Annotated in this window: 53 protein-coding genes (2 of these 53 only partly in view); 27 read left to right on the forward strand and 26 right to left on the reverse strand. The window is 67.7% G+C overall.

All coding sequences use genetic code 11. The annotated features are described in order from the left end of the window. From FBZ89_RS10925 to FBZ89_RS10935, 3 genes are all read right to left on the reverse strand, one after another. A protein-coding gene (locus FBZ89_RS10925) for a pentapeptide repeat-containing protein (RefSeq protein ID WP_145750008.1) crosses the window boundary here: on the reverse strand, positions 1–448 show its 5' portion. The gene continues 845 nt to the left of window position 1, outside the view; 448 of the gene's 1,293 nt are visible here — the first part of the coding sequence; it begins with the start codon at positions 446–448; its stop codon lies beyond the left edge, outside the window. A 122-nt stretch (positions 449–570) separates the two neighbouring features. Further along, a complete protein-coding gene (locus FBZ89_RS10930) occupies positions 571–831 on the reverse strand; it encodes a hypothetical protein (protein WP_145750009.1) in 261 nt (86 codons plus the stop codon). Positions 832–875: 44 nt separating this feature from the next. Further along, the gene (locus FBZ89_RS10935; protein ID WP_145750010.1) at positions 876–1,217 is read right to left on the reverse strand and encodes an Mpo1-like protein; all 342 of its coding nucleotides are present in this window, start codon (positions 1,215–1,217) and stop codon (positions 876–878) included. A 176-nt stretch (positions 1,218–1,393) separates the two neighbouring features. Here FBZ89_RS10935 and FBZ89_RS10940 point away from each other — a divergent pair, with 176 nt between their 5' ends. Beyond that, positions 1,394–2,410, forward strand: coding sequence for an aspartate-semialdehyde dehydrogenase (locus FBZ89_RS10940; protein WP_145750011.1), 1,017 nt, complete (start codon positions 1,394–1,396; stop codon positions 2,408–2,410). A gap of 77 nt (positions 2,411–2,487) precedes the next feature. Here the strand turns inward: FBZ89_RS10940 and FBZ89_RS30835 are convergent, their stop codons facing one another. Continuing rightward, on the reverse strand, positions 2,488–2,985 hold the full coding sequence (locus FBZ89_RS30835; protein WP_186457297.1) for a thioredoxin family protein: 498 nt from the start codon (positions 2,983–2,985) through the stop codon (positions 2,488–2,490). A 14-nt stretch (positions 2,986–2,999) separates the two neighbouring features. Beyond that, positions 3,000–3,539: a hypothetical protein gene (locus FBZ89_RS30840; protein ID WP_186457298.1), complete on the reverse strand. Its 540-nt coding sequence runs from the start codon at positions 3,537–3,539 to the stop codon at positions 3,000–3,002. A gap of 229 nt (positions 3,540–3,768) precedes the next feature. Between FBZ89_RS30840 and FBZ89_RS10950 the strand changes: the two genes are divergently transcribed. Continuing rightward, entirely contained in the window at positions 3,769–4,668 is a 900-nt protein-coding gene (locus FBZ89_RS10950; RefSeq protein ID WP_145750013.1) for an HpcH/HpaI aldolase/citrate lyase family protein, read from the forward strand. Positions 4,669–4,678: 10 nt separating this feature from the next. Here FBZ89_RS10950 and FBZ89_RS10955 read toward each other — a convergent pair whose 3' ends face one another. The 3 genes from FBZ89_RS10955 to FBZ89_RS10965 all read right to left on the reverse strand — a co-directional run bounded on the left by FBZ89_RS10955 (position 4,679) and on the right by FBZ89_RS10965 (position 7,572). Further along, positions 4,679–5,617 (reverse strand): hypothetical protein, encoded by a 939-nt coding sequence (locus FBZ89_RS10955; RefSeq protein ID WP_145750014.1) that lies wholly within the window; start codon positions 5,615–5,617, stop codon positions 4,679–4,681. Between the two features lie 107 nt (positions 5,618–5,724). After that, positions 5,725–6,741, reverse strand: coding sequence for a hypothetical protein (locus FBZ89_RS10960; protein ID WP_145750015.1), 1,017 nt, complete (start codon positions 6,739–6,741; stop codon positions 5,725–5,727). A gap of 75 nt (positions 6,742–6,816) precedes the next feature. Beyond that, positions 6,817–7,572 (reverse strand): GNAT family N-acetyltransferase, encoded by a 756-nt coding sequence (locus FBZ89_RS10965; RefSeq protein ID WP_186457299.1) that lies wholly within the window; start codon positions 7,570–7,572, stop codon positions 6,817–6,819. 343 nt (positions 7,573–7,915) lie between these two features. Here FBZ89_RS10965 and sdhC point away from each other — a divergent pair, with 343 nt between their 5' ends. The 7 genes from sdhC to FBZ89_RS11000 all read left to right on the forward strand — a co-directional run bounded on the left by sdhC (position 7,916) and on the right by FBZ89_RS11000 (position 19,757). Further along, a complete protein-coding gene (gene sdhC / locus FBZ89_RS10970) occupies positions 7,916–8,314 on the forward strand; it encodes a succinate dehydrogenase, cytochrome b556 subunit (protein ID WP_211115189.1) in 399 nt (132 codons plus the stop codon). 16 nt (positions 8,315–8,330) lie between these two features. Then, complete coding sequence (gene sdhD / locus FBZ89_RS10975; RefSeq protein WP_145750017.1) at positions 8,331–8,729, forward strand: succinate dehydrogenase, hydrophobic membrane anchor protein; 399 nt, start codon at positions 8,331–8,333, stop codon at positions 8,727–8,729. Positions 8,730–8,741: 12 nt separating this feature from the next. Beyond that, positions 8,742–10,529, forward strand: a complete 1,788-nt coding sequence (sdhA, locus tag FBZ89_RS10980) for a succinate dehydrogenase flavoprotein subunit (RefSeq protein WP_145750018.1) — start codon at positions 8,742–8,744, stop codon at positions 10,527–10,529. A 26-nt stretch (positions 10,530–10,555) separates the two neighbouring features. Continuing rightward, on the forward strand, positions 10,556–11,338 hold the full coding sequence (locus FBZ89_RS10985; protein WP_145750019.1) for a succinate dehydrogenase iron-sulfur subunit: 783 nt from the start codon (positions 10,556–10,558) through the stop codon (positions 11,336–11,338). A gap of 256 nt (positions 11,339–11,594) precedes the next feature. Continuing rightward, entirely contained in the window at positions 11,595–14,309 is a 2,715-nt protein-coding gene (locus tag FBZ89_RS10990; protein WP_145750020.1) for a hypothetical protein, read from the forward strand. Between the two features lie 112 nt (positions 14,310–14,421). After that, complete coding sequence (locus FBZ89_RS10995; protein ID WP_145750021.1) at positions 14,422–17,091, forward strand: hypothetical protein; 2,670 nt, start codon at positions 14,422–14,424, stop codon at positions 17,089–17,091. An 8-nt stretch (positions 17,092–17,099) separates the two neighbouring features. Continuing rightward, the gene (locus FBZ89_RS11000; RefSeq protein WP_145750022.1) at positions 17,100–19,757 is read left to right on the forward strand and encodes a glycosyltransferase family protein; all 2,658 of its coding nucleotides are present in this window, start codon (positions 17,100–17,102) and stop codon (positions 19,755–19,757) included. Here FBZ89_RS11000 and FBZ89_RS11005 read toward each other — a convergent pair. Next, positions 19,741–20,067: a hypothetical protein gene (locus FBZ89_RS11005; RefSeq protein ID WP_145750023.1), complete on the reverse strand. Its 327-nt coding sequence runs from the start codon at positions 20,065–20,067 to the stop codon at positions 19,741–19,743. The genes FBZ89_RS11000 and FBZ89_RS11005 overlap by 17 nt on opposite strands. Positions 20,068–20,323: 256 nt before the next feature. Between FBZ89_RS11005 and FBZ89_RS30845 the strand changes: the two genes are divergently transcribed. Both FBZ89_RS30845 and FBZ89_RS11015 read left to right on the forward strand, forming a co-directional pair. Further along, positions 20,324–20,602 carry a hypothetical protein gene (locus tag FBZ89_RS30845; protein WP_186457300.1) on the forward strand — a complete coding sequence of 93 codons (279 nt, stop codon included), beginning with the start codon at positions 20,324–20,326 and terminating at the stop codon, positions 20,600–20,602. Positions 20,603–20,623: 21 nt separating this feature from the next. Continuing rightward, positions 20,624–23,011 carry a response regulator gene (locus FBZ89_RS11015; RefSeq protein ID WP_145750024.1) on the forward strand — a complete coding sequence of 796 codons (2,388 nt, stop codon included), beginning with the start codon at positions 20,624–20,626 and terminating at the stop codon, positions 23,009–23,011. Here the strand turns inward: FBZ89_RS11015 and FBZ89_RS11020 are convergent. The 11 genes from FBZ89_RS11020 to FBZ89_RS11070 all read right to left on the reverse strand — a co-directional run bounded on the left by FBZ89_RS11020 (position 22,992) and on the right by FBZ89_RS11070 (position 35,422). Next, on the reverse strand, positions 22,992–24,026 hold the full coding sequence (locus FBZ89_RS11020; protein WP_145750025.1) for a hypothetical protein: 1,035 nt from the start codon (positions 24,024–24,026) through the stop codon (positions 22,992–22,994). The two genes, FBZ89_RS11015 and FBZ89_RS11020, sit on opposite strands and share 20 nt — an antisense overlap. A gap of 2 nt (positions 24,027–24,028) precedes the next feature. Continuing rightward, entirely contained in the window at positions 24,029–24,601 is a 573-nt protein-coding gene (locus FBZ89_RS11025) for a septation protein A (RefSeq protein ID WP_145750026.1), read from the reverse strand. Next, on the reverse strand, positions 24,601–26,109 hold the full coding sequence (locus tag FBZ89_RS11030) for an AMP nucleosidase (RefSeq protein ID WP_145750027.1): 1,509 nt from the start codon (positions 26,107–26,109) through the stop codon (positions 24,601–24,603). The genes FBZ89_RS11025 and FBZ89_RS11030 overlap by 1 nt, the downstream gene beginning before the upstream one ends. 200 nt (positions 26,110–26,309) lie before the next feature. Next, positions 26,310–27,278: a catalase family peroxidase gene (locus tag FBZ89_RS11035; protein WP_211115190.1), complete on the reverse strand. Its 969-nt coding sequence runs from the start codon at positions 27,276–27,278 to the stop codon at positions 26,310–26,312. 44 nt (positions 27,279–27,322) lie between these two features. After that, positions 27,323–28,468, reverse strand: coding sequence for a signal recognition particle-docking protein FtsY (gene ftsY / locus FBZ89_RS11040; RefSeq protein ID WP_145750028.1), 1,146 nt, complete (start codon positions 28,466–28,468; stop codon positions 27,323–27,325). Beyond that, positions 28,468–29,781, reverse strand: a complete 1,314-nt coding sequence (gene mtaB / locus FBZ89_RS11045) for a tRNA (N(6)-L-threonylcarbamoyladenosine(37)-C(2))-methylthiotransferase MtaB (protein WP_211115191.1) — start codon at positions 29,779–29,781, stop codon at positions 28,468–28,470. The genes ftsY and mtaB overlap by 1 nt, the downstream gene beginning before the upstream one ends. Then, entirely contained in the window at positions 29,778–30,623 is an 846-nt protein-coding gene (gene dapF, locus FBZ89_RS11050) for a diaminopimelate epimerase (RefSeq protein ID WP_145750029.1), read from the reverse strand. Before dapF ends, mtaB begins: the two co-directional genes overlap by 4 nt. Before the next feature lie 233 nt (positions 30,624–30,856). Beyond that, a complete protein-coding gene (locus tag FBZ89_RS11055) occupies positions 30,857–31,336 on the reverse strand; it encodes a GtrA family protein (protein WP_145750030.1) in 480 nt (159 codons plus the stop codon). 6 nt (positions 31,337–31,342) lie between these two features. Then, positions 31,343–32,314 carry a glycosyltransferase family 2 protein gene (locus tag FBZ89_RS11060; RefSeq protein ID WP_145750031.1) on the reverse strand — a complete coding sequence of 324 codons (972 nt, stop codon included), beginning with the start codon at positions 32,312–32,314 and terminating at the stop codon, positions 31,343–31,345. Positions 32,315–32,339: 25 nt separating this feature from the next. After that, positions 32,340–34,025 carry a hypothetical protein gene (locus FBZ89_RS11065; RefSeq protein ID WP_145750032.1) on the reverse strand — a complete coding sequence of 562 codons (1,686 nt, stop codon included), beginning with the start codon at positions 34,023–34,025 and terminating at the stop codon, positions 32,340–32,342. An 89-nt stretch (positions 34,026–34,114) separates the two neighbouring features. Then, positions 34,115–35,422 carry a pentapeptide repeat-containing protein gene (locus tag FBZ89_RS11070; protein ID WP_244909264.1) on the reverse strand — a complete coding sequence of 436 codons (1,308 nt, stop codon included), beginning with the start codon at positions 35,420–35,422 and terminating at the stop codon, positions 34,115–34,117. A 545-nt stretch (positions 35,423–35,967) separates the two neighbouring features. Here FBZ89_RS11070 and ffh point away from each other — a divergent pair. From ffh to rplS, 5 genes are all read left to right on the forward strand, one after another. Beyond that, positions 35,968–37,323 carry a signal recognition particle protein gene (ffh, locus tag FBZ89_RS11075; RefSeq protein ID WP_088872013.1) on the forward strand — a complete coding sequence of 452 codons (1,356 nt, stop codon included), beginning with the start codon at positions 35,968–35,970 and terminating at the stop codon, positions 37,321–37,323. Between the two features lie 72 nt (positions 37,324–37,395). Next, complete coding sequence (gene rpsP / locus FBZ89_RS11080) at positions 37,396–37,746, forward strand: 30S ribosomal protein S16 (protein ID WP_145750033.1); 351 nt, start codon at positions 37,396–37,398, stop codon at positions 37,744–37,746. A gap of 120 nt (positions 37,747–37,866) precedes the next feature. Beyond that, positions 37,867–38,526, forward strand: coding sequence for a ribosome maturation factor RimM (gene rimM / locus FBZ89_RS11085; RefSeq protein ID WP_145750034.1), 660 nt, complete (start codon positions 37,867–37,869; stop codon positions 38,524–38,526). Positions 38,527–38,530: 4 nt separating this feature from the next. Beyond that, positions 38,531–39,367: a tRNA (guanosine(37)-N1)-methyltransferase TrmD gene (trmD, locus tag FBZ89_RS11090; RefSeq protein ID WP_145750035.1), complete on the forward strand. Its 837-nt coding sequence runs from the start codon at positions 38,531–38,533 to the stop codon at positions 39,365–39,367. Positions 39,368–39,410: 43 nt separating this feature from the next. Continuing rightward, positions 39,411–39,797 (forward strand): 50S ribosomal protein L19, encoded by a 387-nt coding sequence (gene rplS, locus FBZ89_RS11095; RefSeq protein WP_040848023.1) that lies wholly within the window; start codon positions 39,411–39,413, stop codon positions 39,795–39,797. A 146-nt stretch (positions 39,798–39,943) separates the two neighbouring features. Here rplS and FBZ89_RS11100 read toward each other — a convergent pair whose 3' ends face one another. Continuing rightward, entirely contained in the window at positions 39,944–40,930 is a 987-nt protein-coding gene (locus FBZ89_RS11100; protein WP_211115192.1) for a LysR family transcriptional regulator, read from the reverse strand. A 60-nt stretch (positions 40,931–40,990) separates the two neighbouring features. Here FBZ89_RS11100 and FBZ89_RS11105 point away from each other — a divergent pair, with 60 nt between their 5' ends. The 3 genes from FBZ89_RS11105 (at position 40,991) to FBZ89_RS11115 (ending at position 43,088) form a co-directional block, all read left to right on the forward strand. Further along, complete coding sequence (locus FBZ89_RS11105; protein WP_145750036.1) at positions 40,991–41,545, forward strand: hypothetical protein; 555 nt, start codon at positions 40,991–40,993, stop codon at positions 41,543–41,545. Then, a complete protein-coding gene (locus FBZ89_RS11110; RefSeq protein ID WP_145750037.1) occupies positions 41,542–42,531 on the forward strand; it encodes an NAD(P)H-quinone oxidoreductase in 990 nt (329 codons plus the stop codon). The genes FBZ89_RS11105 and FBZ89_RS11110 overlap by 4 nt, the downstream gene beginning before the upstream one ends. 122 nt (positions 42,532–42,653) lie before the next feature. Beyond that, positions 42,654–43,088 carry a hypothetical protein gene (locus tag FBZ89_RS11115; protein ID WP_145750038.1) on the forward strand — a complete coding sequence of 145 codons (435 nt, stop codon included), beginning with the start codon at positions 42,654–42,656 and terminating at the stop codon, positions 43,086–43,088. Between the two features lie 5 nt (positions 43,089–43,093). Here the strand turns inward: FBZ89_RS11115 and FBZ89_RS11120 are convergent, their stop codons facing one another. Both FBZ89_RS11120 and FBZ89_RS11125 read right to left on the reverse strand, forming a co-directional pair. After that, entirely contained in the window at positions 43,094–44,788 is a 1,695-nt protein-coding gene (locus FBZ89_RS11120; RefSeq protein ID WP_186457301.1) for a peptide ABC transporter substrate-binding protein, read from the reverse strand. 149 nt (positions 44,789–44,937) lie between these two features. Beyond that, a complete protein-coding gene (locus FBZ89_RS11125; RefSeq protein WP_145750040.1) occupies positions 44,938–46,815 on the reverse strand; it encodes a sensor histidine kinase in 1,878 nt (625 codons plus the stop codon). A 375-nt stretch (positions 46,816–47,190) separates the two neighbouring features. On the opposite strand from FBZ89_RS11125, the gene fdxA reads away from it, so the two are divergent. The 8 genes from fdxA (at position 47,191) to FBZ89_RS11165 (ending at position 54,619) form a co-directional block, all read left to right on the forward strand. After that, positions 47,191–47,529, forward strand: a complete 339-nt coding sequence (gene fdxA, locus FBZ89_RS11130) for a ferredoxin FdxA (RefSeq protein WP_004272685.1) — start codon at positions 47,191–47,193, stop codon at positions 47,527–47,529. A 387-nt stretch (positions 47,530–47,916) separates the two neighbouring features. Continuing rightward, positions 47,917–48,417, forward strand: coding sequence for a CarD family transcriptional regulator (locus FBZ89_RS11135; protein ID WP_040845774.1), 501 nt, complete (start codon positions 47,917–47,919; stop codon positions 48,415–48,417). Between the two features lie 178 nt (positions 48,418–48,595). Then, entirely contained in the window at positions 48,596–49,411 is an 816-nt protein-coding gene (locus tag FBZ89_RS11140; protein WP_145750041.1) for a metallophosphoesterase family protein, read from the forward strand. 69 nt (positions 49,412–49,480) lie between these two features. Next, positions 49,481–50,017 (forward strand): molybdenum cofactor biosynthesis protein B, encoded by a 537-nt coding sequence (gene moaB / locus FBZ89_RS11145; RefSeq protein WP_145750042.1) that lies wholly within the window; start codon positions 49,481–49,483, stop codon positions 50,015–50,017. Between the two features lie 242 nt (positions 50,018–50,259). Next, positions 50,260–51,090: a hypothetical protein gene (locus FBZ89_RS11150; protein WP_246172132.1), complete on the forward strand. Its 831-nt coding sequence runs from the start codon at positions 50,260–50,262 to the stop codon at positions 51,088–51,090. Positions 51,091–51,175: 85 nt separating this feature from the next. Then, the gene (gene ftsE / locus FBZ89_RS11155; RefSeq protein ID WP_145750044.1) at positions 51,176–51,913 is read left to right on the forward strand and encodes a cell division ATP-binding protein FtsE; all 738 of its coding nucleotides are present in this window, start codon (positions 51,176–51,178) and stop codon (positions 51,911–51,913) included. A gap of 189 nt (positions 51,914–52,102) precedes the next feature. Next, on the forward strand, positions 52,103–53,371 hold the full coding sequence (locus tag FBZ89_RS11160) for an acyl-CoA desaturase (RefSeq protein ID WP_246172133.1): 1,269 nt from the start codon (positions 52,103–52,105) through the stop codon (positions 53,369–53,371). A gap of 144 nt (positions 53,372–53,515) precedes the next feature. Then, positions 53,516–54,619 carry a PA0069 family radical SAM protein gene (locus tag FBZ89_RS11165; protein ID WP_145750046.1) on the forward strand — a complete coding sequence of 368 codons (1,104 nt, stop codon included), beginning with the start codon at positions 53,516–53,518 and terminating at the stop codon, positions 54,617–54,619. An 86-nt stretch (positions 54,620–54,705) separates the two neighbouring features. Here the strand turns inward: FBZ89_RS11165 and FBZ89_RS11170 are convergent, their stop codons facing one another. The 3 genes from FBZ89_RS11170 to FBZ89_RS11180 all read right to left on the reverse strand — a co-directional run. Continuing rightward, positions 54,706–55,953 (reverse strand): hypothetical protein, encoded by a 1,248-nt coding sequence (locus FBZ89_RS11170; protein WP_145750047.1) that lies wholly within the window; start codon positions 55,951–55,953, stop codon positions 54,706–54,708. Between the two features lie 205 nt (positions 55,954–56,158). Next, on the reverse strand, positions 56,159–56,581 hold the full coding sequence (locus FBZ89_RS11175) for an ExbD/TolR family protein (protein ID WP_145750048.1): 423 nt from the start codon (positions 56,579–56,581) through the stop codon (positions 56,159–56,161). Between the two features lie 26 nt (positions 56,582–56,607). Further along, on the reverse strand, positions 56,608–56,783 hold the 3' end of the coding sequence (locus FBZ89_RS11180; protein ID WP_145750049.1) for an ExbD/TolR family protein. The gene runs 271 nt beyond the window's last position; the window shows 176 of its 447 coding nt (coding positions 272–447); its start codon lies beyond the right edge, outside the window; it ends in the stop codon at positions 56,608–56,610.

Raw genomic sequence — 56,783 nt, forward strand, 5'->3', positions numbered from 1 at the left:
AGGTCAGATCGGGGATGCGGCCGTCGAAGGTTTCCGGCAGGGGCTTGCCGCCGCGATAGACGGCCAGCACCGCCTCGCGCACGTCCGCCTCGCGCATGCGGGCCTTGGTCAGGTCGGCGCCGCGCATGCTGACGCCGCGCAGGTCGGATTTCGACAGGTCGGCCTGACGCAGGCAGGCCAGGCGGAAATCGCAGGCGAAAAGGGACGCGTTGCGCAGCCGCGTGCCCACCAGCTGGGCCTGGTCCAGGCGGCTGCCCGTCAGGTCGGCGTCGGTCAGGTTCAGCGTGGACAGGACCGCACCGCGCAGGTCGTGCAGGATGAAGGCGAAACGGGCGCCACCGATGCGCCCCTCGATCAGCCGTTCATGCTTGCGGGCCGCCTCGATGACCTCGGTCGGGGTCACCCGCCGAAATTCAAACCCGTCCTGGTACTGACGTTCAGGATGCATGCAGCCTAGCCACCCGAATTACCTCCATCGCCCTGAAATCAGGGCGTTGACTACATTGTTACACCAGCACTGGGTATTTAGAAGCGGATTCACCCGGTATTTCCGGAAATAAACCATCGATCCTAAGATACAAACTTGCGGCAATTCTCAACCATCGTGCCGTACAGGGCACGGATCAACTCTGACGGGCGCAGTCGGCCAAAGGGGATGTTTTCAATCGCGTACTCCACCAGTACTTCCGGGGGCTTGACCGGGACGATCTCAAAACCCGCCTTGCGCAGGCCGTCAACTACAGCTTGGGCCTGCTTGGTGTAATTTTCGTTAAAGAAAGTTTTGTCCGCGCGCTTGATGGCTTGGGCGATGGTGTCGACGATCTGAGCCAAGGCGGCTTATCCTTTGGTGGCAGGCCTGTAAGGGCAACGGTCCATCAGTGGCTGACGCCGTGGCGGCGCAACTCGGCCCCCAGCCGGCCGGCCACGAACAGGAAGAACATGCGAAAATCGCTGATCAGCGACCAGAGCGGATAGGTGAAGGTGGCGGGCCGGTTGTGCTCTACGAAGAAGTGGCTGATCCACGCGAAGAGGTAGCCGCATACCGGGGCGGCGGCGAAGTAGCGCCAATTTCCCGTGACCAGGCCGGCGGCCAGCGCCAGCAGCACCAGGCCGGTGCCCACGAAGTGCCAGGCCCGCGTGGCCGGCAGGGCGTGTTCGCCCAGGTAGAAGGGCCAGAACGCGTCATAGGTGGCGATGCGCGGTTCGTGTGCCGTCATGGTCTTCCCTCCCAGTCTAGACGCCGCCGGCCCGTTCGCGGGGCGGCACTGACGCCTGCGCGCTTGCAAAGCCCGCCGGCCGGCCTTAAGTCTCCGCCGGATTAGACCAGAGCGGCCCCCGCCCCCGCAAGCGGCCCCGCCCCCTGGTCCCCGCCAGAGATATGAGGAGCATGACCATGGGCTATAAAGTCGCCGTCGTGGGCGCCACGGGCAATGTCGGGCGCGAGATGCTGCAAATCCTGGCGGAACGGGAATTCCCGGTGAGCGAGGTCGTGGCCCTGGCGTCCGAGCGGTCCATCGGGTCGGAGATCAGCTTCGGCGACGATGACCTGCGTGTCCAGGATCTGGCCAAGTTCGACTTTACCGGCACCGACATCGTGCTGTCCTCGGCCGGCGCCAAGGTGTCCGCCCAGTTCGCGCCCAAGGCCGCCGCCGCCGGCGCCGTGGTCATCGACAACACCAGCCATTTCCGCATGGATCCGGACGTGCCCCTGGTCGTGCCGGAGGTGAACCCCGAGGCCATCGCCGGCTACAAGAAGAAGGGCATCATCGCCAACCCCAACTGCTCCACCATCCAGATGGTGGTGGCGCTGAAGCCCCTGCACGACCTGGCCCGCATCCGCCGCGTGGTGGTGTCGACCTACCAGTCCGTGTCGGGCGCCGGCAAGGAGGCGATGGACGAGCTGTTCACCCAGACCCGCGCCATCTATGTGAATGATCCCGTCGAGAAGAAGCAATTCACCAAGCAGATCGCCTTCAACGTCATCCCCCACATCGACGTCTTCATGGAAGACGGCACCACCAAGGAAGAGTGGAAGATGACGGTGGAGACCAAGAAGATCCTGGATCCGTCCATCAAGGTGACGGCCACCTGCGTGCGCGTGCCGGTGTTCATCGCCCATTCCGAGGCGATCAATGTGGAGTTCGAGAACCCCATCAGCGCCGATGAGGCCCGCGCCGCCCTGCGCCGGGCCAAGGGCGTGTCGCTGATCGACCATCAGGCCGACGAGGGCTATGTCACCCCCGTCGAGGCCGCCGGCGACGACCTGGTGTTCGTCAGCCGCCTGCGCGAGGACATCACGGTGGAGAACGGCCTGAACCTATGGGTCGTCTCCGACAACCTGCGCAAGGGGGCGGCCCTGAACGCCGTGCAGATCGCCGAACGGCTGGTGAAGGACCATTTGAAGAAGTAGGCGGCCGGCTGACCGCACTCAGGAAAGGGCGCCGCCTCATTGAGGCCGGCGCCCTTTTTCATGGCGTGAACAGGGGCTCAGATGCGGGAGCCTGGCGCCTTGGCGCCCCATTCCGTCAGGAAGGCCGCCACCTTGCCGGTATCGTAGCCCTTGCCCTGTTCCAGCAGCCCGGTGTCCTGGGAGTGCAGCACCTTGCCCTCGCCATCCAGGACGAACAGGTGGGGATAGCCCGCCACCTTGGGCCACTGGCCCAGCAACGCCTCGTTCTTGTTCTCCTTGCTCCAGTTCACCTTCACGGTGACGAAGCCCTGGTCCCGCATCGTGCGCAGCCGCGCGTCATCGGTGAACAGGGCATCGAAGCGGTGGCACCACACGCACCATTCGCCGCCCACATCCACCAGCACCCGCTTGCCCTGCGCCTTGGCCTGGGATACCGCCACGGCCACATCATGGGCGGCATCGCGGACGGGATCGAATTTCTCCACCGCGACGGGTGCGGCGTCCGCGGCACGGGTGGGCATTGGCACCATCAGCGGCGCCACCGCCAGGGACAGCGCGATCAGCAGGGGACGCATCAGGGCTACTTCTCTCACGACTGCTTGGCCGTCACTTCCAGTTCGCAGATGGGGGAGGCCATGCCGCGCGCCGACAGGCGGACATGCATGCCCTGGGCGTCGCGCACCTTCAGCGTGGTGGCGGCGCCGGCGGCTAGGTCCATGGTGCGGCCGGCCGTGGCCACCGTGCTGTCGGTCAGGATGTATTCCAGGGTGCAGCGGCGGTTGCCGATGTTGTGGAACAGGGCCTCGCCCGGGCCGCTGATCTTGAAGCCGAAGCTGCGTCCGTCGTTGAAATCCATGCGGCCGGCGCAGGGGCTGCCCGCCCCCACCACGCATTCCACGTCGCGCGGCGGCGCCTTGGCGTTGCCCACCAGGCGGGGATCGCGCAGCAGCGGCTGGTTGGCGGTGACCGGCTCACCGGCACCGGGCGCACCATCCTGCGGCGGAGGAGCGGCCTGAGCCCAGGCGCCGCCGGCGGCCAGGCACAGCAAAGCCGCCAGCAGGGCGCCTTCCAGTTGGGTGCCACGGCGCGTTGCGGAAGGGTCGAACGGGCGGCGGGTACGCGACGGCATCGGGGAAAGGCTCCTCGTGGCAATGGACCAGCCCCCAAGGGACGGGGCGGACGGCCTGTCCTAGGGGTAGCCCCGCCGCAGCCTGTGGGCAAGCCGCATGACGCGGGACAAGGGGACGCGAAGACTGTTACCACGGATGGAAGGCCGCCGGCCGTCGCCCCCGTCACAGGACGGCGCTATCGTGCCGCAAATCCGTCCGCCCATCTTGCCCATCTTGTAAGAGCCGCCCATGCCCGTCACCGCCCGTCCCCGCCGTTCCGCCCTGTACATGCCGGGGTCCAACGCCCGCGCGCTGGAAAAGGCCAAGGGCCTGGACGCCGACGTCCTGATCCTGGATCTGGAGGATGCGGTGGCGCCGGACGCCAAGGATCTGGCGCGCGACCAGGTGCTGGCCGCCGTGGCCGCCGGCGGCTTCGGCCGGCGCGAGGTGCTGATTCGCGTCAACGGCCTGGACACGCCCTGGGGCCATGCAGACCTGGCGGCGGTGGCCCGGTCGGGGGCCCATGGCGTGCTGATCCCCAAGGTGGAGTCGGCCGAAGCGGTGCGTCAGGCGGACCGTCTGCTGGCGGCGGAGGGGGCGACCAACGACCTTCCCCTGTGGGTCATGATGGAAACCGCCCTGGGCATGCTGAACGCCAGGGAAATCGCCTCCGCCTCCCCCCGCCTGGCCGGCATGGTGCTGGGCACATCGGATTTGGCCAAGGAACTGCACGCCCAGCATACGCCGATGCGCCTGCCCATGATCACGGCCCTGGGCCTATGCCTGCTGGCAGCCCGCGCCCACGGCCTGGCCATCCTGGACGGCGTGCACCTGGACCTGGATGACGACGCAGGCCTGGACGCCAGTTGCCGCCAGGGGGTGGAGCTGGGCTTTGACGGCAAGACCCTGATCCATCCCAAGCAGTTGGCCGCCGCCAACGCCGCCTTCGCCCCCGACACCGCGTCGCTGGACCGCGCCCGACGGATCATCGCCGCCCATGCCGAGGCCATGGCCCAGGGCAAGGCCGTCGTGCTGGTGGACGGCCGCCTGGTGGAAGCCCTGCACGTGGCCGAGGCCCACCGCCTGGTGGCGCTGGCGGAGGCGATCGGGACGCCGGCGACGGACGGCGCGAACCAGCCCTCCCCTTAAGCCGGATCGCTCAGGTTTCCCCCTTCGCGGCGCGGCGCTCCACGGTCACCGGCTGGATGGCGTAGCCACCGAAAGCCGTCAGCGCCGCCTGCATCATCGACCAGGCCCAGTTCTCAGGCTTGCCGTCGTTCAACCTGAACCACCCGATGTAGTTCTTGGAATAGCCCGGCTCCCGGAACCCCATTTTGTTCAACTTGCGGCCAACCGCCGCCGTGATCACGCTGCGCAAGGTTGGATTGGCCTCCGCGGACTCGATCTCGCACGGGATCACAGGCTCAGCCGTCTTGCTGCACTGGATGTGAAACTCACCCCAACTGAGAACGACGCCCCGGCGACCAGGCCCGCTCACCCCCAGCAGCCAGGTATAGGCGTCACCGATCTCCTTGACGTTTTGCTTCATCAAGTCCTCCGCCTTGCCGGAATCCATGGGTATGGATTTCAAGGGCTTGGGCAGGCGCGACTCATCCTCGTCATCCATGCCCGCGACCTCGCAGTTTTCCTCCAGGTCCTTCTGGGAGCGGTCGTTGAACGCGATCTCCCCGCCGAAGTCATGGCCGGCGGGATTTCGCGGCGGGCAGGCCACGGCCGGATAGGAACCGGTTTCCGTCACGATGTCAGACGAGTCGACATCGTAACCACCGACCAGCGTGGCGACCATGAAACCGGCCAGCTTGTCGTTCGGCCACTCCGACGGGTCCAGACGCGCGACGAAATTGCCGGTCTTCCGGTCGGAGACGTAGCCCAATTCCTTCAGGTTCGCCCGTCGCTTCTTGCTCAAGGCATGGCGCATCCAAGGCTGCCCCCGCGGCCCCGCCGCCTCGCAGGTGATGATCGGCTCATGGGGCGCCCGCCGGCATTGCACGAACTGGTCGCCGTCATGCGCCTCCACCGCGGCGCCACGCCCATCCATCTGGTCGGCATGGGCGAGCACCGCGACCGCCTTGGTCAACGCCTCCTGGGGCGCGCCCTTCGCGTGGGCCCCGGCGATGGGGGGAAACGCCATCGCCGGGGCCCACAACAACGATCCTCAGGATCTTCATTCGGAGGCTCCCTTATTTAGTTAGGTTTGGAGGTGTGGCGCTTCACCTGCAACGGCAGGAACACGTAGTTGCCAAAACCCTGCTGCGCCGCCTGCGCCAGCGTGTCGGCGATGGCCTTGGTGTCCTTGTCCCGGGCACCCTTGTGGAGCAGAAAGTTCTGGGCGTAGTTCAGGGAATAGCCGGGCTCCAGGAACCCAAGCTTTTCCAGCCGGCGGCCGGCGGCGGCGTTCAGCACCGGCTTCAGCCGAGGCATGATGTCGGCGGACACCACCTCGCACTGCATCGACGGGTCCTCCGCCTTCATGCACTGGATGTAGAAGTCACCCCAGGAAAAGATGGCTATGTGATGCTCCGGCCCCGTGCCGCCGGCCACCCAGTCCACCGCCTCCGCGATGGTCTTGTATTGCCGGGACAGCAGGTCCGCCGCGTCGTCCGGCATGCGCGGCTGGGGTGGCAGGGGATCGTCATCACCGTCCTCATCCTGCCCTTCAAGGCGGCAGCCTTCGGCCACGTTCTCCACCGAGGCGCCGAACGCCACGATCTCCCCGCCATATGGATTTCCGGCGGCAACCCGCGCCGGACACTCGGCGGCGGGAAACCACCCATGTCGCATCGTGGGGTCCTGGCCACTCTTGCCGTACCCTACCTCCAGGGCACGGACCATGAAGGCCATCAGCACCTTGGGTTCAGGCGGCGGATCCCACCGCCGGATGAAGTTCCCTGTTTGTCGGTCGGCGGTGAAGCCCATCTCCTTCAAGGCGGCACGGCGTTCCTTGGTCAGAACGTGGCGCATCCAGGGCTGGCCGCGCTTTCCGGCCGCTTCACAAGTGACGATGGTCTGGCGCGGCAGGTGCCAACACTGGACGAACTTGTAACCGTCGCTGACCTCCACCAATCCGCCACGCCCCTCCGGATCATCCTCATAAAGCTGGGCCTGAACGGTCTTGGTGAGCGACTCCGCGGCCGGTTCCTTCGCCCTGGCCATGCCGATGCCCAACAGAACCAAAGCCACGCCCACGACGGCGCCCCTCATCCCTCCCATGCCCACACCCCATAGGTTGCCCTATGGGCAATCTACTTGCGAGTGCCATCCTTATCAATGATGCAACTAAGGCGTCTGCCGGTATTGATAGCGATAAACCGTTGCGAACCCTGCCCGGGCGTAGGTCGCCAGCGCCGGGTGGTTGGCGCCGCCCACCTGGAGATAGGCACGGGTGGCACCCGCCTGCGCCCCGGCCGCCGACAGGCGCGCCAGCAGGCGGCGGGACAGGCCCTGGCCGCGCTGCTCCGGGGCCACCAGCACCTTGTAGACGCCGAGCCAGTCGCGATCCGCGACGCCAAGCGCGCTGCCGGCATAGCGGCCGCCGTCCCAGGCGCTGACATACAGGGTGGGCATGGCGATGGCGTCCAACAGGCGGCGCATGGGCTCCACCTCCCGGGGTGCCAGCGGCAGGGCCTGAGCATAGGCCGCCAGCATATCGGGGGGCGGTGCCGTATCCACCCGCCAGCGGAGGCCGTCGTCCGCGACGGCCAGACTGGCGGGGGTGATATCCGCCGCCTGCACCAGGTTCTCCTCCTGCCGCAGGTAGCCGCGGCGGTCCAGTTCCGCCGTCAGCGCCCCGGGCGCCAGGGGGGTGATGCGGAAACGCGGGGGCAGGCCTTCGCGGGTATAGGCCGCCTCCGCCCGGTCCACCTTGTCCGCCACCGGCAGCACGCCGGCCGACAGGCAGGTGACCGAGTTGGAGCGGCCGGAATGCCCCTGGGAGAATCGCAGCAGCCAGCCGTCATCGTGAATGGTCTTCAGGGCAGGCCAGGCCGTCAGGCACAACTCTTCCAGCAGGCGGCACAAGTCGTTGGCGGGCAAGACGGAAACTTTCGGATGACCGAGGCGTTGACAGTTGAACTGTAGCGGCCCGGATGCTGCGCCGCAACGCGACCCGAGCCCGGTTGAGGAAGCCCCCGGCGACGGGGCGTCCCCAGCCATGCCAAAAAAATCACGCACCTATGCGCCACCCCCTTGCATTCCCAAAAGTCGGCCCCAGACAGAGCGTTGACGGACCGGGGGCGGGGGCGTAATTGACTTCACATCCTATCCGCCCCCGGCGGTGCAACAATTCGGCCGGCGTCCCGACCCGCATGTCGCGGGCGCCACATGGCCGGTGCGGCACCGGCACCTGATAATCCAAAAGGACGAGGACGCGCGAATCATGAGCGAGACCAGCGTGGCCAAAAAGGCACGGCCGCTGTCGCCCCACCTCCAGGTCTATCGCCTACCCCTGCCCGCCGTGTCGTCGATCACGCACCGCTTCACCGGCATCGCCCTGACCGTTGGCACCCTGGTGTTGACCTGGTGGCTGGTGGCGGCCGCCAGCGGCCCCGACGACTTCGACACGGCGCAGCACGTGCTGGGCAGCCCCATCGGCCTGCTGTGCCTGCTGGGCTGGACCTGGGCCTTCGGCTACCACCTGCTGAAGGGCATCCAGCACCTGATCTGGGACACCGGCACCGGCATCACCAATGCCAGCGCGCGGCGCAGCTCCGCCTTGGTGTTCGGCGGTTCCTTCGTTCTGACGGCGATCGTCTGGATCGCCGCTTTCGCCCTCTGACGGGAGCGCGCATTCCATGGCTTCTACGTCCGACAACGGCTTCCGCACGCGCCTGGGCCGTGTGCGCGGCCTCGGCTCCGCCAAGAGCGGCGGCGCCCATTGGCTGGCCTACCGCATGGTCGCGGTTCTGCTGGTCCCGCTGACCGTCTGGTTCCTGATCTCCATCGTCCGCCTGGCGAAGGCGGAGCAGGCCGACGCCATCGCCTGGCTGCACCAGCCGGTGAACGCGGTCCTGCTGCTGATCACCCTGATCGCCACCTTCCACCATGCCGCCGCCGGCATGCGCGAAGTGTACGAAGACTACATCCACGGCAAGCTGGCGCGCCTGATCGCCATCGGGCTGACCAACGGCGCCGCCATCCTGCTGGCCGCCGCGAGCGTCTTCGCCGTGCTCAAGATCGCCTTCGGGGCGTGAGGAAGGACTGTCATGGCTAACGCCTACCCCATCATCGACCATCAGTACGACGTCGTCGTCGTGGGCGCCGGCGGCGCCGGCTTGCGCGCGACCTTCGGCATGGCCGAAAAGGGCCTGAAGACGGCCTGCATCACCAAGGTGTTCCCCACCCGCAGCCACACCGTGGCGGCCCAGGGCGGCATCTCCGCAGCACTCGGCAACATGGGCGAGGACGACTGGCGCTATCACATGTACGACACCGTGAAGGGGTCGGACTGGCTGGGCGACCAGGACGCCATCGAGTACATGGTGCGCGAGGCCGTCCCGGCCATCATCGAGCTGGAGCACTACGGCGTGCCCTTCTCGCGCACCCCGGAAGGCAAGATCTACCAGCGCGCCTTCGGCGGCATGACCACCCGCTACGGTGAGGGCCAGGCCCGGCGCACCTGCGCCGCCGCCGACCGTACCGGCCACGCCATCCTGCACACCCTGTATCAGCAGAGCCTGAAGCACGAGGCCGAGTTCTTCGTGGAATACTTCGCCCTGGACCTGCTGATGGAAGACGGCGAGTGCAAGGGCGTCCTGGCCTGGAACCTGGACGATGGCACCATCCATCGCTTCCGCGGCCACCAGACGGTGCTGGCCACCGGCGGTTACGGCCGCGCCTACTTCAGCTGCACCTCCGCCCACACCTCCACCGGCGACGGCGGCGGCATGGTGCTGCGCGCAGGATTGCCGCTGCAGGACATGGAGTTCGTGCAGTTCCACCCCACCGGCATCTACGGCTCCGGCTGTCTGATCACCGAGGGCGTGCGCGGTGAAGGCGGCTACCTGACCAACAGCTCGGGCGAGCGCTTCATGGAGCGGTACGCCCCGTCGGCCAAGGACCTGGCCAGCCGCGACGTGGTCAGCCGCTCCATGACCGTGGAAATCCGCGAAGGCCGCGGCGTGGGTGAGCACAAGGACCACATCCACCTGCACCTGGAGCATCTGGACCCGGCCATCATCCACGAGCGCCTGCCCGGCATCGCCGAGACCGCCAAGGTCTTCGCCAACGTGGACGTGACGCGGGAGCCCATCCCCGTGCTGCCGACCGTGCACTACAACATGGGCGGCATCCCGACCAACTACCACGGCGAAGTCATCAACCCGACGGCCGAGAACCCGGACCAGGTGGTCCCGGGCCTGATGGCCATCGGCGAGGCGGCCTGCGTGTCGGTGCACGGCGCCAACCGCCTGGGCTCCAACTCGCTGTTGGACCTGGTGGTGTTCGGCCGCGCCGCCGCCAACCGCGCCGCCGAGACGGTGAAGAAGGGTGCCGCGCACAAGACCCTGTCGCAGGACGTGACGGACAAGGCGCTGGCCCACCTGGACAAGGTGCGCAACGCCAAGGGCGGCACCCGCGTCGCCCACCTGCGCCTGGAAATGCAGAAGATCATGCAGAACAACTGCGCCGTCTTCCGCACCGGCGAGGTGCTGGAGGAAGGCGTGGAGCTGATGAAGGGGGTGTGGTCCAAGCGCGACGACATCGCCGTCAGCGACCGCTCGCTGATCTGGAACTCCGACCTGGTGGAAGCCCTGGAACTGGACAACCTGATGCGCCAGGCCGTGGTCACCATCAATTCGGCGGCCAATCGCAAGGAAAGCCGCGGTGCGCATGCCCGCGAGGACTTCCCCGAGCGCGACGACCACGAGTGGATGAAGCACACCACGTCCTGGGTGGATGAGAGGGGCGCCGTCACCCTGGGTGACCGTCCCGTCCACATGTACACCCTGACCGGTGACATTGACGTCATCCCGCCCAAGAAGCGCGTCTACTGACGCCTTAGCCGAACGGACCCGATGCCATGGCCGAGTTCTCCCTTCCCGCCAATTCCAAGGTTCACGCCGGCAAGACCACGTCGGTGAAGACGTCCGCCACCAAGCGGGCCAAGACCTTCCGCATCTATCGCTATGACCCGGACAAGGGCAGCAACCCCACCGAGGACCGCTACGAGATCGATCTCGACAAGTGCGGCCCCATGGTGCTGGACGCCCTGATCCACATTAAGAACGACATCGACAGCACGCTGACCTTCCGCCGGTCGTGCCGCGAGGGCATCTGCGGCTCTTGCGCCATGAACATCGATGGGCGCAACACGCTGGCCTGCCTGAAGGCCATCGACGACGTGAAGGGCGACGTCAAGATCTACCCGCTGCCGCACATGCCGGTGGTGAAGGATCTGGTGCCGGACCTGAACACCATCTACGCCCAGTACACCTCCATCAAACCCTGGCTGCAAAGCCAGAGCCCGGCGCCGTCGCGCGAGCGGCTGCAGAGCCCGGAGGAGCGTGAGAAGCTGGACGGCCTCTATGAGTGCATCCTGTGCTTCTGCTGCTCCACCAGCTGCCCCAGCTATTGGTGGAACGGCGACAAGTACTTAGGTCCCGCCATCCTGCTGCAGGCCTACCGCTGGATCGCGGACAGCCGTGATGAAATGACGGGTGAGCGCCTGGACAACCTGGAAGATCCCTTCCGGCTGTACCGCTGCCACACCATCATGAACTGCACCCAGACCTGCCCCAAGGGCCTGAACCCGGCGAAGGCGATCGCCGAGATCAAGAAGCTGATGGTGGCCCGCGCCGCCTGACGTCCCCTTGAGGACCTTTGGGCGCCCGTTGCCGCCCCTGCGCCCAAAAAAGTGAAAGGCCGCGCCGGTTCGCCGTCGCGGCCTTTCCCATATGCGCCGTCACGGGGTGACCACAGGGCGGTGGTGGGCCGGAAAGCACGATGGTCGTGTAAATTTGCAAAGGGGCATGCGATAGCAATCGCAGTCTTGCAAAGACACCATCCCCGGGCCCTATACGCCACGGGGGTGGCGGACAGCACCACTCCCGGAACAGTTGATGGCCCTGAATACCGCTGCCTCATCGACCATGGCGAAGGACTATACACCGCCGCCATCGCCCTCGCCCAAACCACGGACCGCCCCGGCGCGCGGGCACTACATATGGGCGGCGATCGCGGTGGTGGTGGCACCCTTGTTGGCGAAGCTGCACCTCATCCTGGGATTCCGCCTTGCCGACCCGCGCCTGCTGCATTCGGGCCTGGGCGTCGATGTCGTAATGCCCAGGGGGATGGCCACGCTGGACCCCAACGTCGCCATCACCAGCCAGGCGCTGGGACACCGGGCCGCCCTGGATCTGCTGGCTGGTGATATCCCCTGGTGGAATCCTTATGAGGGCGTGGGTGGCCCTCTGGCCGGGGAGATGCAGTCCGCAGCCCTGTTCCCGCTGAATCTGCTGCTGGCCCTGCCCGATGGGCAACTCTACATGCATCTGTCACTGCAGTTGGTGGCGGGCCTGTTCACCGTGTTGCTGATGCGGCGTCTGGGCACCTCAGCCCTAGCCGCGGGCGTGGCCGGCCTGCTGTTCGAATTCAACGGCACGTTCGCATGGCTAGCTAACGCCGTCGTTAACCCCATCCCCTTCCTGCCCATGGTGGTATTGGGCGTGGAGGAGGTCCGGCACCGGGTGATGGCCGGCCTGCGCGGAGGATGGGCCTGGATCGTGGCCGGACTTGCGCTGTCGCTTTATGCCGGCTTCCCAGAGGTCGCCTATCTTGACGGCCTGCTGGTCGGGGCTTGGACCCTGGCGAGGCTGCCGCTTCACACCAAGGCCGAACTGACCGCGTACGCGGCCAGGGTCGGGTTGGGTGTCGTCGGTGGCTTGGCGCTGGCCGCCCCCATCCTCATCGCCTTCCTGGGCTACTTGCCGTACGCGTTCGTCGGCGGGCACGAGGGCAACGGCTTTCGCGACGCCCATGTCGACGCGCAGCATTTCGTCAATCTGACCATTCCCTATCTGTTCGGACGGCTGGCTGACCTACCCGGGGGGGAGGGTGGCTGGTTCTGGGGCAGCGTCGGCGGCTACATTCCCATCGGTCTCATGGCCCTGGCCATCGCCGGCTGCTTCGGATGCTCGCTGCGCGGCTTGCGCTGGACCTTGGCGGCCTGGACCGTGGCGGCCTTGGCAGCGATTTATGGCCTTCCCATCATCGGCCGGCTCATCAACAGCATCCCAGCCGTCGGCAACGCCGCCTTTTTCCGCTATCTGCCGCCCTCGGCGGAATTCTCTGTCGCGATCCTGGCGGGGCTGGCGTGCCAGGACATAATCCAGTCCGGCGCACAGACGATCGGGCATCGCCCGGCCCGGGCCCTGCTGGTGGGCGTCGTGCTGGCAAGCGTAACGGCGACCATCGGGCTCCTCATCGCCGGCCACTATTATACCGAGATGCCCCACCCTTCGCACTGGTTCCGGAACGCGCTGTGCGTGGCGGCCTTGACCGTCCTTCTCCTTCTCTGGCTCAGCGTCGCGCGCCTGCCCGGCCGGCGGCGGGCCTTGGCGGCCGGTGCCATCGTCGCGGTCGAAGCCGTCCTGATGTTCGTGATCCCCACGACGTCCAATCCGCCGAAGGGCGTCCTGATCGAGGACGGTGTGCGCTTCCTGCAAGCGCACCTGGGTCTGCAGCGCTTCTTCTCCATGGGCCCCGTCGCCCCCAATTACGGCGCCTATTACGGTATCGCCGGCATCAACCATGACGACCTGCCGTTGCCCCGCTCCTGGGTCGATTACGTGGCGGAACACCTGGACGCCAACGTCCACCACATCGCGTTCGACGGCAAGCAACGGAACTCGGCTGACGGGCCATCCGTCGAGGAGAACCTGCGCGCCAATCTCGCGGAGTATGAGAAGATCGGCGTGCGCTATGTGGTGACCGCGTCCGCCGGCAACCCCTTCAGATGGACCCCCCGGGAGTTCCGCATGGACCGCCCGGGCGGCTTGCCCATCCCGCTTTCGGATGGCGGAACGGCGGTCATCGGCTGGGACCGACCGGACCTTCCACGGTCAATCGACGGCGTTGGCGTCCTGATCGGCACCTATGGCGGCAAATCCGACGGCGTGCTGCGGGCATCCATCTGCGCCGATGACGTGTGCGCCGACCAGGTCCTTGATCTGGCCCAAGCGACCGACAACCAGTTCCTGCCGATCAAGCTGGACCATCCGCTTCCCCCGCCCAGGGACCGCCTGACGGTCACCCTGCGCAAGACAGGCGCCTACCCCGTGGCGCTCTGGTCGTTCCCGTCCTCATCCGGCAGCCGCATGACCTTGGTGGCGGATGGCTACACCGGTCCGCCCCATGAGGTGAAAATCAACATCAATCTGGCGACCGATGATCGCGGCCCGTCGCGGGTTTATGGCGACCGGGCCATGACCATTTTCGAATTGCCCAATCCGGCGCCCTATTTCTCCGCCGAGGGCTGCCGATTGCAGGCGGAAGCGCGGGACAGGCTGGTCGCCGACTGCGCGGCGGCCAGTATTCTGAAACGCCAGGAGTTGTTCCTGCCCGGTTGGACCGCCGACGTGGTCGGCGTGCCGAGGCAGGAGGTTCAGCCGGACGGGCCTATCTTCCAGCGGATTTCTCTGCCGGCAGGCCGCTCGGAAGTCCGCTTTAATTACCGTCCACCCTATATGCCGGTGGGATACGCCTTGTTCCTGCTGGGGATCGGGGTACTGCTGTGGTCGCTGCCTCCCGCCGGACGCCCCTCCCCTCCCCGCTGAAAACCGGAATCAGTGATCCTCGCTGTCGGTCGCGGCATTTTCCTGGAGCGCCGTTTTGGAGGCGGGGGCAGACCGGCCTCATCGGCACAGGCCGGTTGCAAAAGTGTCCGCCATGGCCGATGAGGAAGGCTCAACCCGCCTCTCCACCGCCGAGATGGACGCCTTGCCCAACAGCCTGACGCAACGCCTGCCGCCACAGCCCACCGGCGCGGAAATCCAGGCACCTCTATGGCGCTCCAGCGGCTTCCGGGCCATCGCCCTGCTGATCCTCGCCCCCATCCTGGCCAAGCTCAGCCTGATCCTGGGCTGGCGCCTGGCGGACCCGCGTTTCGTCGAAGGCTGGCTGGCCAGCGGCGTCACGCGCGACGGGCTGTCCACGCTGGACCCCAACATCGCCTATACCAGCCATGCCTTGGGGCATCGCGCGGCCTTGGATTGGCTGTCCGGCCACATTCCCTGGTGGAATCCCTATTCCGGCATCGGCATGCCGCTGGCCGGCGACATGCAATCCGCCGCCCTGTTTCCGCCCACCCTGCTGCTGGCCCTGCCCAACGGCCAGTTGTACCTGCACATCAGCCTGCAGATTGCATCGGGCGTCTTCACCTGGCTGCTGATGCGGCGCTTGGGTGTCACGGCGCTAGGCGCCCTTGTGGCCGGCCTGCTGTTCGAATTCAACGGCACCTTCGCCTGGTTGGCCAACGCCGTCGTCAACCCCATCCCCTTCCTTCCCATGGTGTTGCTGGGGGTGGAAGAGGCACGGGCCCGCGCGCTGGCCGGCCGGGCGGGCGGCTGGGGGTGGACTGCCGGCGGTCTGGCGCTGTCGCTTTACGCCGGCTTTCCCGAAGTCGCCTACTTCAACGGTCTGCTGATCGCCCTCTGGACCCTGGCACGGCTGGCAGGTCTGGGGGACCGCTCCATGGCGTATATGGCGCGTGTCGCCACCGGAACGGTGGCCGGCCTGCTGCTGGCCGCCCCCATCCTCATCGCCTTCGTGGAGTATCTGGGCCACGGCTATCTGGGCAACCATGCCGCCGCCGGCTTCCGTCACTCGCATATCGACATCCAGCGCCTGCTGACCCTATTCCTGCCCTATGCCCTGGGCGAGCTGGGCCATACGCCGGATGCGCAGGCCTTCATCTTCTGGGGCGCCGTCGGTGGTTATACCGGCCTGATCCTGGTGGTGGTGGCCGCGATGGCGGTCTGGCGCCCCTGGCTGCGCGGGTTGCGGCTGACGCTGGCCGGTTGGTGCGTGGTGGTGACGGGCGCAGTCTATGGCCAGCATGCGATGGTGGCCGTGGTCACCGCCATCCCGGCGGTCAGCGACGCGATGTTCTTCCGGTACTTCAACCCCTCGATCTCGTTCGCGCTGGCCGTGCTGGCCGGCTTAGCCTGTCATGACCTGGCGGAGCGGCCGGAGGAACGGCGGCCTAAGTTAGCCTACTGGGGCGGCTTGGCCGCGGGCGTGGCGTGCTTGGTGGCGCCGCTTTGGCTGTCCCATCGGCTGTATATGAACGCCCCCTTCGTGCCCATCCTGGCCCGGTCCCTGATCTACGCCGTGGTGGCGCTGCTGGGCATCCGCGAACTGGGGGGCAGCACCTTCAGCAACCGCACGCGGGCTTTGATACTGGGCGCCGCGGCCGTTGCCGAAGCGGTGGCCCTGTTCATGCTGCCCTTGCGCAATTATCCCAAAAGCGGCCGGCTACAGACGGCCGGCGTAGAGTTCCTGCAGAAAAATCTGGGCCTGCAGCGCTTTTACACCCTGGGGCCCATCCAGCCGAACTATGGCGCCTATTACGGTATCGCGGGCATCAACCACAACGACCTGCCGCTGCCCGCGGCCTGGGTGGACCACGTTTTCAACCATCTGGACAACAACACCATCGAATCGGCCTTCGACGGCCATGACCGCAAGGTGGCGGGGGGGCCGACCGCCCTGGAGAACCTGCGCGCCAATCTGGACGCCTATCGGGCCTTGGGCGTGAAATACCTGGTGGCGCCCACCGGCCAAAGCCCCTTCGACTGGAAACCGCCGGGCGTGGCCGTCAGCATGACCGAGGTCTCGCGCTTGGAAGACGGCGACAGCGCCAGCCTGGTCCTGCCGCCCGACCCATCCGTGGCGGACCGCGAGGTGCGGTCGGTCGGCGTCCTGGTGGCCACGTATGTGGGGCAGAGCAAGGGCACGCTGGCCGTGCGTTTCTGCGCCGCCGACCGCTGCGCGGAAGGACGCCGGGACCTGGCCACGGCGGCCGACAACCAGTACCTGTCCATTCCCCTGGACACGCCGGTGCCTTGGGCGGGGCCCGCCGCCATCACCGTCCACAAGGTCGGGGGCGACTTCCCCGTGGGGCTGTGGACCACGCCGGCGCCGGCACGGGATCCGCAAGTGACCTTGCGTTTCGCATCCCCCGTGGCCGGCGATGCGGTCATGGACATCGTCGAGCTGCCCGGCGCCCGCCCCTATTTCACGGCCGAGGGGTGCCGGCTGACACCCGCCAGCCGTGAGACGCTGACCGCCGACTGCCCCGCCCCGGCCATGCTGACGCGCCTGGAACTGTTCATGCCGGGCTGGACCGCGACCGTGAACGGGGTAGCGGCGACGGTCGGCCAGGACGGGCCGCTGTTCCAGAAGGTCGACCTGCCCGCCGGCCGGTCGGACGTGCGCTTCCACTATCAGCCGCCCCACATGGGTTGGGGCTATGCCGCCTTCCTTGCCGGGCTTGGTTTGGCGGCAGCCAGCGCCCTGCCCTTCGCCCGCAACCGGCGTTCCGCCGCGACGCCCTGACGACACCGATGCCATCAGATGCCGCCAACAGCCGGACGCCGCTGTTCCTGGTCCTCATCGCCCCCATCCTGGCCAAGCTGCACTTGATCCTGGGCTGGCGTCTGGCCGATGCCCGCTTCGTGGAAAGCGGCATCGCCGCCCGCGTGCTGCGGCGCAGCCTGTCCACGCTTGACCCCAACATCGCCTATACCAGCCAAGCCCTGGGCCACCGCGCGGCGCTGGACTGGCTATCGGGCCACATTCCTTGGTGGAATCCCTATTCCGGCGTCGGCATGCCTCTGGCCGGCGACATGCAGTCCGCCGCCCTGTTCCCGCTCACGATGCTGCTGGCCCTGCCCAATGGGCAGCTCTACATGCACATCAGCCTGCAGGTCCTGGCCGGCCTCTTCACCTGGATGCTGCTGCGGCGGCTGGGCCTGGCGCCGATGGCGTCCGCCGTGGCGGCCCTGTTGTTCGAGTTCAACGGCACATACGCCTGGCTGGGCAATGCCGTCGTCAATCCCATCTGCTTTCTACCGATGACCCTGCTGGGCGTGGAAACCGTGCGGACCCGTGTCCAGGCGGGCGCACGGGGTGGCTGGGCCTGGATCGTCCTGGGCCTGGCGTTGTCGCTCTATGCCGGTTTCCCCGAGGTCGCCTATTTCAACGGCCTGCTGGTCGGCGTCTGGACGCTGGCGCGGCTGGCGGGGGCATGGCCTGAGGGGACGCGGGCGGACTATCTCGCCCGGACGGCGCTGGGCGCGGTCGGTGGCCTGCTGGTGGCGGGGCCCATCCTGGTCGCCTTCCTGGGCTATTTACCGGACGCCAACCTGGGCGATCACAGCAACGGCGGCTTCCGCCACGTGCATCTGTCCGCCGCCCGCCTGATCACGCTGGTCCTGCCTTATGCCCTGGGCCGGCTGAGCGACCCCGGCACGGCCGAAAGCTTCGGCTTCTGGGGGGGAGTGGGCGGGTACGCCGGTGTGGGCCTGCTGGCCTTGAGCATGATCGGCGCGGTTGGAATCCACCTGCGTCCCCTGCGTCTGGTCCTGGCGGGCTGGGTCGCCATCGTCACCGGCGCCATGTATGGCCTGCCCGTGGTCAACAGCCTGGTGACCGCCATCCCGGGCGTCGGCTGGGCGATGTTCTTTCGCTATTTCGCCCCCTCGGTGGCCTTTGCCCTAGCCGTCCTCGCGGGACTGGCCTGCCAGGATCTGACGGAAGCGGCAAAGCCAACGCGCCGGCAATGGCTGGGCTTCCTGACGGCGATGGCTTTCGTCGCGCTGGCCTCGGGCCTCGCCGCCCCGCTGCTGGCGCTGAAGCCTTACCGCGCGCCCTGGCTTTGGGGCTCGCTGGCGGTGGCCGCGATGGTCCTGGGGGGCATGGCCGCCATCCTGCGCCGATCCACCCCGGGCAGCCATTGCCGCGCCCATTGGCTGGGGGGGCTGGCGGTGGCCGAGGCGGTGCTGCTGCTGCTGATACCCACCCTGTTCTACCCAGGTGCCGGCGACCTCAGGGAAGGCGGCATCGACTTCCTGCGAAGCCATCTGGGCCTGCAGCGCTTTTACACGCTGGGTCCCATCCAGCCCAACTACGGCGCCTATTACGGCATTGGCGGCATCAACCACAACAACCTGCCGCTGCCGGCCGCCTGGGTGGATCATGTCGTTCAGCGGCTGGACGACAACACCTATCCCATCGCCTTCGACGGCCGGGACCGCCGCGTCGCCACGGGGCCCAGCGCGGTGGACAACCTGCGGCGCGACCCGGACGCCTACCGTGACATGGGTGTCCGCTACGTCGTTTCCGTGCCAGGTGAAGGCCCCTTCGACTGGGCCCCCCCCGGAATGGTCGACCAGGTCCAGCGCCCACTTGCCCTGGCCGGCGGGGATATGGCGACCCTGACCCTGCCGGCGGACGCCCACCGGGCGCCCTTCGACGCCAGGCGCGGCCGGGTCGCCGCCGTGGGCCTGCATGTCAGTTCCCTGAAGAACGGCGCCGCCGACGGCCGCCTGACGCTGCGCCTGTGCGCCGGTACGATGTGCGCCGACGGCGGGCACGAGCTATCGGATGTCGTCGGTGGCAGCTATATCCTGGTTCCGCTGGCCGAAGCCGTTCCGCTGGCGGGCGACGCCCCCCTGACGCTGGCGGTCAGCCGGGTGGGCGGACGCAAGCGTTTCGGCTTGTCCATGTGGACGGCGGGGACGGACACGGGACGCACCTTCACCCTGAACGGCGCGCCGATCCTCGACGTGGAGCCCCATGTCGCCTTCGCCCTGGTTGGGGCCGAACCAGCCGATGAAGGCGGCGGCCCCGTCTTCCGCGATGACGTGATGCAGATCGACGCGCTGCCCGACCCCCGGCCGTACTTCGGCGCCGACGGCTGCCACCTGTCGCCGATCAGCCGGGAACGGCTGGCGACCGACTGCGCCGCCCCGGCCGCACTGACCCGGCTGGAGTTGTTCATGCCGGGCTGGAGAGCCACCGTGAACGGCCGGGAACAGGTCGTAAAGGCCGACGGCCCCCTGTTCCAGAAGGTCGAGTTGCCGGCCGGCCGGTCGGAGGTGGTTTTTCGCTATACCCCGCCGCACATGGGCTGGGGCTACGGCGCCCTCGCCGCCGGGTTGGCCCTGTTCGTGCTGGGCATGGGCCAAGGCCGGCGACGAAATCTCAGCGATCCTCGCTGACCGAGATCAGGGCCGTGTCCTTGACGACGCAGCGCATGACGTGGCGGCCGGCGGCGGCGGTGATGTCGCGGCGGGGCATCAGGGTGAAGGGTTGGACCACGGTCTGGCGGCCATCGGCCTCGGTGGCCAACGTGGGCAGGTCGAAGGCGATTTTATAATAGTCGTCATAGACGTGATCGACCTCGCGCCGGCAGACGGTGGTCGCCGTGCGCGGCATGTCATAGTGATGGCCGCTGTCGTCGGCGTTGATGACGCAGCCGCTCAAGGACAGGCAGCCGATGGCGGCGCCCATGATCACCCGGTTACGCATGGCCCCATTCTCCCCTTATATGGCGATGGCGCGCGACGGCGCGCCCGCCCTCTCTACAAGGCCGGTGGGGAAGGACAAGTCGATGAAACCAGGGGGTTACCCGAATTTACCGGGCGGCAACGCGGGGTCGCTCCACCGTAACGCAAGAGATTCAAACGCAAGGGATTCAATCTGTGAGGTAAAGCCTTGCGGGACTTGAAATCCACGGACCATTGAGGGATCCAGTCCCCAGACCCTCGAAGCCGCAGGACCACCAATGCCCCAGATGCCCGCAGCCGCCGGCACATCCCCGGACCGGAACGGCCGTAACGGCTTCGGCACGGCGTTCATCCTGGCGGTACTGATGCCGGTGCTGGCCAAGCTGCACCAGATCCTGCACCTGCGCCTGGCCAACCCGGCCCTGATGAACAGCGACCTGGTCACTGGACTGAATGCCGACGGGGTGTCGTCCCTGGACCCCAACGTCGGCTTCACCAGCCAGACGCTGGGGCATCGCGCGGCCCTGGACCTGCTGTCAGGCCACCTGCCCTGGTAGAACCCGTATGAAGGCGTGGGCATGCCGCTGGCGGGGGAGATGCAATCGGCGGCGCTGTTCCCCCTGACGCCGCTGCTGGCCCTGCCGGACGGCCAGCTTTACATGCACATCGCGATGCAGATCATCGCCGGCATCTTCACCGTGCTGGTAATGCGCCGCTTGGGCACGGGCGCCCTGGCCGCCGCCACCGCCGCCCTGCTGTTCGAATTCAACGGGACGTACGCCTGGCTGGCCAACGCCGTCATCAACCCCATCTGCTTCCTGCCCATGATCCTGTTGGGGGTGGAGGATGTCCGCCTGAGCATCGCGGAAGGCCGCCGGGGGGGATGGGGCTGGATCGGGCTGGGGGTGGCGCTGTCCCTGTACGCCGGCTTTCCGGAAATGGCCTATCTGGATGGGCTGCTGGCCGCCGCCTGGACCTTGGCCCGCCTGCCGGGCCTGGACCGCCGCCAAGCCGCGGTGTTCCTGGCGCGCCTGTTGCTAGGCGTCGGGGCCGGCGTCCTGCTGGCGACCCCCATCCTGATCGCCTTCCTGGGATATTTGCCGCATGCCTTCGTGGGCGCCCACGGCGGCGAAGGCTATCGTTATGTCCGCCTGGGTCAGGAACGCCTCATCACCCTGCTGATGCCTTACCTCCATGGACGGCTGACGGACGCCACCACCCCGGATGCCGGCGTCTTCTGGGGGCGGGCCGGGGGCTATATCGGCATGATGATGCCGGCCATGGCGGTGATGGGCCTGTGGGCGCGGCGGTGGTGCGGCCTGCGTCTGGCCTTGGGCGCATGGTCGCTCTTCACCATCGCCACCCTCTACGGCGTGCCTGGCCTGACCCATCTGGTCACCGCCGTGCCCATGGTCACCAACAGCATCTTCACGCGCTATCTGCCACCCTCTTTCGAATTCGCCCTGGCCGTCCTGGCTGGCCTCGCCTGTCACGACCTGGCCCAGGCCGGCGACCTGCGGCGATTGTGGACCCGTCCGCTTTTCCGGAATGGGGCCGCCGCCCTGGTACTGCTGTTGCTGGCCGCCGCCGTCCTGTCGTGGGGGCGCTTCAACGACGCCGCCGTCCTGTCATGGTACCGGCTGTCGATCGGTGTCGCCGCGGCCCTGGCGCTGGGCGTCTGCGTCCTGGCATTCCCGCGCCTGGACGGCCGGCGCCAGGCCCGGGGCCTGGCGGCTTTCGCCGTGGTGGAGGCCATCGCCCTGTTCCTGGTGCCGGCGGTGTGGACGGTCCGGGCCGGCACGCTGCAGCTGGGCGGCATCCACTTCCTGCGGCAGAATTTGGGGTTGCAGCGTTTTTACACCCTGGGCCCCATACAGCCCAACTATGGGTCCTTCTACGGCATCGCCAGCCTGAACCACGATGACCTGCCCCTGCCCGCCGACTGGACGCGCTACGTCCACGACCATCTGGACGACAACACCACCGGTGTCACCTTCGGCCCCTATGGGCACCTGGACCCCAGCCGGGGCAGCCAGGCGCAGAACCTGATGCGCAACCTGGACGCCTTTCGTGAGGTAGGCGTCAAATACGTGGTCGCCCCGCCCGGGATTTCGCCCTTCGGATGGGATGCCGGCCAGGATGCGAACGATCCCGGCCACCAGCCGCTGCGCCTGGACGACGGCACGCGGGTGACGCTGGAGGTGCCGGATTACCCGGCGGGGAATGAGGTGCATGACGTCAGCGTCATGCTGGGCACCTATGGCGACAAGAGTGACGGCCTTTTGCGGGTGACGGCGTGCCGGGGCGATGTCTGCGCCAATGGGCGGACCGATTTGGCCGCCGCCCGTGACGGCCGCTACGCCCGGATTTCCCTGGACCACCCGCTGCCAGCGGGCGGCGCGCCGGTCACCCTGGAATGGCGCAAGTCCGGCGGTGCGGTGCCGGTGGTCATCTGGGCCGTTCAAGGCCATGCCGACCGGCCCCGCGCCCTGACCCTGGACGGTGTGCCCAAGCCGGGATGGGAGGCCGTCATCGGCCTGGGCTCCCCGGTTCCGGCCTTCGTGGACGCGCCCGTCTATTCCGATGCCGTCATGGACATTTACCAGATGCGCCAGCCCCCGGCGCCGTATTTCCAGGCGGAGGGATGCGTGGTCGAGGCGACCTTGCGCACGCAGGCCATGGTGGACTGCCCCACCCCGGCGGCGTTGACGCGGCGGGAACTGTACCTGCCGGGATGGACAGTTACCGTCAACGGCCAGGACAGCCCCGTGCTGCGACAGGGGGAACTGTTCCAGCGGGTCGCCCTGCCCGCGGGCCGGTCGGTGGTGGCGTTCCGCTTCCGCCCGCCCTTTATGCCCCTGGGATATGCGGCCCTCGCCGTCGGCCTGTTGCTGACGGGCCTGGGATGGCGGCCCAGGCGTGATGAGCGTGGCGGCGCAACGGCCCCTAACAGGCGAAATCGCTGATCTTGCCGTCGCCTTCCAGATGGACCACGCACAGCCAGGTTCCGCTGGCGTAGCGCGCCTCATAGACGTCGTGGCTGACGCGGGCGTCGGGCGCGTCCTTCTTGTTCAGCGCGCGCTCGATGCTGCCGATGTAGCGCAAGCCCTGCAAGGCGCCCCGCCCCGCGGCGCGGTTCGGGCGGGCCAGCAGCTTGGTCAGGCGTGGCAGCAGGTTGGGGGTGTAGAGGCCGGGGGTCAGCTGGCCGCTGTCCCAGTCGGCCAGGGCCTGGCGCAGGGCCGCCAGGCTGGGCGGGGCCGCGTCCGCCGGCGGTTCAAAGTGCACGCCGCGCGCCGGCACCTGCGCCGTCACCGGCAGGAAGCCCACCAGCCGGCCGTTGGCCTGGCCGGTGAAAGACAATTGCTGGCCCACCGTCCCCTCGACCTCGGCATCGACATGGAAGGCGATGCCGCCCGCCAGGCTCCACGACAGGCTGAGGTGGCGCTCCTCCAGCTCCCCCTCCCCCACCGAGTCCAGCAGGGGGCAATAGGCCAACAGGCGGCCGCGCGTCTGCTCGAACCGGCAGATGTGGGTGTCGTTCTCATAGCGCTTGTAGAAGGCCGAATCGCCCAGGCCGAAGGTGGAGCGGGCGGTGATCTTCCAATAGCCGCTGACGTCCAAGGGCGTCACCACCACCTCCTGGATGCCGGTGTCCTGGGGCGGCGCGAACGGCCCGGCGGCCGTGGCCGGGGTGGATTGGGCGGACGCAGCTTGGGCGGCTGCCGTCCGCTTGCGCGGCGGCCCGGCGGACACGGCGCCAGGGACCGGCGCACCATCCGGCATGGCTTGGGGGTCGGCCTTGTCGGTACCAGCTAAAGGGCTGGCGGCCTGGGACGCGCCCTGCAGCGGCGGCAGCACCACCCCATCGGCGGGGCCGCCCAGATGATGCAGGGCGGTGCCGTGTTCCTGGGCGTTGTTGCTGGCACAGGCCGCCAGGCCCAGCATCAGCGCCATCGCCAGTCCGCTTCGCCGTTTGCGCATCCTTATGCCCCGCCACCCTGGCCGTCCGCCCCGCTCCCGGCTTCCGGCACCTGATGCTTCAGGATCAGGGGCACCTGAGCCATGCTGAACAGCACGAACAACGGGATGACGACGAAGGATTTGTAGGCCACCCACTGGTCGGTGGTCAGGAAGCGCCATGCCACCTCGTTGGCACCCGCCAGCACCAGGAAGAAGGCCATCCAGCGCACGGTCAGGCGGCGCCAGCCGTCGGGGTCCAGATCCACGCCCACCAGCACCTGGGCCAGCAGGTTGCGGCGCAGGGCCACGCCTACGGCCAGGGCCAGGGCGAACAGCAGGTAGATGATGGTGGCCTTCACCTTGATGAACGTCTCATCGTTCAGCCACAGGGTCAGGCCGCCGAACACCAGCACGAAGCCGCAGGTGACCAAGGGCATCAGCGGCCACTTGCCGTCCAGCTTGCGATAAATGGGCAGGGCCACCACCGCCGCCACCATGAAGGCGGCGGTGGCGGCCATGATCCCACCCTTGGCGTTGACCACGAAGAAGATGACCAACGGGCCCCATTCCAGGAGCAGACGGATCAGCTGGGACATTACTGGAACGCCGCCTCGACGAAGCTGCGCAGCTTGCGGCTGTGCAGGCGTTCCAGCCCGTTCTCCCGCATCAGCTCCATGGCCAGCATGCCGATGGCCAGGTGCTGATCCACCCGGGCGCGGTAGAAGTGGTTGGCCATGCCGGGCAGCTTCAGCTCACCGTGCAGCGGCTTGTCCGACACGCACAGCAAGGTGCCGTAGGGTACCCGGAAGCGGAAGCCGTTGGCGGCGATGGTGGCCGATTCCATGTCCAGTGCGATGGCGCGGCTCTGGCTGAAGCGCTGCACCGGCTCGCGGTAGTCGCGCAGTTCCCAGTTGCGGTTGTCGATGGTGGCCACCGTGCCGGTGCGCATCAGGCTCTTCAGCTCCCAGCCCTCCAGACCGGTGACGTGGCCCACCGCCTTTTCCAGGGCCACCTGCACCTCCGCCAGGGGCGGCACGGGGATCCAGGTGGGCAGGTCGGCGTCCAGCACCTTGTCCTCGCGGACATAGCCGTGGGCCAGGACATAGTCGCCCAGGCGCTGCGTCTCCCGCAGGCCGGCGCAGTGGCCCAGCATCAGCCAGACGTGGGGCCGCAGCACGGCGATGTGGTCGGTGATGGTCTTGGCGTTGCTGGGGCCGACACCGATGTTGACGATGGTGATGCCGTTCCCGTCCGCCCGCTTCAGGTGATAGGCGGGCATCTGCGGCAGGCGCTTCACCCGCTCCCCCTCGGGGGCGCGGCCGGGCTCCAGCGCCTGGTTGAAGGTCACGTGGTCGCCGGGCTCGACAAAGGCGACGTACTGCGAACGGTAGGCCTGCACCTCCGGATCGTCCGAGGGCTGCATGGTCTCCAGCCCCCGGCGCACGAACTCGTCGATGTAGAACTGGTAGTTGGTGAACAGCACGTAGTTCTGGAAGTGGTCCGGCGCCGTGGCGGAATAGTGCTTCAGCCGGTGCAGGCTGTAATCCACACGGGGGCCGGTGAACAGGGCCAACGGCTCGGGCGAGCCCGGCGGGCATTCGTAGGTGCCGTTGACGATGCTGTCGTCCATGACCGCCAGGTCGGGCAGGTCGAAAACCTCGCGCAGCTTGCGCAGATGTTCCGGCGGCAGGTCGCCTTCCACGTGCATGCCTTCCGGGAAGGCGAACTGGATGGGGATGGGCATGTCGCTCACCCCCACCTCGATGCTGGTGGTGTGGTTGCGCAGCAGCTGCTGGAACTGGTGGCGGTAGTAATAGGCGTAGAGGTCGGGCCGCGTCAGCGTGGTGCGGTAGGTGCCGGGACCGGAAACGAAGCCATAGGCTAGGCGGCTGTCCACCCGGGGCTCATGGTCCACCGTCACCTGCACGAACGGATAGAAGCGCCGCACCCGGCCGGTGAAACTCTCGCCCCTGGCGTAATCCTGGAAGCGGGCCCGCAAATGCCCGACCGCGTCATTGTACAGCGCCAGCACGTGGGTGAAGGCGGCATCCGCGTCGGTGAAGGTGACGACCTTGTCAGCCTGCAGGGAAACCGGTGCGTTCAATCGGGAAACTCCTCTTTTATTCTGGGGTCCTTCCCGCCCGCGACCGGATTGCCGTTGGCGGACCCCTTCGTCAGCAAAGTCTTTTAAAAAATAGAAAAACCGCACCGGGCTTTCCCCGCGTGCGGTTTCATCGATCATAGTTGGTCATGGACCGGGCCTCTGTCAAGCGCACCCTGATGACGGTTGCGCGACCATTCCCCTCACCCTGCCTCCCCCATGCGCCGGCGGAACGAGGCGCCATAGATCGGTGTGCGGGCGTCCACCATGGGGTCGGCGGGCTCGATGCCCACCGACAGGCGGCCGGGCAAGAACAGCAGCGTGCGCTGCTGGAAGTCCTGGTCGGCGGCGATGCCGGTCAAGGTCAGGGTGCCCAGATCGACCTGCCGCCGCGCCTCCGGCCAGGCGACGGTGGCGTCGTCGACCACATCGCCAGCCTCCGCCACCTGCAGCAGCAGGCGGAAGCGCGCCGGGCCCTGGGCCAGGCGCCGCGCCATCTCCGCCGCCAGATAGTCGGCCGGCCGGCGGGCCGCCTCGTCCGGCGCCAGCACCGCCTGTCCCGCCTCAGGCACCAGGCGGTAGCGGCCGAGGATGGCCTGGCCCTGGGCGTTGGTGAAGCGGAAGGCGTTGACAGCGAAATAGCCCAGGGTGGCGTAGCTGGCCGGGATGGGCTTGGGCAGCGCCTCGAAGGCGCGGGCCGCCGGGTGGGTCGCCAGGAAGGCGGGAAGGTCGTGCGCGGCCGCCGCCTGGACCATGGCCAGGAAATCCGCCGCCGTTGCCACCGGGAAGCCATTCACGGAATGGGCGACGATGTCCGTGTCGGTGCCGTCGGCCAGGTGGAACTTCAATGCCATGCCGCGCGGGCTGGCCATCGCATCGCCATCCGCCTGGGTGGGGGTGCCGGCGAAGTTGGAGAATCGGACGGCCACGGGCGTCGATGCCGCCAGGAAATGCGGCGCGCGGCTGATGCCGGCGGCGGCGGACGACGGGGTGAAGGTCCCCTCCACCACCAGGCCCTTGGCGTGCACGGCACGGGCGCCGGGCTGGTGGCCGCCAAAGGCTTGGTCCAGGGCCTCCAAGGTGGCGCGGGGATCGACAGTCTGGGCCGAGGCCAGCGGGGGAACGGCGGCCATGAGGCCGGCCAGCGCCACGCGCCGCGTCAAACGCCGCATCCTTCCCCTCCCCTCAAGCCGTCGTTGCGGCCTAAAACCCGGCTTCAGCGCCCCTCGTCCAACCCCACCAGCGAGGCGGCGAAGGATTGGGCGTCGAAGGGGCGCAGGTCGTCGATGCCCTCGCCCACGCCGATGGCGTGGACCGGCAGGCCGAACTTCTGCGCCAGCGACACCAGTACGCCGCCGCGGGCGGAACCGTCCAGCTTGGTCAGGATCAGGCCGTTGACCGACACCATCTCCTTGAACACCTCGACCTGCGAATGGGCGTTCTGGCCGGTGGTGGCGTCCAGGGTCAGCAGGGTGGTGTGGGGGGCGGTGGGGTCCACCTTCTTGATGACGCGCACGATCTTGCGCAGCTCATCCATCAGGCCCTGCTTGTTCTGCAGGCGCCCGGCGGTATCGATCAGCAGCACGTCGGCACCGGCGGCACGCGCCTTCTCCAGCGCCTCATAGGCCAGGCCGGCGGCGTCCGCCCCCGTCTCCTTGGCCACCACGGGGGCGCCGGTGCGCTCACCCCAAATCTGCAGCTGGCTTACGGCGGCGGCGCGGAAGGTGTCGCCGGCGGCCAGCCACACGGTCTTGCCGGCGGCACGCAGTTCCCGCGCGTACTTGCCGATGGTCGTGGTCTTGCCCGTGCCGTTCACGCCCACCACCAGCACCACGTGGGGCTTGTGGTTGCCGTCCAGCACCAGGGGCTGGGCGACGGGGGCCAGCACCTTGCCGATCTCATCCGCCAGGAAGCGCTTCACCTCGTCGGGCGAAACCTCCTTGCCGAAACGGCTCTTGGCCAGGTCGGCGGTGACGCGGGCGGCCATGGCGGGCCCCAGGTCCGCCTGGATCAGCAGCTCTTCCAGCTCCTCCAGCGTCTCGTCATCCAGCTTGCGCTTGGTGAAGATGCCGCCGATGCCGTCGGTCAGCCGGGTGGTGGATTTGGACAGGCCCCGGCGCAGGCGCGACAACCAGTTGCCCTGCGGCGCTTCCTCCACCGGCGCCACCGGGGCGGCGTCCAGGACCAGGGCGGATTTGGGCGCCGCTACGGGCGCCACCACCGGCTCCTCGACCATTTCAGGCGGCGTCGCTGGTTGTTCCGGGTGCGAAACAGGCTCAACGACGACTGGGCTTTCAGGCGTGGGCGGAACGACGGCCGGGGTCTCGGCGGCGGGCTTCTTACGCTTGATCCAATCGAACATCAGCAGCAACCCATCAGCATGTCGCCATCCAGCCCGGCTATGCGGGCCTCCACGAGCGTGCCCGGCGCGAAATCGCGATCCAGCCGCACCTCGGCGAATTGTTCGGTACGGCCGACGCGGCCCTTCTCCACCAGCACCGTGACGGTGCGCCCTTGCTGGCTGGCCAAGTGCCGGCGCACCGCCGCCTCACCCGCCGCGCGCAGCTGGGCCGCCCGTTCCTTGCGCACCGCCTTGTCCACCTGGGGCATGCGGGCCGCCGGCGTGCCGGGGCGCGGGCTGTAGGGGAAAACGTGCAGCCAGGTCAGGCCGCAATCGGCCACGGCGTCCAGGGTATTCTGGAACATCGCGTCCGTTTCCGTGGGAAAACCGGCGATCAGGTCGGCGCCGAACACCATGTCGGGCCGCAGGTCCCGCGCGCGCTGGCAGAAGGCCACGGCGTCGGCGCGGCTGTGCCGGCGCTTCATGCGCTTCAGCACCATGTCGTCACCGGCCTGCAGGCTGACGTGCAGGTGAGGCATCAGGCGCGGCTCCTCGGCGATCAGGCGCCAGAGGTCGTCGTCGATCTCCACCGGGTCCAGCGAGGACAGGCGCAGGCGCGGCAACTCGGGCACCAGGGCCAGCAGGCGGCGGATCATCTGCCCCAGGGTCGGGGCGCCCGGCAGGTCGGGGCCGTAGCTGGTGACGTCCACCCCGGTCAGCACCACCTCGCGATAGCCCTGTTCCACCAGGGTGTGCACCTGGGTCACGATCTCGCCCATGGGGACGGAACGGGAATTGCCCCGGCCATAGGGGATGATGCAGAAGGTGCAGCGGTGGTCGCAGCCGTTCTGCACCTGGATGAAGGCGCGGGCACGGCCCTCCATGCCCTGGATCAGGTGGCTGGCGGTCTCGCGCACCGACATGATGTCGTTGACGATCACCCGCTCCGCCTGGCCGGCGCCGAAGCTGGTCCAGCTGTCGGCCTTCAGCTTCAGGTCGTTGCCCAGGACCTGGTCGACCTCGGGCATGGCGGCGAAGGTGCCGGGGTTGACCTGGGCGGCGCAGCCGGTGACGACGATGCGGGTGTCCGGGTTCTCGCGCCTTGCCTTGCGGATGGCCTGGCGGGCCTGGCGCTCGGCTTCCGAGGTCACGGCGCAGGTATTGAAGATCAGCACGGGGCCCAGGCCGGCGGCGCGCGCGTGGTCGCGCATCACCTCGGACTCATAGGCGTTCAGGCGGCAGCCGAAGGTGACGACCTGCGGCCCGCCGGCCTCGCCAGAGATCTCCGGACCGGAGCCTTCCTGGCGATGCTCATGGTCATGCCCGGCACTCATCGCGCGGCGCCCGCCAGCAGGCTATCGTCCAACTCACCGCTGAAGGCCGTGGCCACCGGCCCGGTCATCAGCACGTGCCCGTCCTCGCGCCACTCGATGATCAGCGCGCCGCCGGCCATCACGATCTCGGCCTTGCGGCCGGTCAGGCCGCGGCGAGCGGCCGCCACCAGGGTGGCGCAGGCGCCGGAGCCACAGGCCAGCGTGATGCCGGCGCCGCGTTCCCATACCCGCATGCGCACCCGGCCAGGCGCCACCACGGTTGCCACCTCGATATTGGCGCGTTCGGGAAAGGCGGTGTGGTGTTCCAGCTGGGGGCCCCAGGTGGTCAAATCCACCGCCTCGGCGTCGTCCACGAAGAAGACGGCATGGGGGTTGCCCATGTTGACCGCGCAGGGGCTGGACAGCGGGCCGGCGGCCACGTCCAGCGACAGCGTGTCGGCCGGCTCGGCCAGCGGAATCTGGCGCCAATCCAGGCGGGCGGGCCCCATGTCCACCGTCACCGTGCCATCGGCATGGCGGATGGCGGGCAGCAGGCCGCTGATGGTCTCAACCGTCAACTGGTCCCGGCCGGCCCCCTCGGCCGCCACCAGCGAGGCGACACAGCGCGTGGCATTGCCGCAGGCGCCGGACTCGCTGCCGTCCGGGTTCAGGATGCGCATGAAGACATCGGCGCCGGCCGATTGCGGCGGTTCCAAAATGATGATCTGGTCGCAGCCGACGCCGAAGCGGCGGTCGGCCAGGACGCGCGCCTGCGCGCCCGTCAAGTACAGGGGGGTGTGGCGGGCGTCCAGAACGACGAAGTCGTTGCCCAGCCCGTGCATCTTGAGAAACCGGCGCGCCATGATGCCCGGTTATATGGCGACGATCCCGTCCCTGTCCATGGCTGTGCCCGGCAGGGCCGGCTTGTTGGTTTGGTGTGCCTCAGGCTTGTTTCGTGCACCTCAGGCGCCGGCGGGGCGTGCGCCCCTTGGCTATTCTCGGTTTCCAGTCCGCTACGCTCCCCGGAAACCTGCGGCGGACGCGGTCGCGTCCTACGGCATGAGCAAGCTCATGCCGCTGGGGCGTCTCGTAGGTTTCAGGTACGGGGCGCCTTGTGGCCGAACACCAGCATCTTGGACAGGACGAAGTTGAAGCCCATGCCGGCCAGGGAGCCGGCACCCTTGGCGCCATAGGGCCACAGCGCGGGCAGCCACGGCAGCAGGGCCACGGCGAAGACCGGCGCGTCCAGCCAGACGATCAGGTTGTATGTCGCCAGGTTGACCACGCCGCCAACGGCGTTGGCCGCCAGGAACTTGGCCCACTGGCGGATCGCCCCCCGCCGGCTGGCGCCGGTGAAGGTGAACTGCCGGTTCATCCACCAGGTGAAGGTGGCGGCCACGAAGTAGGAGAAGAAGCCGGCGCTGTGCTTGTCCAAGCCCAGGGGGTTCAGGGCCACCCACAGCGCCCCCATGTCCACGAACAGGCCGGCCACGCCGATGAGGGCGAAGGACATGACCTCGGCCTTCACCTGTTTCGGCTTGCCGTCCGGTGACCGGTCCTCGGGCAGATCGGTCACCGCCGCTCAGCCCCGGCCCAGCGGGGCGAAATCCGGCGCCGGGATTTCCAGGTAGCGCAGGCGCTTCATCTCCCGCCGGCCGCGGGTGACCGTGTCCAGGATCAGGCCGCAGGTCAGCGACAGGAAGGCCAGGGTCATAAGGCCGGTGGCCAGCACCGCCGTGGGCAGGCGCGGCACCAGGCCCGTCTCCACGAAGGTGACGAAGATGGGAATGCTCAGGATGACCGACAGCAGCGCCAACAGGATGGCGGCGACGCCGAAGAACAGCATGGGCCGCTCTTCCTTCACCAGCTTGGTGATCATCCACAGGATGCGCATGCCGTCCTTGTAGGTGGACAGCTTGCTAACCGACCCGGGCGGGCGGTCCTTGTAGGGGGTCTCCACCTCTGCGATGGGCATGCGCAGTTCCAGCGCGTGCACCGTCAGCTCCGTCTCCGTCTCGAAGCCGCCGGCCAGCGCCGGGAAGGATTTCACGAAACGGCGGGAGAAGACGCGGTATCCCGACAGCATGTCGTTGGTGCGCTTGCCGAAAATGAAGGTCACCAGGCCGGTCAGCAGCATGTTGCCGAAACGATGGCCGGGGCGGTAGGCGGCCTCGATCTCCGTCACGCGGGCGCCGTTCACCATATCCAGCTGCTCGGTCACCAGCCTATCGACCAGGGCCGGGGCGCTGGCGGCGTGATAGGTGTCGTCGCCATCGACCATGACATACACGTCCGCCTCGATGTCGGCGAACATGCGGCGCACCACATTGCCCTTGCCCTGCAGCGGCTCGGTCCGCACCACGGCGCCGGCGGCGCGCGCCACCTCCACGGTGCGGTCCTTGGAATTGTTGTCGTAGACGTAGACGGTCGCGTCCGGCAAGGCCGCCTTGAAATCGGCGACCACCTTGGCGATGGCGGCTTCCTCGTTATAGCAGGGCACCAACACGGCCACGGTGGGTTTGCGGCCGGGCAGGGAAGCGGTGGTATCGACCATCGCGCGAAATCCTTGGAAATAGGCGTTAGTTCACGGGGTTCATATCACGGTCCGCCGCAGGCTGCAGCGGTATGATGCGGCACAGCATCATCGGCTCGTCCAGCGTCGAGGTGACAGGCTGGCAGGGTTCCCCGGCGCCCTTGAGGCCATAGCGTGGCAAAATCTGGTCCATCGTCCACGTCTCCCAATGCGCCAGCAGCAGGTAGAAGTCGTCGCCGTTGGCGATGCCCTGGTCGATGCGCTGGCGCATCTGGCGGTTCAGCAGGATGTCGCCCTGGTCGGGATGGATGAAATAGCTCTGCAGCCGCAGGAAGGGGATCTGCGGCGGGAAGCCGGGGATGAGGAAGCTGGTGGGGGCGTAGCCGGTCATCAGGATGACGGTGTGGTCCGGCCGGGGAAGGACGGGCGCCTGCACCTCGGACACCTTGGCGCTGAAAGGCCGGTCGCCCCAGGGCACGCGGGCCCAGGTGCCCGACTGGCCGGTGGCGGCCAGCAGCAGCAGCAGGACGGCGGTGACCAGGCCCCGCGCCCGGGCCGGCGCCGGCCACAGGGCCACGGCCGCCAGGATCAGCACGGGCGCCAGCATCTCCAGCGGGATCAGGTAACGGTAGATGGCGAACAGCTTCAGCCACACCAGATAGCTCAAGCTGCCGGCCAGCAGAAGGTAACGCCGGGCGCGGGCCGGGCCGGAGGTGTCCACCATGGGCCCCTCGGCCGCGAACTGCCCGCGCAGCCAGCGGACCAGCGCCACCAGGCCGGTCAGCAGCAGCACGACATAGGCCACCAACACGCGGTAGTCGCGGAAGATGATCTCGCCCACCAGCTTGGGATCCAGGGCCCAGGCGAAGGGGAACAGCGCGGCGGCGACGGGACCCTTGGGGATGAACTTGTCATCGCGGTAGGGGTCGGGCGTGCCCCAGGGGGAATGGAAGACGTTATTGAAATAGGGGAACAGCGGGTTCTGGAAGTGGCTCCACAGGAACCACATCCAGTGGCCGGAGAAGATCGCCATGCCGGCCAGCACGCCCAGCCCGAAGAAGAAGGCCAGGAACAGGCGGCGCCAGGGCGTGCCGCCGGCCGCCAGGAAGGCGGCGCAGGTGCCCACGGCGAAGACGATGGTGGGCTGTTTCAGTCCCACGCCGCTGCCCACCAGCAGGCCTGCCAGCGCCACGCGGCGGAAGGCCGGGCCATTGGGCGCGCTCCAAGCCGCCCCTTCCCCGCCCATGGCCACCAGGATGCCGCCCAGGACGAACAGGCTGATGACGTTGTCGTAGAAGGTGGTGCCCAGCAAGCCGACCTGGCCGCCACCGACCATGCCGCAAACGGCCACGGCCAGCGCCACCAGGGCGCGGCGGCGTTCCGGCGTCGCCGAACGCTGCACCGTCCAGGCCAGGCCGTACAGCGGCATCAGGTTGGCGCCCTGGATGCTGCCCAGCAGGAATTCCACCATGCGGGCGGGCAGCACCTGGGCGGCCATGAAGAAGGGCAGGTCCAGCGTGGGGTTGTAGAAGCTGGCCACCTGGGCCGGCGCCACGTCCATGCCCCAGCGCCCGGTCAGGAAGGCGTAGGCGTTGTACCAATGATAGTTGCGCAAGTCCCAATTGCCGTCCTGGCCCAGCAGCACGGCCCACAGGCCGAACAGGAAGGGGCCCGCCAGCAGCAGGCAGAGCGCCAGGCGGCGGGCGGAGCGGTCTTGTGTGGGCAGCAGCATGGGCGTCCGGCAGGCAGGAATTGGCGGGCGGCGGATTAGGCTACAGAAGTGTCAGGAAACTAGGGCGAAACTAGGTCGGTGACAGCCGATCAGTGCACCATGCCGACCACGTCGGCCATGTCCGCCCCATCCAGGTCGGTGTTGGCCAGATCGACGTCGCGCAGGTCGGCCCCCGCCATCTTGGCGTCCGACAGCTCCGCATCCTTCAACACCGCCCCCACCAGCGAGGATTGGGACAGGACCGCCCGCTTCAGCATGGCGCCGGTCAGGTTGGCGCCATCCAGGCGGGCGCGGTGCAGGTTGGCGCTCCACAACCGCCCCGTGGAGCTTTGAATCAACACAGGCCCCAGGTCGGCCCGCACCAGCTGCGCACCGTTCAGGGTGGCGCGCTCCAGCGAGGCGCCGCGCAGGTCGGCACGGCTGAGGTTGGCGTCGCGCAGGTCGGCCAGCGACAGGTCGGCCATAGGCATCGAGGTGCCCACCAGATTGGCCTTGCGCAGGCAGGCGCAGTGCAGCAGGGCGGCCGACAGGTTGGCGCCCGCCAGGTCAACGCCGCTGAGATCCAGGCTGGACAGGTCGGCCCGAGCGCCCTCGCGGCCGCCCGTCTCCACCCATTCGGAATGCAGGACCAGCATGGCGGACAGGTCCAGGCCGGCATCCTCGGGCGTGGGGGCGTGTATGCCCTCCAGCACCTCTTCGGCGCGGCGCGCGTTGTCGTCCAGGATGGTGCCCATCATCAAGGCACCGGCGAATCGGGCCAGGCCCAGTTCCGCCCCCGTCAGGTCGGCGCCATGCAGCTTGGCGCCCGTGAGATTGGCGCCCGTCAGGTCGGCGCCCTTCAGGTCGCAGCCGGTCAGGTTGGTGTTGGTCAGGTTGGCGCGCGCCATCTTGGCGCCGCGCATGATGCAGTCCGTCAGATCCGACTGCACCAGGAAGGTGTTGGACAGCTTGGCCCGGCTGAGGTCGGCGCCCACCACGGTGGCGCATGACAGTTCCGTCTGCACGGGCACGGCGTCGAATTCGTGGGGGGTGATGCTGCCGTCCTTGCGGACGTGCATGATGGTGCCTTCGCGCAGGTCGGCCTCGGCCATGGAGGCCTGGTTCAGCACGGCGCCGCGCATGCAGGCGCCGCGCAGGTCGGCCCGGCGCAGGTCGGAGCGTTCCAGGTTGGCCAGGCGCAGGTCGGCGGCGTACAGCGACGCCCCCGTCAGGACGCAATCCACCATGCGGGCGCCGAACAGCTTGGCACCCGAGAAATCGGCCTCGGCCAGGTTCAGACCGGACAGATCCATATGCGAAAGGTCACGCAGCTTGAAGCTGGCACGCACGCCCCCAGGCTGCTTCGTCAGAAACGCCCGATGCTTGCCAACAATCGCCAGCAACTCCGTCTGGCTCATCCTGGACCGTTCGGGTTCGGCATTTCTGCCGGACGACATTGACATACAAGCCTCCGCGGGGCCGGTCCCCCCCGCAATTCGAATCCGCCACGGAATGGCGCACTACGCAAAGACTACCCCGATAACCCGTTCATACCTTATCTTAAAGGCGGGCTGGAAGAGGGGGCGCGCACCCAAAATGAGTCTCTAGGCGAAATAGCGGGCATACCACCCCGTCTATTACAGGTGTACAGGCCGTTGACAACGCCCGTTTTTGGTTAGGGGCCCGCCGCCGTCCAGGCGCGACATCGCCGTTACCATCACCGCCTTGCTGCGGGGCGTCCTTGACTCCAGAAGCATTGACAGACGCCCTCCACAGGTCTAGATAGCCCCACCTCGGCCCTGGATCCGTCAGATCCGGGACTGAGACCGCATCCCGCGCCAAGGCGCGACGCCAGTCCACGAGTTTCGTGCACTGGCGCTTTTCGTTTGGGCAAATGGGCTTGAACGGACGCTTGGACTAGGGGGCGGGATGAAGATCGGAACGGCAATGGCCAGGACGGGTTATGTTTGACGGCTTGACAGGACGGCTCGGCGATATCTTCGACCGGCTGCGTCGGCGCGGCGCCCTCACCGAAGAGGACGTTGGTGCCGCGCTGCGCGAAGTGCGCGTGGCCCTGCTCGAGGCCGACGTGGCCCTGCCGGTGGTCAAGTCCTTCATCAACGGCGTGAAGGAAAAGGCCGTCGGGCAGGAGGTGCTGCGCTCCATCACCCCCGGCCAGATGGTCATCAAGATCGTCCACGACCATCTGGTCGAGATGCTGGGCGAGCAGAACGAGGGCATCAACCTCAACGCCGAGGCGCCGGTGCCGGTGCTGATGCTGGGCCTGCAGGGCTCGGGCAAGACCACCAGCACCGCCAAGATCGCCCGCCTGCTGAAGACCCGCGAGAAGAAAAAGGTGCTGATGGCGTCGCTGGACACGCGACGCCCGGCCGCCCAGGAACAGTTGCGGGTGTTGGGTGAGCAGGTGGACGTGGCCACCCTGCCCATCGTCCCCGGCGAAGACCCGGTGACCATCGCGCAGCGCGCCATGCGCGTCGGCCGCCTGGAAGGCTATGACGTCGTCATGCTGGACACCGCCGGCCGCCTTGCCATCGACGAGGAGTTGATGGACGAGGTCGTGCGCATCCGCGACGTGACCAAGCCGGTGGAGAGCCTGCTGGTGGTGGACGCCATGACCGGCCAGGACGCCGTCACCGTCGCCACCAACTTCAATGACAAGGTCGGCGTCACCGGCATCGTCATGACCCGCATCGACGGCGACGCCCGGGGCGGCGCCGCCCTGTCGATGCGCCAGATCACCGGCCGCCCCATCAAGCTGCTGGGTACCGGCGAAAAGATCGACGCGCTGGAGGCCTTCCACCCCGACCGCATCGCCGGCCGCATCCTGGGCATGGGCGACGTGCTCAGCCTGGTGGAGAAGGCCGCCGAGACCATCGACCGCGAGGAAGCCGAGAAGCTTGCCGCGAAGATGGAGAAGGGCAACTTCGACCTGGACGACATGCTGTCCCAGCTGCGCCAGATCCGGAAGATGGGCGGGATGGGCGGCATGCTGTCCATGCTGCCCGGCGTGGGCAAGATCAAGGACCAGCTGTCCAAGGCCAACATCGACGAGCGCATGCTGAAGCGTCAGGAGGCGATCATCACCTCCATGACCCAGAAAGAGCGCCGCGACATCAAGATACTGAACGCATCGCGCCGGCGCCGCATCGCGCTGGGGTCCGGGACCACGGTGGCCGACGTCAACCGGCTGCTGAAGCAGTACCAGGACATGGCCGACATGATGCGCAAGTTCAAGAAACTGGGGAAAAAGGGCCTGATGCGCCAGGGCCTGTCGGCCCTGATGCCCAAGGGCCGCTGATCCCCCGGTCAAGTTTGAGTATCCGCGTTTCACCATCATCTTCAGTTCAACATCAGAGTCAGGAAGTAAGAAATGTCCCTCAAGATTCGTCTGGCCCGCGGTGGCGCCAAGAAGCGTCCGTTCTACAGCATCGTCGTGTCCGACAGCCGTTCGCCCCGCGACGGCAACTTCATCGAGAAGATCGGCACCTACAACCCGATGCTGCCGCGTGAGCATGCCGAGCGCATCACCCTGAAGGAAGAGCGCGCCCGCCACTGGCTGTCCGTGGGCGCCCAGCCGACCGACCGCGTCGCCCTGTTCCTGGGCCGCGCCAACATCATCGAGCTGCCGAAGGTCCGCGAGACCCCGAAGAAGTCCGCCCCGAAGGCGAAGGCCCAGGAGCGCGCCAAGCTGGCCGCCGCTGCCGCCGGCAGCGAGGGCTGATTGGCCTGGGGCCGGCTCGCTGTTGGTTGGCCGGCATGCAGGTTGACGGGTTGCGACGGGGGCGGGTGACCGCCCCCGTTCAGCTTTTCCGCCGTTTACAGTCTTCCAGAGAGCATCGTTATGGAAACCGCCACGCGCATCTGCGTCGGGCAGTTCGTGGGCAGCCACGGGGTGCGCGGCCGCGTCAAGGTGAAGAGCTACACGGCTGTGCCGGAGTCGCTGTTCGCCTATGGCCAGCTGACCGACGAATCGGGCGCCCGCGCCTTCGCCCTGACCATGACCGGCATGGGCAAGGATCACTTCCTGGCGGAATTGCAGGGTGTGCGCGACCGTGACGCCGCCGACGCGCTGAAAGGCACGCGGCTGTACATCAACCGCGACCAGCTGCCGGCCACCGACGACGAGGATGAGTTCTACCACGCCGACCTGATCGGCCTGGTGGCGACCACCGCCGACGGCGAGCCCTTCGGCGAGATCAAGGCCATCTATGACTTCGGTGGCGGCGACATGCTGGAGATCGCGCATGCGGCTTCCGGCAAGATGGTCTCCCTCCCCTTCACCCGCGCCGCCGTTCCGGTGGTGGATGTGAAGGCCGGGATCGTCACGGTGGAACCGCCGGCCGGCCTGTTCGAGAAGGTCAAGCCCACGCCGGAGGAATTGGCCGAGATGGAAGGCGGCCCCGCCGCCGACGAGGCGGCAGCCGCTGGGTGCGAAGAGGCCATCGCCACGGAAGAAGACGCGCCCGAGGCCCACGCGGGCCATGGTGACGAAAGGGCCTGAGTCCATGACGGCCGGCTGGCATGTGACGGTGCTGACCCTGTTCCCGGAGATGTTTCCGGGACCGCTGGGCATGAGCCTTGCGGGGAAAGCGCTTGAAAATGGCACCTGGTCGCTGGAATCAGTGGACATCCGGTCGTTCGCGAGCGATAAACACCGCTCCGTGGACGACACCCCGTTCGGCGGCGGACCAGGCATGGTCATGCGGCCCGACGTTCTGGATGCAGCGCTGACCGCCAGCTGGTCGCGATTGAGCCAGGACCAGAGGGAACGGGGCCGGGCGATCTACCTCTCGCCGCGTGGACGTGTGCTGGACCAGGCGCTGGTACGGGAATTCGTATCGGCACCCAGCCTCACAGTGTTGTGCGGGCGGTACGAGGGGGTGGATGAGCGGGTCCTGGAAGCGCAGGGCCTCGAGGAAGTGAGCCTCGGGGATTTCGTGCTTTCCGGGGGTGAGCCCGCGGCGCTGTGCCTGATCGACGCCTGCGTCCGGCTGTTGCCGGGCGTCATGGGCAACGTCGAGACGGCGGGCGAAGAGAGTTTCGAGCGGGGATTGCTGGAGTATCCCCACTATACGCGGCCGGCCGTCTGGCAGGACCGCGCGGTGCCCGAGGTTCTACTCTCCGGGCACCATGAGAAGGTGAAAGCCTGGCGGTTGGCCGAGGCGGAGCGCATCACCAGGGACCGGCGACCGGACCTGTGGCAGCGCTACGAGGAGAGCCGGCCCAAGGTCGAAGCCAAGAGCCGCCGTCGGCGCAAGCCGAAGGGCGGTTCGCCCCTAGAGGATGGCGTTTCCCTGGTGGAGCCCACCGCGGAAACGGCGCCTGTGCCAAACCTGGATTGACCGCCGTGAGGCTGGCCATTGTCATCATGTGGAGTTGAGTGCCATGAACATCATCCAGAAGCTCGAGCAAGAGCAGATTGAAAAGCTGACCGCCACCCGTGCGGTCCCGGAATTCTCCCCGGGCGACACCGTGAAGGTGAACGTGAAGGTCGTCGAAGGCTCGCGCGAGCGCGTGCAGGCCTACGAGGGCGTCGTCATCGCCCGCCGCAACGCCGGCGTGAGCTCCAGCTTCACCGTCCGCAAGATCAGCTACGGCGAAGGTGTGGAGCGTGTGTTTCCGCTGTACAGCCCGCGCCTGGACAGCATCGAGGTCATCCGCAAGGGTGACGTGCGTCGCGCCAAGCTGTACTACCTGCGTGATCGTCGCGGCAAGTCGGCCCGCATCTCCGAGCGCACCACCGGCCGCGGCATGAACAACAAGGACGCCTGAGGCGCCCTGTTGTGAGCCCAGGCGGCAGCCTCCAGGCGCCGCCCCGGTCGCACGCTTGATCGTAGTACCAAGACACCCGCCGGGCAGCACGTCCGGCGGGTGTTTTCGTTTGGGAATCGGCGTTCTGGGGGAGAGTCGGGCGGCGGTCATGGTTCCCAGACAGGCGGGCAGCCGATCGAGGATCGCAAGCCATCTATAAAGGCGCGCAGCTTGGCCGATGGCTCCGGCAAGGCCCTGAGCAGGAAGATGCCCTGAGGATTCCCGGCCCAGGGCTCCCCATCCAGCGCAAGCCGCTTGAGGGCACCGGCGCGCACGTCCGGCCCGACCACCCAGCTGGGAAGGAAAGCCACCCCCACGCCTTCCAGGGCGGCAAGCCGTAGCGCCTCGAAATCGTCGGACCGGAAAACCACCTCGCCGCAGCCAGGCTGGCCCGCTGCGTCGCCCAGCATGTCGGCCCAGCCCAAGAGGTCCGCCCCGTGCAGCTTGTCGAGCAAGCTATGGGCGCGCAAATCTTCGACACGCTCGGGCACGCCATGACGATCCAGGTAACCCGGAGCGGCGACTGCCAACCGGGATTGATCGGCAAGCTTGGTGGCGATCAAGGCGCTGTCGGCGAGATGCCCAATGCGGATGACGGCGTCAAGGCGGTCGCGCGCCGGGTCCGCCAGGCGCTCCGTCAAATCCAGTTCCACCGACAGGCCGGGATGGCCCCGCATCAGGGCCCCAACCACCGGGAGAACGTATCGCTTGCCGAAGGTGGGAAAGCAGGCGACGCGCAGAACGCCGGTGATCGCCCCATCGAACGCGGCGATTTCGGCATGGACGTCGACAAGATCGTCGATCAAGCGCTGGCCGCGTTCGAACAACCTCTCCCCGGCATCCGTCATCGCCAGCGCGCGGGTTGAACGCACCAGCACCCGCACGCCCAGGCCATGCTCCAAGGCATCGATCTGCCGAACGATGGCCGAGGGCGTCACGCCCCGCCGCCGCGCGGCACCCGAGAAGCTTCCGGCCCGCACAACATCGACGAAGACGGCCACCAACTCGGCGAACCTCGGGTCCTTCATCTTTGCTCCGTAGGCAAAGCCATTTCGAGAAATGGCCGCGTTATCATCCGTCGTCCCTGGCCGCATGGTTGGGCTCATCGGCGTAGTGCGTCGCCCACCGAGCCAACTCAATCAGGAGACACCATCATGGTCACTGTCCTCAATCGCATCCTATCCCAATCCGCGTATAGCCATGAAGTCGATGTTCCGATTGAACAAATCGACATCGCCGACTGGCTGTTCACCCTGCCTGAGGCGGAGTACCTGCGGTGTTGCGCGCCCGATCATATCGCCGCCGGGGTGACCACCACCGACGATGGCCGGCGCATGTCCATCAATGTCGAGATGATCGGAACCGGCCTGGTGGTGCAGCACTATGTGGCCGAGGAGGCGGGCAAGACTTACTGCCGCATGAACTCGATCTCGGACGTTTTCACCGCCAACGGACGTACCCAAGTGAACGTGGTCTGGGAATTGATGGCCGAAGCGATTGAAGGTAATCGCACCCGGTATACCAACCGCGTGACCGCTCACCCGACCGATGCCTTCATGGATTTCCTGGCCAAGCATGGCATCGCCTATGAGGAGGCTGCCGCAGCGCGCCAAGCTGCCGGCGGCGACCACAACCGCCGCGAAACTCCCTTGTTCGCCGAGAGCATCGCCCGTCGTGCCCTGGCCAATGCCAATGGGGCGGTATCGTGAGAGCCATCGCCTATGACCGCTTCGGCCCGCCGGAGGTGCTGCGGCTGGTTGAAGCGCCCGCGCCGCGGCCGCGCCCCAATGATTTGCTGGTTCGGGTCGCCGCAGCGGGGGTCAACCGGGCCGATCTGATGCAACGCGCCGGCTTCTACGGCAACCAGGCCTTCGGCGACAGTCACTTGCTGGGTCTTGAGCTCGCTGGCGAGGTCATCGAGGTCGGCCCCGGCATCACGGATATGCGGGTCGGGGATCGGGTGATGGCCATCGTCGGCGGCGGGGCCTATGCCGAGATCGCCCGGGTTGATCGCGGCATGGCTGTGCGGGTGCCGGATGGGCTGTCGCTGATCCAGGCAGCCGGGGTCATGGAGGCCTTCACCACCGCCTGGGAGGCAGTGGTGAACCTGGCCCGAGTCCAGCCTGGGCAGCAGGTGTTGATCCACGCGGCGGCTGGCGGCATCGGTTCAGCCGCCGTACAGATCGCCCGATCCCTAGGTGCCATCGTCTATGCCACGGCGTCGGCCCAGCGGGCGGCGGACGTGCGTGACCTGGGAGCCGCAGCCGTGATCGATTATCACGGCGCGGATTTCGAGGCGGAGGTTTCCCACCTCACGCAATCGGCGGGAGTGGCCGCGGTGATCGATTTCATCGGCGGCAACTATCTGGCACGGAACCTTAGAAGTCTGGCACGCGGTGGCACGCTGGTTCAGGTCGGTATCATGAGTGGCGACGCCGACACATCGATCCCACTCGATCTGGTGCTGCACAACCATCTCCGCCTCTTTGGAACGGTGATGAAATCACGGACGCCCGAGGAGAAGAGCGCCATGGTCGGCCGCTTCGCGGCAGGCGCCCTACCCCGCCTGGCAAGGAGGGAGATAAGGCCGGTCATCGACCGGATCTTGCCACTTGAGCGTGCCGCCGAGGCGCATCAAAAGATGGAAAGCGGCGGCGGCTTCGGAAAGATCATCCTTGCGGTCGGGGAAGGGTGACAGCTCGATCATACGGCAGCCGATCCGCCCTCAAAACGCCATGGTTCCGCCCCACGGCCGCCGCCGTCGGCGCGCATCCCTCGGCACGGATGGGACGCGCATAGGATGCGGAAGGGGGCGCCATGGCAAAGCGATGGTGGTGCGTGGGCGGGGCGTTGCTGGGACTGTCGGCCTGCACGACACCGGAACCGGGGCTGATCCCGCCGGCACCACCACCCCTGACGGCGCAAACCTTCGCGGGCCAGGCCGGAAGCGCGCGGGGCAACTACCCCGGCTTCCAGATCGACGAAACTTTTATGCCCCGCCCTCCCCTCACCGGCCCCTGCGCGGTGTTCGTGTGGGACCGGCCCCTGCCCGGGGGCTGGGCCTTGCGGGCCAAGTCCGCCTCCTGCCCCGATCCGGGCAAGCCCGGTTTCCAGTTGCCCATGGATTTGGGGCAGAGCTTCCTTCCGCTATCCGACAGCACGCTGGCCCATGGCTGGGACATGCCGCCGGAGCCCGACCGGCCGCCCACGGCGCCCGGCGCCCGCCTCCCCAAGGTGGACAGGGGGCCGTGACCGCCTCACGGCGTGAGATCCAGGAAGCGGGTGGGCGACAGATCCAGCGGGTTGGGGACCCAGCCGGTGACGCGGGGTGACACCAGGCGCCGCATGGTCTTGTGGAACAGGGGGATGACGGGCGTGTCGTCCATCATCAGCCGCTCCGCCCGGCGCAGCAGGCCGGCGCGGCGGCCGGGGTCGGGCTCGCCGTTCGCCTCCTCCATCAGGGCGTCGAACAGCGGGTTGCGGTAGCTGGCGTAGTTCTCCTGCCCGGCATCGCCGCGCATCAGCGCCAGGAAGCTGTTGGCGTCGGCGTAATCGCCGATCCAGGAAGCGAAGACCACGTCCTTGAAGGTCTTCGCGTTCGACTGGGCGGCCACGATGCGGAAGTCCTGGGCATCCAAGCGCACCTCCACCCCCAGCACGTCATGCCATTGCCGGGCCACCGCCACGGCCACGGCCTGCCAGTTGGCGCCCGTGGGGAACAGGAGGGAAATGGGCGGCAGCGTCCTGCCTCCCGGGCCGCCTCCCGGACCGCCCCCCGGACCGCCCCCCGGACCGCCCCCCGGACCGCCTTTGGAACCGGCACCGGGACCGTAACCGGCCTCCACCAGCAAGGCACGCGCATGCCGCTCGCGCTCGGCCTGCGGCTGGTCGCGCCAGGCGGGCCAGCCCGGCTCATAGCCGGTGATGCCCGGGCCGGGCGCCAGGCGCGGCACGTAGCTGTAGGCCGGCTGCTCCCCACCCAGCACGCGGGTGGCCAGCGCCTCACGATCGACCGCCAGGGTCAGTGCCTCGCGCAAGGCCGGTGAGGACTTCCACGGCTCATTGCGCAGGTTGAAGCTGATGAAATAGGTGTCGTAGGTGTCGCCGCTGACGAACGCCTCCTTCAGCGCCGACCGCGCCCACGCCACCTGGTCTATGGGTAGTTCGTAGGTGGTCTGCACCTGGCCGTCGCGGAACAGCCGCATCTCCGCCGCGCGATCCTCCAGGGGCAGGTCCCGCACCACGGCGATGGGAACCTTGGCCTGGTCGTAATAGGCGGGGTTGCGCACCAGGGTCAGGTGGTCGCGCGGCACGTTTTCCGCCAGCACGTAGGCGCCGCTGGAAACGTAGTGGCCGGGCTCCGTGAAGGCGTCGCCATGGGCCTGCACGCTGGCCTTCTGCACGGCGAACAGGGCCTGGTGCTGCAGCATGGCCAGGAAATAGGCCGTGGGCCGCACCAGTTCCACCTGGAAGGTGGTGGCGTCCAACGCGGTCACGCCCAGGCGGTTGACGTCCTTGATCGTCCCCTTGGTGATGGCCTCGCCATTCACCACGATCCACATGTAATAGGCGTAGGGCGCCGCCGTGCGCGGATCCGCCAGGCGGCGCCAGGAGAAGACGAAATCATCCGCAGTGACGGGCGTGCCGTCCGACCATTTGGCGTCCGCCCGCAGTTTGAAGGTGTAGATGCGCCCATCGGGGGAAATGGTCCAGCTCTCCGCCAGGGCCGGTCGGGCGCCGCCCCGTCCATCGGGGGCCAGCAACCCCTCCAGCAGGTCGTCGATCACCAGGCTTTCGGAGGAAAGGTCGGCGCGCTGCGGGTCCAACGTCACCGTCGCGCCGCCGATAGAGCGCACCAGCGTCTTGGCCGCCACCGCGCCGGACGGGGCCGCGTGGGCCACCGCATGCCACAAGGGGCCGATCAGCCCGGCGCAGCCGGCCAACAGCGCCAAGCGGGATGCCCAGACGCGGCAGCGCCCGGCCCGGCAATGCGACGATCCCCCCATATGCACGGCCCCCCAAAGCCCCAGCCCCAGTCCCTCCGGACCCGGGCCCCATCACGGTAGTGGCGTGCCCCCGCCGGGGCAAGCGCCAGCTGCCGTCAGCGAGCGGTGGACGCCGGGCCGATGGGCGCCAAGTCCACGGGCGCCGTCGGCGGGGCCGCGGCGGGCGGCTGGGGCGCCACCTTGGGCAGGCGCAGGAAAAAGCGCGTGCCCCGGCCGGGCGCGCTGTCCACCTCGATGCGGCCGCCCAGGGTGCGGGTCACCAGGTTGAACACGATGTTGAGGCCCAGGCCCGTGCTGCCGGCCCCACGCCGGGTGGTGAAGAAGGGATCGAAGATGCGGGGCAGGGCGTCGGCCGGGATGCCCTTGCCGTCATCGGCGAACAGGATCTCAACATGCTCCACCGGCGCCCGGCCGGCGGCGGGCGCCGGCGACGGTAGGGGGGAGACGGTGATGCTCAGGCGCCCCGCCTGCCCCGGGGCGTAGGCATGCAGCGTGGCGTTGACGATCAGGTTGGTCAGAACCTGGCTGAGCGCGCCGGGATAGGTGTCCAGCACCAGACCGGCCGGGCAGTCTATGGTCAGCACATGGCCTGGCCGCTTCCACTGCGGACCCAGGCTGATGGCGATTTCCTCCAGGTAAGGCTTCAGCGACAGCACCCGGCGTTCGTCGCTGGTCTGGTCGACGGCGATGTTCTTGAAGCTCTGCACCAGGCGCGAGGCGCGCCCCGCGTTGACGGTCATCAGGTTGGCCGTCTCTTCCACCAGATCCAGGAAATCCATCAGCGCCGTCCGGCGCGGCGGACCATTGGCAAGATCGTCGCGGAATTCCCGCAGGCGGTCGGCCAGGAAGGTGGCGGCGGTATAGCTGATGCCCACCGGCGTGTTCAGCTCGTGCGCCACCCCGGCCACCAGTTCGCCCAGCGAGGCCAGCTTTTCCGCCTGCACCAGGCTTTCCTGGGTATCGCGCAATTCCTGCAACGCCCGCGCGGTCTCGGCATGGGCCCGCGCTGTTTCCTCCTCATGGCGGTAGCGTTCGGTGACGTCGTTGTAGATCGACACCCAGCCCAGTCCCGGCATGCGGTTGCGGCGGAACTCGACGATGCGCCCATCCTCGCCGCCGATGTGGATGGTGCCGCTGCCCTCCGCCCGCTCCCCATCCGGCCGGCCCTCGGCCCGATAGCGCAGCAGCTGCCACTGCACCAGCAACTCCCGCTCCTCGTCGCTGGGGGTCAGCTGCTGCGGGCGGGCGGCCTGCAGGGCCAGCAGCCGGCCCAGCCACGGCACGGCGGCGACCGCCTGGGCATCGAACTGCGCGGGGTCCAGCCGGATGGCATCGTAATCACCCCGGCGGGACTGCCAGCGGGCAAGGTCCGGCATGTTGGGATAGGCGCGAATGATCTCATCCGTGGCGCCGCCGATGGCCGGCCAGTTGCGACTCCACACCACGAAATTGAAGCGCTCATCCATTACCATGAAGCCGCCCGGCACCGCCTCCATGGCGGCGCTGAGGATGGCGGACTTGCGCCGCAACTCCTCCTCCACCGCGCGGCGGTCGGTGATGTCGCTGTAGCTCAGCACGATGCCGCCGCCGGGGATGCGTTCCTCCACCGCCCGGTACCAGCGATCACCGATCAGCCCCTCGCGGGCGATGCCGCGCTGGGAAAGGCGGCGGGCGATGTAGGCTTCCGGGTCCGCTTCCGCCTGGGGCACCTGGCCGGCGGCAATGGAATGGCGCAGCAGATCCTCGAACCGCCACCCCAGGATGACGCCCGGCGCCGGCGAGCGGGGGAACATTTCATGATAGCGGTCGTTGGCGAACACCACGCGGTCGTCGGGCCCGAAGACGACGATGGCTTGGGAAAAGCGCTGCAGCACGGCGTAGAGCTGGGCCGCCATGGCCGGCGACGGTTCGGGTGCCGCCGGGCCCTGGGCCCGCGGGGCCTTGGACGGGTCAGTGTCGCCGTGCGCTGTCATGCCGTCCCTGATGCCTCCCGCTGTTTCCCGGGTATGGGGTCAGACTATCCGTTGAGAATAAGCAATTGCAATAAGACTTACTCTTTTTACGTGCATCGGCCGAAAGGCGCGGCACGGGCTTGCATAGGGTAGCCTGCACCAGACGCGACGCGGGGGCCAGGGCGACGCACATTGAACCTTGTTGCGCCCGCCCCACGCATGTTCTACCTCTCGCGCTGTCGTCCGGCGGCTATCCGGATGACGTAGGTTTCGCCGACGTTCGCGGGTGCTATACCCCTGGGCGATATCAGGCTATACGTGCCCCCGTGCCGCCCCGCTGGAGGCTGCCCCGACCCGGGCGCCTGGGGAACCGGGTTTTCAAGGAGAGTGCGAGCAATGCCGTATGTCGTGACCGAGCAGTGCATCAAGTGCAAGTACACCGACTGCGTGGAAGTCTGCCCTGTGGACTGCTTCTACGAGGGCGACAACATGCTGGTCATCCACCCCGACGAATGCATCGACTGCGGCGTCTGCGAGCCGGAATGCCCGGCCGAGGCCATCCTGCCGGACACAGACGGTCGCGCCGAGGAGTGGCTGGAGATGAACCGCCAGTACGCCGCCGCCTGGCCGAACCTGAACCGCAAGAAGGCGGCGCCCGCCGACGCCGACGCTTTCAAGGGCGTGCCGGACAAGTTCAAGACCTATTTCAGCGACAAGCCGGGCAGCGGCAACTGAGATTGGCATGAGGCGCCGCCGTCCCCGGGGCGCGCGGCGCTTTTTCTTACTCTTTCGGCCGGCCTGCCTAAATCTTCGGCGGCCCTTGCCCAAGACATGCGCGATTCGCATGTCCGACATCCTGGCCCATGCCAGGAACTTAAGTCGAACACGGTCTTGTCGATCTGTCATCGCACCGTCATATCGAGTATAGTCCTGGACGCGAGGATCGGCACGCCGTTCGCGAATGCTTAAGTGCGTGCCACGTTCCCCCAGCGCCTTCGTGCTGTTCGTCCCTTGTCGCGGCCCCATGCCGGGCCGACAGCGACCTTTGCATGCCGTCCCGGCGCCCAGGCCCGTCTTCCCCAAGGCGGGACTTTAAAAGCCGAATTGTGAGAGCCGATCCAAATGACCGATAAGCTCGATTTCGTCACTGGTGATTACGTCGTTTACCCGGCCCACGGGGTGGGACGCATCGTGGCCATCGAAAAGCACGCCATCGCCGATATGGAGGTGGTGCTGTACGCCATCACCTTCGAGAAGGAGCGGATGACGCTGAAGGTGCCGGTGATGAAGGCCAAGAACGCCGGCCTGCGTCGCCTGTCCAGCAAGGATCGGATCAAGGACGCGATGGAGACCCTGCAGGGCCCGTCCAAGATCAAGCGCATCATGTGGAGCCGCCGCGCCCAGGAGTATGAGGCCAAGATCAACTCCGGCGACCCCGTGTCCATCGCCGAGGTGGTGCGCGACCTGCACCGCGGCACCGACCAGTCCGACCAGTCCTACAGCGAGCGGCAGATCTACCACGCCGCGCTGGAGCGTCTGGCCCGTGAGCTGGCCGCCGTCGAGAAGATCGATGAGCGCAAGGCGACCGAGCGGCTGGAGGCCGTGCTGGCCAAGGCGGCCTAAGGGGGCGGCCTAAGCCATTCGCCGCGAGATCCACCGGTATCCGCCCATTGGGGGTACGGTTCGCTGGCATCACTATACTTAGTGGGAAAAGGGGTGATCGGGCTCGATCGCCCCTTTTTTCATGGGGCGGCGGCGCATACACTGGTCGGCAACTTCCTCTGCCGGTCTGACCCAACGCATGAACGAACAAGAGCGCTTTGTCGTGCTGGGCCGTCCACGGCGCATCTGGGCCGTGGGGGCGATCCATGGCGACGTCGACCGGCTGGCCGCCCTGCACGACGATATCGGCGCGCGTTTCCAGCCGGGCGACCGGCTGATCTACCTGGGCAACCTGATCGGCCGCGGCCCCCGCGTGCGGGACACGATGGACGAACTGTTGTCCTTCCGCCGCGCCGTCCTGTCTGTGCGCGGCGTCATCGTCAGCGACCTGGTCTATCTGCGCGGCGGGCAGGAGGAGATGTGGCAGAAGCTGCTGCAACTGCAGTTCGCCCCCAATCCCGCCGAAGTGCTGCAGTGGATGATGACCCAGGGCGTGGACGCCACGCTGGCGGCCTATGGCGGCAGCGCCTACCAGGGGGTGGCCGCCGCCCGCGACGGCGCCGTCTCGCTGGCGCGCTGGACCGGACAGCTGCGCGCCGCCCAGCGCATCGCCCCCGGCCACGACACCCTGTTCGCCGCATTGCGCCGCGCCGCCTATACCGAGCGGCGGCAGGAGCGGCTGCCCGAACTGCTGTTCGTCAACGCCGGCATCGACACCTCGCGGCCCCTGGCCGCCCAGGGGGACAGCTTCTGGTGGGGCGGCGGCGCCTGGTCCCGCATCGAGGGCCCCTACGCCGGCTTCGGCCGGGTGGTGCGCGGCTATGATCCCGGCCATGGCGGACTGGCGGCCACGCCCGCCACCGTGACCCTGGACGGCGGCTGCGGCTTCAGCGGCACCCTGGCCTGCGGCTGCTTCGGCCCCGATGGCGACCTGCTGGAAGTGGTCGAGGTCTGACCGTTCCACAGGTTGACGGCCGCCGCCCGCCTCCTCATGTAAGGGGCGACCCGAACAGGAGCCTTCCCCTTGTCCCGCATCGATGAAACCCGCCCTTTCCTGCCGGTGCAGATCGCCGTGATGACGGTGTCCGACACCCGCGACCCGGCGACCGACAAGTCCGGCGACACCCTGGTGGAGCGGCTGACCGGCGCCGGCCACGTGCTGGTCGGCCGCGCCATCGTGAAGGACGACCAGGCGGCCATCACGGACCAGCTGCGGGCCTGGATATCGGACCCGATGGTGGATGTGGTCATCTCCACCGGCGGCACCGGCCTGACCGGCCGCGACGTGACGCCGGAGGCGTTCGAGAGCGTCTATGAGAAGCGAATCGACGGCTTCGGTGAGATGTTCCGCACCCTGTCCTACGCCAAGATCGGCACCTCGTCCCTGCAAAGCCGGGCCACTGGCGGGGTCGCCGGCGGCACCTACCTGTTCGCCTTGCCGGGCAGCCCCAGCGCCTGCCGCGACGGCTGGGACCTGATCCTGCAGTACCAGCTGGACAACCGCTTCCGCCCCTGCAACCTGGTGGAGATCATGCCCCGCCTGCAGGAGCACCTTTCCTAAAGGCGGGGCCCCGGGGCCGCGTCGCCGTGCGATTTCGGTTAAGGGCGGCCCCCGCAGTTGAAGCGACGGGTGAAAACCTGTATCGATTCAAGGCCCGGCCGGACGCGCCTTTTCCACGCCGTCCAGCCCGTGGCCAGACGCGTCCCGGGGATCCTTTCCCAGGGGATATCGCCTACGGGCGACGGGGACGTGGGCGGCCAGGGATGCCGGCACCAAGAATGCGGGACCAGGAGAACGACCCCATGACGCGAACCTATATCTCGATGGCCAAGACCGGCGGCCAAGGCAAGACGCTGGTGGCCCAGATGCTGGTCCTGCAGCACGAGCAGAAGGGCGCGCCCGTGAAGCTGGCCGCCGCCGACAGCGACACGCTGAACCAGCGGTCCAAGTTCGGTCGCCTGTTCGCCGGCGTGAAGGAGCTGGGCATCGGCGAGCAGCTGACCAATATCAAGACCTCGACCGACCCCAACCTGGCCATCAAGTATTGGGACGAATTCGGCCGCACCCTGCTGGAGGGCGGCTATGTGGTGGATGTGGGCGCCAACGTGGCCGCCGACCTGTTCGCCTGGGCCGAGGCGCGCAACGCCGGCGCCCTGCTGCGCCGCCGCAACAGCAACCCCATCGACCTGATCGTCACCACCAAGGCCGAGGCCCAGGCCATTGAGGACGCCCGCGCCTTGATCCAGTACTCGTTCGACAAGAACGAGTGGCTGCCCTTCGGCCGCCGCTTCGTGGTGCTGAACGAGGTCGCCAGCGGCTTCGCCCCGTACGAAAACGACCAGTCCTTCCGCCGCCTGAAGAGCTTCCAGAGCCAGGGCGTCGGCCTCATCACCATCAAGCGCTGCGAAAGCGACATCTGGAAGCTGCTGGAGAAGGAATTCATCTCCGTCCGCGACGCGCTGAAGATGACCGACGCCGACCTGGAGAAGCGCTACGGCATCGACGTGTGGACGGGCCACAGCGGCTTGACCGACCTGCGCGCCTGGGCGCAGGAGACGCTGACCGCGTTCGAGAAGGCCGGCCTGTTCCCGGCCACCGACCGCGCGGACGCCGAGGCGGCCTCGGCCGAGTAAGCGCCCTTCCCCTTCCTGGATCGGGCCCGGCCCCGCCCCGTAAGCGGGCGGGCCGGGCCTTTTCCATTTCAAGGATACCTCGCCCTTGGTCCGCTTCGAGAACGTCGGCCTGCGCTATGGCACCGGGCCTGAGGTGCTGCGCGACATCAGCTTCGAACTGGCGCCCGGGTCTTTCCATTTTCTGACCGGCCCCACCGGCGCCGGCAAGTCCAGCCTGCTTAAGCTGCTGTACCTGGCGGAGCGGCCGTCGCGCGGCCTGATCACCCTGCTGGGCCATCCCCTCTCCAAGACCCCGCGCAAGGCCCTGCCGGCCATCCGCCGCCAGATCGGCGTGGTGTTCCAGGACTTCCGCCTGATGAACCATCTGACGGTGTTCGACAACGTGGCCCTGCCCCTGCGCCTGGCCGGCCAGGACGAGGGCCACGTGCAGGAAAGCGTGACGGAGCTGCTGTCCTGGGTGGGGCTGAAGGCCAAGTTGGACGAGCGGCCCCTGCGCCTGTCGGGCGGGCAGAAGCAGCTGGTGGCCATCGCCCGCGCCGTCGTCACCCGGCCCAAGCTGATCATCGCCGACGAGCCCACAGGCAACATCGATCGCGAGATGAGCCTGCGCATCATGCGGCTGTTTATCGAACTGAACAAACTGGGCACCACCTGCCTGGTGGCCACGCACGACATGGTGCTGGTCGACCGCCTGCAGAAGCCGGTAATGGAGCTGTATGAGGGCAAACTGGCCGACTCCGGCTGGTGGATGGAGGGGGCCGCCAGCACCGCCGTGGGGCCGGCCCAAACCCTGACGCCGGACGACCTTGCGCCGGACTTTTGACCCAGCACAAATCGCCCATACCGCCGCCGGCGTTAAGCTCCCCTTCAGGGTTGCCCCATACCCTGATGCCAGAGGACCAGCGCCCCAAACGCGGAGTCGGCTTTAAGGCCGATTTCTGCTATCCAGACGATATAGACATCATCCCCGCCCGGCCCACCGCCGCCGGCCCCTGATGGAGTGCACACGCCTGTGACCAGCCCCGCCCGCGACACTGCCGGCCCCCGGGTCACCCCCCGGGTCGAAACCCCGGCCGACCATTACCTGGACGATATCCAGGCCACCGGCGCCGTGCCCTTCATCCTGGTGCACCTGGCCTGCCTGGGCGCCATCTGGACCGGGGTTTACTGGCAGGACGTGGCCCTGGCCGTCGGCCTCTACGGCCTGCGCATGTTCGGCATTACCGGCGGCTACCATCGCTATTTCTCGCACCGGGCCTATAAGACCAGCCGCTGGTTTCAGTTCATCCTGGCCTTCATCGCCCAGACCTCGGCCCAGCGCGGCATCCTGTGGTGGGCGGCGAAGCACCGCCATCATCACCGCTATTCCGACACCCCGGCGGACGTGCATTCCCCGGCGCAGCGCGGCTTCTGGTATGCGCACATGGGCTGGATCTTCACCGCCCGTCACGACCAGACCGACCTGGCCGCCGTGCCGGACCTGGCCAAGTTCCCCGAGCTGCGCTTCCTGGACCGGTTCCATTACCTGCCCGCCTTCATCCTGGCCGTCGCCGTGTGGTTCGCCGCCGGCTGGTCGGGCCTGGTGGTGGGCTTCTTCTGGAGCACCATCGCCACCTACCACGGCACCTTCTGCATCAACTCCCTGGCCCATGTGTACGGCCGCCGCCGCTATCTGACCGGCGACGACAGCCGCAATAACTGGTGGTTCGCCCTGCTGACCATGGGCGAGGGCTGGCACAACAACCACCATGCCTACCAGAGCGCCGCCTGCCAGGGTTTCCGCTGGTGGGAGATCGACACCACTTACTACATCCTGAAGGCGCTTTCCTGGGTGGGCATCACCTGGGACCTGCACCGCCCGCCGGCCGCGGTGGTGCGGGGCGAGCAGCGTCTGGGCAAGGCCATCATCGATAGGGCCGCCGGCCAGCTGGCGGCCACCTTCCATGTGGAACAGATCGCCGCCCGCCTGCAGGCCACCCTGGCCGACACCCCCTCGCTGGCCGACGTGAAGGCCGAGCTGCAGCACAAGCTGCAGAACGCGCGGGCCCAGGCGGAGGCCATGCTGGCCTCCCTGCACATGCCCGAGCTTCATATGCCGGCCATGCCCAGCCTGCCGGAGCTGCACATGCCGAGCATGCCCACCCTGCCCACGCGGGAAGAGCTGAAGGAACGGGCCGCCGCCATGTTCGTGCGCACGTCGTCCATGGACGACATCGTCGACCGGGCCCGCCAGCTGCTGATCGAGGCCGTCTGCGCCCGCCTGGCCACTGCCGCCGCCTGAGCCGCCAACGCTTTGCGACGAGGCCGCCCTGGGGTTCCTGGGGCGGCCTTTTTGCTGGCCGCCAGGAGGCCTGGCAGCTCAAATGTTCATGTTGTGTTCTTATTTTGCCGGGCGTAGGCTGCCCTCCGGGTAACGGAGGGAACCATGGTCGACATCCTGGATGACCGCCCGCTGAAGGGCCGGGGCACCATCTCCAACCGCGTGGGCCGGTTCGAGGCCCACGCCCGCATGCGCACGGACGACGGCTGGGCCCGGGCGGGCCACGACGGCTGGGACGAGGAGGCGGACCTTGAGGTGGCCGCCGCCACGCAGGTGCGGCTGGACACCTCGCGCAGCGTCATCAGCTACAACGACAGCCCGGACGTGAATTTCGACCGTTCCATCAACCCCTACCGGGGGTGTGAGCACGGTTGCGTCTATTGCTTCGCCCGGCCCAGCCACGCCTATCTGGGCCATTCGCCGGGCCTGGATTTCGAAACCATCCTGTACGCCAAGCGCGACGCCCCGGCGCTGCTGGCCAAGGAGTTGCGGGCCAAGGGCTACACGCCCCAGCCCCTCGCCCTGGGCGCCAACACCGACGCCTATCAGCCCATCGAACGGACGGAGCGCATCACCCGCGGCGTGCTGGAGGTGCTGCGTGACTTCCGCCACCCGGTGGGCATCATCACCAAGTCGCCCCTGGTGCTGCGTGATCTGGACATCCTGGCGCCCATGGCGGCCGACGGCCTGGCGCGCGTCTCCATCTCCATCACCACCCTGGACCGCGACCTGGCCCGCAAGCTGGAACCGCGCGCCGGCACGCCACAGCGCCGCCTGGACGCGGTGCGCCAGCTGTCGGAGGCGGGCGTGCCCGTCAGCGTCCTGGCCTCGCCCATGATTCCGGCGCTGAACGATGCGGAGTTGGAGGGCATCCTGGCCGCCGCCAAGCAGTCGGGGGCCACCCAGGGCCACTACATCCTGCTGCGCCTGCCCCGGGAACTGGGCGACCTGATGGAGGAATGGCTGCGCCTGCACGTGCCCGACCGGGCCGACCATGTGCTGAGCCTGATCCGCCAGTGCCGCGACGGCGGCCGCAACCATGCCGAATTCGGCACCCGCATGCGCGGTAGCGGCGTCTACGCCCAATTGCTGAACGCCCGCTACAAGCTGGCGGTCAAGCGCCTGGGCCTGGATCAGCGGCGCTCGAGCATGCGCTGCGACCTGTTCCAGCCGCCACCCCAGGCGGGCGACCAGCTGGCGCTGTTTTGATGAGAGCGCACATGACAAAGGCCGGCCCCGCCAGGGACCGGCCTTCGCATTTACAGGGCCCGGCGCGGGTGCCGGGCTTAGGAGGATCAGAACGGGCTGACGCCGGCCTGGATCAGGTACAGGCGGGCGATGTCGGCGGTGCCGTCGGTGCCCTTGATGCTCTTCATGGCGTCCAGCGCCTTGGGCTTCTGGCCGGCGGCCAGGTAGGCCTGGACCAGGCGCAACTTGGCCTCTTCCGGATACTTCAGCTGGTCCTTCTTGATGCCAGCCTGGATGACCTCGATGGCCTTGGCGGCGTTGCCCAAGGCCAGGTACTGCGTGCCGACCTTGACCAACTGCTTGCCGTCGGGCTGCGCGCCGGCTTCCTTCTCGTCATCCGGCAGCTTGCGCTGATCGTCCTCGACCTGCTTGCCGGCCATGTCGGCCAGGCGCTTCTCGCGGTCGCCCTGGGCCTTGCCCAGAATGCCGGCCTTGAAGCCCTTGTCCATGACGGCCTTGGCCTCGGTACCCAGGCCGTCGCTCATGGCCAGCTGGGCGAATTCCAGGTACGGGCCCGGTTCCTTCACCAGGCCGGCGCCGATCTGCAGGCGCAGCACGTCGATCTGCAGGCGGTTGGAGTTGAAGCCGGGTAGCTTCTGCACGCCGCGGATCACGCTTTCCCAGCTTTCCTGATCCGGGTAGTTCACCAGGATCCGCTCCATCGCGTCGAGGAAAGCGGCCTTATGGTCCATGTTGTATTCGGCGCTGGCGACGGTCTGCAGCAGCGTCTTGGACGGCTTGCCGCCCTGGGCCTGGATCATGGCGCGCGCAGCCTTGGAGGCGTTGGCGTAGTCCTTCTGGTCCAGGTAAATCTGGATGGCCAGTTCCTTCAAGCGGTTATCGGTACCGCCGTCCTTGTAGTAGCGGTCAGAGGCGGCAGAGAACTTGGCGTAGTTCTTCACGCTGAAGTAAGCCTCGGCGATCAGCTTGTCACGATTGATCTTGTCCGCGTCCGGCACCTGGCCAGTGGCCAGCGTCGCTTCCAGGGACTTGGCGAAGTTCGCCATGTCACCAGCGCCGCTGTAGGCGGCGGCGCGCAGGGTCTCGATCGTGTAGGTCTCGTACGCGGACTTCTTGCTGGCCTTGTCGGCCTCGTCGAGCTTATCCAGCGCTTCCTTGTACTTCCGCGCCTTCAGCGCCTCTTGGGCGGCCTGCAGCGGCTTGCCGACTTCCGGGCTGAACTTCTTGGCGGCGTCGGCGGCGTGGGCCGGCGTGGGGGCGCTGATGACAACGGCGCCGCCCATGGTGAGCGCCGAGGCGAGCAGTGCGGCACGAAGGAAGTGCGTGGCGATCATTCCGAGGACTCTACCTGCTTTGTTGAAGGGCTGGACCGACGAGCGGCCCCTCATATCGGGAAATCTAAATCGGCAATTGGGGTGAAATAGGGACAAGCATCCCGAAAAGGGCCCGTGCCCCCAAAAGATCACGAGCCCCCAAACGGTCGCGGCGGCCCCGCATCCCAAGACCAGCTCGGGTAACGAGGCCGCCGCGTACACGGACTTAGTCTATAAACTGTTCCGCACCCACCAGACCCAGCTTGGTCACACCCAGGCGCTGGGCCGAGGCCATGACCATCGCCACGGTGTTATATTTGGCCAGCTTGTTCGGCCAAAGATGAACCTCGGGCTGCGGGTTCTGGAGCGCGGCGTTCTTCAGACGCAACTCCAGTTCATGGCGATCAACGGTGGTTCCGTTCCACTGAATCGTGTTGTCGAAATCCACCATGATGTTGACCACCTCAGGCGGTGTCGTATTGGCCTGCGGCGGGGTCGCCGACGGCATGTCCAACTTCACCGCATGGGTTTGGATCGGAATGGTGATGATCAGCATGATGATCAGGACCAACATCACGTCGATGAGCGGCGTGGTGTTGATGTCCATCATGGCTTCGTCTTCACCACCTCCGCCAACGTTCATACCCATGGCTATAACTCCTTACCGGCGGACCGTCAGTTCGCGGCGGCGACGCCCGCCGGCGGCTCGGTGATGAAACCGATCTTCACGATGCCGGCCCGCTGGGCCGCGACCACCACCCGGCCCACATATTCGTAGCGCGCATTCTTGTCGCCACGGATATGGACTTCCGGTTGAGGCTGTTCCACAGAGCGCGTCTTGAGCTTCTCAA

The organism is Nitrospirillum amazonense, from assembly GCF_007828045.1.
Taxonomy (GTDB): Bacteria; Pseudomonadota; Alphaproteobacteria; order Azospirillales; family Azospirillaceae; genus Nitrospirillum; species Nitrospirillum amazonense_C.

Coding starts and splice junctions, on each gene's coding strand:
- FBZ89_RS10935 (WP_145750010.1), bottom strand. CDS start 1,217: ATGACGGCACACGAACCGCGCATCGCCACCTATGACGCGTTCTGGCCC.
- FBZ89_RS10940 (WP_145750011.1), top strand. CDS start 1,394: ATGGGCTATAAAGTCGCCGTCGTGGGCGCCACGGGCAATGTCGGGCGC.
- FBZ89_RS30835 (WP_186457297.1), bottom strand. CDS start 2,985: ATGCGTCCCCTGCTGATCGCGCTGTCCCTGGCGGTGGCGCCGCTGATG.
- FBZ89_RS30840 (WP_186457298.1), bottom strand. CDS start 3,539: ATGCCGTCGCGTACCCGCCGCCCGTTCGACCCTTCCGCAACGCGCCGT.
- FBZ89_RS10950 (WP_145750013.1), top strand. CDS start 3,769: ATGCCCGTCACCGCCCGTCCCCGCCGTTCCGCCCTGTACATGCCGGGG.
- FBZ89_RS10960 (WP_145750015.1), bottom strand. CDS start 6,741: ATGAGGGGCGCCGTCGTGGGCGTGGCTTTGGTTCTGTTGGGCATCGGC.
- sdhC (WP_211115189.1), top strand. CDS start 7,916: ATGAGCGAGACCAGCGTGGCCAAAAAGGCACGGCCGCTGTCGCCCCAC.
- sdhD (WP_145750017.1), top strand. CDS start 8,331: ATGGCTTCTACGTCCGACAACGGCTTCCGCACGCGCCTGGGCCGTGTG.
- sdhA (WP_145750018.1), top strand. CDS start 8,742: ATGGCTAACGCCTACCCCATCATCGACCATCAGTACGACGTCGTCGTC.
- FBZ89_RS10985 (WP_145750019.1), top strand. CDS start 10,556: ATGGCCGAGTTCTCCCTTCCCGCCAATTCCAAGGTTCACGCCGGCAAG.
- FBZ89_RS10990 (WP_145750020.1), top strand. CDS start 11,595: ATGGCCCTGAATACCGCTGCCTCATCGACCATGGCGAAGGACTATACA.
- FBZ89_RS10995 (WP_145750021.1), top strand. CDS start 14,422: ATGGCCGATGAGGAAGGCTCAACCCGCCTCTCCACCGCCGAGATGGAC.
- FBZ89_RS11000 (WP_145750022.1), top strand. CDS start 17,100: ATGCCATCAGATGCCGCCAACAGCCGGACGCCGCTGTTCCTGGTCCTC.
- FBZ89_RS11005 (WP_145750023.1), bottom strand. CDS start 20,067: ATGCGTAACCGGGTGATCATGGGCGCCGCCATCGGCTGCCTGTCCTTG.
- FBZ89_RS30845 (WP_186457300.1), top strand. CDS start 20,324: ATGCCCCAGATGCCCGCAGCCGCCGGCACATCCCCGGACCGGAACGGC.
- FBZ89_RS11015 (WP_145750024.1), top strand. CDS start 20,624: ATGCCGCTGGCGGGGGAGATGCAATCGGCGGCGCTGTTCCCCCTGACG.
- FBZ89_RS11020 (WP_145750025.1), bottom strand. CDS start 24,026: ATGCGCAAACGGCGAAGCGGACTGGCGATGGCGCTGATGCTGGGCCTG.
- FBZ89_RS11025 (WP_145750026.1), bottom strand. CDS start 24,601: ATGTCCCAGCTGATCCGTCTGCTCCTGGAATGGGGCCCGTTGGTCATC.
- FBZ89_RS11035 (WP_211115190.1), bottom strand. CDS start 27,278: ATGCGGCGTTTGACGCGGCGCGTGGCGCTGGCCGGCCTCATGGCCGCC.
- ftsY (WP_145750028.1), bottom strand. CDS start 28,468: ATGTTCGATTGGATCAAGCGTAAGAAGCCCGCCGCCGAGACCCCGGCC.
- mtaB (WP_211115191.1), bottom strand. CDS start 29,781: ATGAGTGCCGGGCATGACCATGAGCATCGCCAGGAAGGCTCCGGTCCG.
- dapF (WP_145750029.1), bottom strand. CDS start 30,623: ATGGCGCGCCGGTTTCTCAAGATGCACGGGCTGGGCAACGACTTCGTC.
- FBZ89_RS11060 (WP_145750031.1), bottom strand. CDS start 32,314: ATGGTCGATACCACCGCTTCCCTGCCCGGCCGCAAACCCACCGTGGCC.
- FBZ89_RS11065 (WP_145750032.1), bottom strand. CDS start 34,025: ATGCTGCTGCCCACACAAGACCGCTCCGCCCGCCGCCTGGCGCTCTGC.
- FBZ89_RS11070 (WP_244909264.1), bottom strand. CDS start 35,422: ATGAGCCAGACGGAGTTGCTGGCGATTGTTGGCAAGCATCGGGCGTTT.
- ffh (WP_088872013.1), top strand. CDS start 35,968: ATGTTTGACGGCTTGACAGGACGGCTCGGCGATATCTTCGACCGGCTG.
- rpsP (WP_145750033.1), top strand. CDS start 37,396: ATGTCCCTCAAGATTCGTCTGGCCCGCGGTGGCGCCAAGAAGCGTCCG.
- rimM (WP_145750034.1), top strand. CDS start 37,867: ATGGAAACCGCCACGCGCATCTGCGTCGGGCAGTTCGTGGGCAGCCAC.
- trmD (WP_145750035.1), top strand. CDS start 38,531: ATGACGGCCGGCTGGCATGTGACGGTGCTGACCCTGTTCCCGGAGATG.
- rplS (WP_040848023.1), top strand. CDS start 39,411: ATGAACATCATCCAGAAGCTCGAGCAAGAGCAGATTGAAAAGCTGACC.
- FBZ89_RS11100 (WP_211115192.1), bottom strand. CDS start 40,930: ATGCGGCCAGGGACGACGGATGATAACGCGGCCATTTCTCGAAATGGC.
- FBZ89_RS11105 (WP_145750036.1), top strand. CDS start 40,991: ATGGTCACTGTCCTCAATCGCATCCTATCCCAATCCGCGTATAGCCAT.
- FBZ89_RS11115 (WP_145750038.1), top strand. CDS start 42,654: ATGGCAAAGCGATGGTGGTGCGTGGGCGGGGCGTTGCTGGGACTGTCG.
- FBZ89_RS11125 (WP_145750040.1), bottom strand. CDS start 46,815: ATGACAGCGCACGGCGACACTGACCCGTCCAAGGCCCCGCGGGCCCAG.
- fdxA (WP_004272685.1), top strand. CDS start 47,191: ATGCCGTATGTCGTGACCGAGCAGTGCATCAAGTGCAAGTACACCGAC.
- FBZ89_RS11135 (WP_040845774.1), top strand. CDS start 47,917: ATGACCGATAAGCTCGATTTCGTCACTGGTGATTACGTCGTTTACCCG.
- FBZ89_RS11140 (WP_145750041.1), top strand. CDS start 48,596: ATGAACGAACAAGAGCGCTTTGTCGTGCTGGGCCGTCCACGGCGCATC.
- FBZ89_RS11150 (WP_246172132.1), top strand. CDS start 50,260: ATGACGCGAACCTATATCTCGATGGCCAAGACCGGCGGCCAAGGCAAG.
- FBZ89_RS11165 (WP_145750046.1), top strand. CDS start 53,516: ATGGTCGACATCCTGGATGACCGCCCGCTGAAGGGCCGGGGCACCATC.
- FBZ89_RS11170 (WP_145750047.1), bottom strand. CDS start 55,953: ATGATCGCCACGCACTTCCTTCGTGCCGCACTGCTCGCCTCGGCGCTC.
- FBZ89_RS11175 (WP_145750048.1), bottom strand. CDS start 56,581: ATGGGTATGAACGTTGGCGGAGGTGGTGAAGACGAAGCCATGATGGAC.